The organism is Paraburkholderia jirisanensis (assembly GCF_054782355.1).
Map to the genome: position 1 here is coordinate 266,152 of NZ_BAAGSQ010000033.1, position 57,671 is coordinate 323,822.

Consider the following 57,671-nt stretch of genomic DNA (forward strand, 5'->3'; position numbering starts at 1 on the left):
CGGCTTCGACATCGCGCGCGAGTTCATATCCGTGCTCGCGCTCATGCTCGTGCGCCTGCTGTTCCTCGTGCGCAGCCGGTTGCGTCACCGCACCGGCCTGCTCCACCGGGTCGTACGGCAGCTGGACGATGTGCAGATCGTCCGCCTCGGCTGCGGCGTCGACTGCCGTGGAGTCCGCGGCGGGCGTCGATTCGCCGTGCAGGCATGCGAGCATTTCCGGGCACGCGTGGTACTGCAACGCAGCCCATGCGACGCCAGGCGCGAGCTCGCGCCAGAAACACACGACGATCAGCAAAAAAGCCAGCAGGAGCAGAACGGCGAAAAACATGGCGAAGTCCGGATCGTCGGCGGGTGTCGGGTGAAGCGCGCGCCGCTGCGAATTCGCGACACGCTCACTCAACGAAACACGCGACGACCCGGGATATTCCGCGTACCTCGCGTACCTCCGTACCTCCGTACCTCCGTACCTCCGTACCTCCGTACCTCGATAGCACGCCGTACCCTCCGTACCCCCGTACGCGCCAATGCGCGCCGCGCAGCCTTCGTCGTAAGCCGATTGTTCTTGTACGATGACTTATCTAGCGACTCACGCCGGATTGCGCGGGCCGCGCCTGAAGATATCAGCTCTCCCGGCTATGGGTATGCGCATTAACGGGTTAACCCGAGGACTTTTTTCAGCCCGCCCGCATGATAATAAGCCCATTGTTGTACGATGACTTATCACTGCGCACCAAATAAGGAGACACGGGTGGAGCACATCGATCAGGCACGCCGTCGTTCGGGCGGCGCGCCTTCCACAGCGTCCGGCCGGCCGGCCGCGCCCGCAGCGGCAGCGACAGTAGCCAGCGCAAGCGGCGCGGCGCACCAGAGCAGCACCACCCCACAGCGCGACGAACACCGCACCCGCGTGCGCTGGATGATCCTGTTCATCCTGTTCGTCGTCACCACCATCAACTATGCGGACCGCGCCAGCCTGTCGATCGCCGGCAATGCGATGCAGAAGGCACTCGGCATGTCGCCGGTGGCGATGGGCTACGTGTTCTCCGCGTTCGCATGGGCCTACGTGCTCGCGCAATTGCCCGGCGGCCGTCTGCTCGACCGCTTCGGCACCAAGCGCGTGTATGCGGTGAGCCTCGCCGCGTGGTCGATCTTCACGCTGGCGCAAGGGCTGGTGGCGGGTTTGACGGCCGCCGTCGCGGTTGCTTCGCTGTTCGCGTTGCGCTTTCTGATGGGCTTTGCGGAAGCGCCCGCGTTCCCGGGCAACAGCCGCATGACGTCGACGTGGTTCCCGCGTGCCGAGCGCGGCACCGCCGCCGCGATCTTCAACGCGTCGCAGTATTTCGCCGCGGTGCTGTTCACGCCGATCATGGGCTGGATCGTGCACCGGTTCGGCTGGCCGTACGTGTTCGTCTTTATGGGCGTGCTCGGCATCCTGATGACCGGCGTGTGGCTGAAAACCGTCTATGCGCCGAAGGACCACCCGCGTGTCAGCCAGGCCGAACTGCACTACATCGAAGCCGGCGGCGCGCTGGTCGATCTGGAAACGCGCGAAACCGACGGTGCTGCGTCACAGGCACCGCAGCCCGTCAAGGTGCCGATGGGCGCATCGATACGCGAGATGCTCAGCAACCGCATGTTGCTGGGCATTTTTATCGCGCAGTACTGCATCAACGCGCTCACCTACTTCTTTCTCACGTGGTTCCCGATCTACCTCGTGCAGGAACGCCATATGTCGATCCTGAAGGCCGGCTTCATCGCATCGATTCCGGCTGTGTGCGGTTTCCTCGGCGGCGTGCTGGGCGGCGTGATCTCCGATGCGATGTTGAAGCGCGGCTTTAGCGCGAGTGTCGCGCGCAAGACGCCGATCGTGTTCGGCATGCTGCTGTCCACCTGCATGATTGCGTGCAACTACGTCGATTCGGAGTTCCTGATCGTCGCGATCATGGCGACCGCGTTCTTCGGCAAGGGTATCGGCGCGCTCGGCTGGGCGGTGGTGTCCGATACCGCGCCGGTCGAAGCGGGCGGCGTGTGCGCGTCGCTGTTCAATGCGTGCGGCAACGTCGCCGGCATCACGACGCCGATCATCATCGGCTATCTGGTGCAGGGCTCGGGGTCGTTCAATTCGGCGCTGGTGTTTGTCGGCGCGAATGCGCTGGTGGCGACGCTGTGCTACCTGTTCGTGGTCGGCGATATCAAGCGGATGGTGCTGACGCGCTCGCTGGTTGCGCGTGGTGCGTAGCGTAGGCGTAGGCGTAGCGCGGCAAGCTGATTGCTTCAGGCAGGATTCAAGCTGGACTCAAGCGGAACTCAAGAGGAATGGAGACGATGAAGAAACTGTTGATGGCGCTGGCCGCTGCCGGCGCATGCTCGGGCGCATGGGCGAGCGTCGCCGATGAAGGCGCGGTAAACGATGCGATGAACAAACTGTCCGCCGCGATGATCGCCGGCGACGCGCAGCAGATGAAGGCGCTCACCTCCGCCACGCTCACTTACGGACATTCGAGCGGCAAGGTGCAGAACCAGGCCGAGTTCATCGAAACGATTGCGAGCGGGCAGACGCGCTACAAGCGCATCGATCTGACGCAAACGGTCACCACGGTGTCGGGCGATCAGGCTGTGATCCGCGACCACTTCAGCGGCACCACCGATTCGGCCGGCAAGCTCGCGGAAGTGGATTTCGACGTGCTGGCGGTGTGGCAAAAGCAGCACGGCGCGTGGAAGCTGACGGCTCGGCAGGGGTATAAGCACTGAGGCACTGAGGCACTGAGACGCCATGCACTTTGGCGCTGAATGGAAATACACCGGATGTTTGTCCGGTGTGACAAAAACGCCGGCATCGAGGCCACCATAAAAAACGCGCGCCGCAGAAATGCGAGCGCGCGTTTTTTATCAGCCGAAGCTCTGCGTCAACGCACCAGCGCCGGCCGCTTGTTGTCGAACTTCCAGCCCGCAATCAGATACTGCATCGCGATCGCATCGTCGCGCGCGCCCAGGCCGTGCTTCAGATACAGCTGATGCGCTTCCTCAAGCCGCGCATAGTCGACTTCGACACCCAGCCCCGGCGCAGCAGGCAGCGCGATCTCGCCGCCTTCGATCTGCAGCGGCGCCTGCGTGAGGCGCTGGCCGTCCTGCCAGATCCAGTGCGTATCGATCGCCGTCACGCGCCCGGGCGCGGCCGCCGCGACGTGCGTGAACATCGCCAGCGAAATATCGAAGTGATTGTTCGAATGCGAGCCCCATGTCAGGCCCCAGTCGGCGCAGGTCTGCGCGACGCGCACCGAGCCGCGCATGGTCCAGAAGTGCGGGTCGGCCAGCGGAATGTCCACCGCGTTCAGACGCAACGCATGCGTGAACTGCCGCCAGTCGGTGGCGATCATGTTGGTCGCCGTCGGCAGGTTGGTCGCGCGGCGGAACTCGGCCATCACTTCGCGGCCCGAAAAGCCGTTTTCCGCGCCGCACGGATCTTCCGCGTAAGCGAGCACGTGATGCTGATCGCGGCACAGGCGGATCGCTTCGGCAAGCGACCACGCGCCATTCGGATCGAGCGTGATGCGCGCCTGCGGAAAGCGCTCGGCCAGTGCGGTGACCGCTTCGATTTCCGCATCGCCCTGCAGCACGCCGCCCTTAAGCTTGAAATCGTTGAAGCCGTAGCGTTCGTGCGCGGCTTCGGCCAGACGCACGATCGCCTCGGGCGTCAGCGCCTCGTGGCGGCGTAGCGCTTCCCACGCGTCGCGCGGCTCGGCTTCGCGCAGATACGGCAGATCGGTCTTGCCCGGATCCGCAACGTAAAACAGATAGCCGAGCACCGGCACCTTGTGGCGCTGGATGCCCTCGCCGAGCAGCGCGGCCACCGGCACGCCGAGAAACTGGCCGAGCAGATCGAGCAGCGCCGCTTCCAGTGCGGTGACCACATGCACGCCGACGCGCAGATCGAAGGTCTGCAGGCCACGGCCGCCGTCGTCGTGCGCCGATAGTTGCGCGCGCACCGCTTCCAGAATCGTGCTGTACGCGCCGAGCGGCTGGCCCACGACCTGCGCGCGCGCCGCTTCGAGTGCCGCACGGATCTTCTCGCCGCCCGGCACTTCGCCGACGCCGGTGCGTCCGGCGCTGTCCTTCAGCAGCACGATGTTGCGCGTGAAAAACGGCCCGTGCGCGCCGCTCAGGTTCAGCAGCATGCTGTCATAGCCCGCGACGGGTACGACGCTCAGTTCGGTCACGACGGGCGTCTGGGCACCGCGCGTTTGATCGGGTTGAGATGGCTGGTTCATGACTGTCGCCTTTTCGAAGCTCAAACGGCGGCCCGATAAAAACAGCCGCCGCGTGGAGGGATGGCTGCAGCGCTGATAGCGCTGCGGCTTGCACCTGGCGTGCGCTTGTACGCTTGTACGCTTGTGCTGCTTACGCTGCGTGCAAATTATTGCGCGCCCAGTTTCCTGATCAGCGTATCGAGCATCTCGAGTTCTTCGCCGTTCAGATCGGTCAGCGGTGCGCGCACCGGGCCGGCGTCGCGGCCCACCAGCTTCGCGCCCGCCTTCACGATGCTCACCGCGTAACCCGCGCGGCGATTGCGAATCTCGAGGTACGGCAGGAAGAATTCGTCGAGCAGCGTGCCGATCGTCGCGTGATCGTCGGCGGCTACCGCGCGATAGAACTGCATCGCGGTCTTCGGAATGAAGTTGAACACCGCCGACGAATAGACCGGCACGCCCAGCGCCTTGTAGGCCGCGGCATAGACTTCCGCGGTCGGCAGGCCGCCGAGATACGAGAAACGGTCGCCGAGCTTGCGGCGCACCTGCACCATCGCTTCGATATCGCCAACGCCGTCCTTGAAGCCGATCAGGTTCGGGCAGCGATCCGCGAGACGCTGCAGTACGTCGGCGCCCAGCTTCGAATTGGCGCGGTTGTAGACGATCACGCCGATATCGACCGCCTTGCACACCTGCTCGACGTGCAGCGCGATGCCGTCCTGGCTCGCTTCGGTCAGGTAGTGCGGCATCAGCAGCACGCCCTTGGCGCCCAGGCGCTGCGCTTCTTTCGCATAGGCGATCGCGGTGCGGGTCGGGCCGCCCGCGCCGGCGAGAATCGGTACCTTGCCGGCGCAGGTCTCGACTGCGGTGCGCACTACGTCGGTGTATTCGGTGGGCGTCAGCGAAAAGAATTCGCCGGTGCCGCCGGCGGCGAACAGCGCGGTGGCACCATACGGCGCGAGCCATTCGAGCCGTTCGGCATAGGTTTTGGCGTTGAAGTTGCCCTGCTGGTCGAAATCGGTGACGGGGAACGACAGCAGGCCTTCCGAGACGATCTGTTTGAGTTCTTGCGGAGCGGTCATGGTGGGTCCTGGCGGCGCGATGCGCCTCGATGAGTGAGCAAAGAGACAGGACGAGGCGCCGGTGAGAACCTGTCCTGATCCTGTTATATGTCATCGTACAACGTACGTTTGGGCGTCGCAAGTGCGGGATGGCCCTGGCGGCATCCGTCGGAGCAATAAAAAACGGGGCGTAAGCCCCGTTTGCCGACTGTGCACGCCGCAGCGCCTAAACCGTCTGCGCCGTCTTGCCCGCCGCTTCCTGCGCGCGCCGCAGCCGCTCGCGGCTGTTCGACAGATGCATGCGCATCGCCGCGCGGGCCGCTTCCGGGTCGCGCCGCGCGATCGCGTCGTAGATGTCCTCGTGTTCGCGGTTGACGCGATCGAGATAGGTTTCCGGGTCGTTGTGCGCCAGCGCGGCCGAATTGACGCGCGTGCGCGGAATGATGGTGTTGCCGAGCTGGCTCAGGATGCTGTGGAAATAGCGGTTGCCGGTCGCCTTCGCCAGTTCGAGATGGAACGCAACGTCGGCCGATACCGCATTGCCGGTGTGCTCGGTCAGGTGCTGCTGGAATTCGTCGAGCGCGCGGCGCATCTGCTGCAGGTTCTGCTCGGTGCGGCGCAGCGCGGCCAGCCCGGCGGCCTCCGCTTCGAGACTGATGCGCAGCTCGAGAATCGCCATCACGTCGCGCACCGTCAGTTCGCTCTCGGCGCCGAGAAAACTCTCCTGCGGCTGCGGCTCGAGCACGAAGGTGCCGATGCCGTGGCGCGTCTGCACCAGACGCGCGGCCTGCAGCCGCGAGATCGATTCACGCACCACGGTACGGCTGACGCCGAGCTGGCCCATGATCTCGGACTCGGTCGGCATCTTGTCGCCGGGCTGCAACGAGCCGCTGCGGATGCGCTCGGACAGTTCGGCGACGACCTCTTCCGTCAGGTTGCGGGACCGGCGCAGCGGACGCGACTCAGGAGTTTGGGACATTGCGAAGGCCTGACGGCGAACGGTTGTGGAGCCCTCATTATAGTGGCGGATGAGCCCTTGTACGATGACTTCGCGTGGTCTGCGTGGTAGCCCGATGCCGGCCGGCCAGCGGCCGCGCTGCACGGATGCGTGAGAACCGCTCGCGCGCGGGCGATGCGGACGCGGCAAGCGCCGCGACGTCGGGGCGCTCAGGGTATGCCCTGATTGGACGGTCTGCACGAAGTCCGCACACTGATGTACGACAACATATAACCGGCGACTGCCCGCAAGCCGGGCTCCATCGCACGGCGATGGATCCTCGCATTCCCGGCGTTGCCTTCCCTTCCGGAGATGCGCAGTGTCATCCACCTATCCCACCCAAGCTGCCCCGCCTGATACATTGAGCCGCGCGGTCAGCAAGGCCAAACGACACCTGTTCCCGCTACTGCTGGTGATGTTCATCGCGAACTACATCGACCGCGTGAACCTCGGCTTCGTCAGCACGCATCTGAAAGCCGATCTCGGTATCGGCGCGGCAGCCTTCGGTCTCGGCAGCGGCCTGTTCTTCGTCGGCTATGCGCTGTTCGAAGTGCCGTCGAACCTGTTGATGCAGAAGTTCGGCGCGCGCGCATGGCTCACGCGGATCATGTTCACGTGGGGGCTGGTCGCGGCCGCGATGGCGTTCATTCACGGCACCACGTCGTTCTATGTGCTGCGCTTTCTGCTCGGCATCGCGGAAGCGGGCTTTTTCCCGGGCGTGGTGTACTACTTCACGCAGTGGTTTCCGGCGCGTCATCGCGGCGAAGCGGTCGCGGTGTTTCTCGCGGGCTCTGCGTTCGCTTCGGTGCTGTCGGGGCCGATCACGGGTTCGTTGCTGTCGGTGCGCGGCTTCGGGCTCGCAGGCTGGCAATGGATGTTTCTGATCGAAGGCCTGTTCTCGGTCGCGCTGTGCGCGCTCGCGTGGTTCACGCTGAAGTCGCGCCCCGCCGATGCCGGCTGGCTCACGCGCGACGAAGCGGCCGCACTCGAACAGGCGATCGCCGCCGAACAGCGCGAGCGCGAAGCGGTGCGCGGCGGCAAGCTGTCGGCCGGCACGCTGTTGCGCGACTGGCAACTGATGCTGTTTTGTCTGCTGTACTTTGCAATCCAGCTGACGATCTACGCCGCAACCTTCTGGCTGCCGACCATCATCCGCAAGATGGGTGGCCTGAGCGACTTTCAGGTTGGCTTGCTGAATGCGATTCCGTGGCTGCTCGCGATCGCCGGCATGTATGGCTTTGCGTTGCTGTCGGCGCGCTGGCGCAACCAGCAGGCATGGCTCGCGACGGCGCTGATCGTCGCAGCGGCCGGATTGTTCGCATCGACCCGCGGCGGCCCGGTGTTCGCGTTCGTCGGCATCTGTTTTTCCGCGCTGGGCTTCAAGGCAGCAGCGTCGCTGTTCTGGCCGATTCCGCAGGACTATCTCGATGCACGCATCGCCGCGGGCGTGATCGCACTGATCAATTCGCTCGGCAATCTCGGCGGTTTTTTTGCGCCGGCCGCGTTCGGCTATCTGCAGGAACATACCGGCTCGATTACCGGCGGGCTGTATGGGCTCGGCGTGATTTCGGTGATCGCCGCCGGCGCGACCTTCCTGTGCCGCAGCGCGCCCGTGTCGCAAGCGCCCGGAACGAATGTGAATCGCAAGCCGCATTCGGCCGGTTGAATCACGCGCTGTGTTGGTGTGATCGCCATCGCGATGTCTGGATCGCGTATCGGAATCGCGTGGCGTAATCATGCGGTAAAGCACATGACAGCCACGCGAGCTAAAACGCGTAACACAGCGCGTTAATCGGACAATCCACACCCACGCTATCTGCACGGTCAGCGTTGCCGTGCGGCGACGCACTGCGCGATGCATCTCTCTTCCCGACTCCGCTATCTCCAGTTCAGATAGCGCGGGTATACCTCGTACCCGCGTCCCCGCATTTTGGTCTCGCGTGTCAAAAACCCGGACACGACCGTTCACCTCTGCATCGCGCACCCCCTCTGCTGCTGTGCCACACACCTTATCAACACAACACTCCGATCCTTTCGTAAGATTCAGTGTTGAGCCCATTTCCGCACAGGGCACGTGCCGTGCTACTCAACGGAGCCCAAGCCTCGCAGCCCCCAACCGGCGCGCATAACGCGATCGGCGCGAGGCCCAACCCCGGAGACTCGTTGCCATGCCGAACCCCTCGCTGATGCGCATCACGCGCTGGCTTACCGTCCTGTTTGCCGCGCTTGCCGGCGTGTATCTGCTAGCAGGCGGCATCTGGCTGAGTTCGCTCGGCGGCCCACCGTACTACGTGATCGCCGGCCTCGTGTTTCTTGCAGTTGCCTTTCTAACGCATCGGCGCAGCGGCTGGACGCTCGCGCTGTTTGCGCTGCTGCTGGCCGGCACGCTGGTGTGGGCCGTGATCGAGGCAGGCACCGACTTCTGGGCGCTCGCGCCGCGCCTCGACGTGCTGGTGATCTTCGGCATCTGGCTGTTGCTGCCGTTTATGTACCGGCAGTTCGGCGCACCCGCCAAAGCCGGCGCATTCGCGCTTGCCGCCTGTCTGATCGCAAGCGGCATCGTGCTCGCCTATGCGGCGTTCAACGATCCGCAGGAAGTGAACGGCACGCTCGCAACGGCCAACGCACAAGCCAACACGGAGGCCAACGCAGTCTCTGCCGATACAACAACGACGAATACAGCAACGACTGCCCCTACCGACGCCGCCGACTGGCCCGCCTACGGCCGCACGCAAGACGGCACGCGCTACTCGCCGCTCGCGCAGATCACCTCAGCCAACGCGAAGAATCTGCAACCCGCATGGACCTTCCGCACCGGCGATCACAAGCGTGCGGGCGACCCGGTCGAGATCACCGACGAAGTCACGCCGATCAAGATCGGCGACATGCTCTACCTGTGTTCACCGCATCAGATCCTGTACGCGCTCGATGCCGCGACCGGCACCGAGAAGTGGCGCTTCGACCCGGGCCTGAAAACCGACCCAAGCTTCCAGCACGTGACGTGCCGCGGCGTGTCGTACCACGCCAGCGCCGCGGCGCGCGCGGCCACCACCGCGCAGGCGCAGGCAGCACTGCCCGCCTGTGCGCGCCGCGTGCTGCTGCCGGTCAACGACGGCCATCTGTACGCGCTCGATGCGGCAACCGGGCAACGCTGCGCCGGCTTCGGCAACAACGGCAATCTCGATCTGCAGCAACTGCAACCGGTGAAGACGTCCGGCGAGTACGAGCCCACTTCACCGCCGGTCGTGACCGACAAGGTCATCGTGATCGCCGGCTCTGTTACCGATAACCTGTCGACCACTGAACCGTCGGGCGTGATCCGCGGCTTCGACGTCGACACCGGCAAGCTGCTGTGGGCTTTCGACCCAGGCGCCGCAGCGCCCAACGCAATCCCTGACGATCAGCACAGTTACTCGCAGAACTCGCCGAACTCGTGGGCTCCGGCTGCCTACGATGCCAAACTCGATCTCGTCTATCTGCCGATGGGCGTCAGTACGCCCGACATCTGGGGCGGCAATCGCACGCCCCTGGAAGAGCGCTATGCAAGCGGCCTGCTGGCGCTCAATGCGTCCACCGGCAAGCTCGCGTGGTTCTATCAGACCGTGCATCACGATCTGTGGGACATGGACCTGCCCGCGCAACCGAGCCTCGCCGATCTGACCGACGCGCAAGGCAACGTGGTGCCGGCCATCTATGCGCCGGCCAAGACCGGCAACATCTTCGTGCTGGACCGGCGCACCGGCGCGCCGCTGGTGCCGGCGCCCGAGCAACCGGTGCCGCAAGGGGCGGCGCCGGGCGACCGGCTGTCGCCGACGCAGCCGTTCTCGCAACTGACGCTGCGGCCCGCGAAGTTGCTGTCGGACACCGACATGTGGGGCGCGACGATGTTCGACCAGATGGTGTGTCGCGTGATGTTCCATCGTCTGCGTTACGACGGTCCGTTCACGCCGCCGTCCGAGCAAGGCACGCTGGTGTTTCCGGGCAATCTCGGCATGTTCGAATGGGGCGGCATTGCGATCGACGGCACGCGGCGCATCGCGATTGCGAATCCGATCGCGCTGCCGTTCGTGTCGAAACTGATTCCGCGCGGGCCGCACAATCCGCTGCAACCGCCCGCGGCCGGCGCCGGCGGAAGCGGCACCGAAACAGGCGTGCAGCCGCAATACGGCGTGCCGTTCGGCGTCACGCTAAACCCGTTTCTGTCGCCGCTCGGCTTGCCGTGCAAGGAACCCGCATGGGGCTACATGGCGGCGATCGATCTCACGACCAATCAGGTGGTCTGGAAAAAACGCATCGGCACCGTGCGCGACAGTGCACCGGTACCGCTGCCGTTTCGCATGGGCATGCCGATGCTCGGCGGCCCGATCACCACGGCGGGCCACGTGTCGTTCATTGCGGCCACCGCGGACAACTATCTGCGTGCGTACGACACCGATAACGGCAACGAGTTGTGGCATGCGCGACTGCCGGCCGGCGGCCAGGCCACGCCGATGACTTACGAAGAAAACGGCAAACAATATGTCGTCATCGCAGCCGGAGGACACGGCTCGTTCGGCACAAAACCAGGAGACTACGTCATTGCATACGCCCTGCCCAACCCAAAGTAGCGGCCCTGCTGCACGACTACGGCGCTCGACGCGATCAACGCGCTCAACACTGTTGACGCGCCACGCGCCGCCGGCGCCGCGCGGGCCCCGGTGCACACGCGCCAGCCTGCTACGCGGCGCCACGCTGCCGTCGCTCGCGCTGTCGATCACGCTGATGGCGAGCGCCCCACTCCATGCGCAGACCAGCGTGGCGATCTACGGGCGGGTCGACGGCGGCATCGAATATCTGAATCACATCGCGACGCCGAACGGCGCCAACCAGTCACGCTGGAGCGCGGAAGGCGGCGACTGGGGCACCAGCATGCTCGGCTTTCGCGGCATCGAGGATCTGGGCGGCGGCCTTTCCGCGCTGTTCGATCTGGAGACGGCGATCCAGATCATGAACGGCACCACCGGCGGCGGCCGATTATGGTCGCGGCGCGCGTACGTCGGCCTGAAAGACAACACGTATGGGCAAATCCAGGCCGGCCGCAATCTGTTCATCGATAGCGATGGCGTGTGGGCCTACGACCCGTTCGTGCAGCAGGCGGTGTCGTCGGCTTCGCTGGTGCGCGGCCGCAACTGGCAGCAGAGCAGCAACAACATCGAGTATCACAGCCCGGTGTTTTGGGGTTTCGACGTGCAGGGGCAATTCGCGTTCGGCAATACGTCGAATGGCTTCAACCGCGGCGCGCCCGGCGAGTTCGGACGCTCGGACGGCGTGATGCTGACGTGGACTTCAGCCGTGGTCGAACTGCGTGGCATCTACGACGAACTGCGCGACGTGAACGGCCGCATGGCCAACATCTTCACCAGTTCGCGCGAGTATTTTCTCGGCACCAACGTAACGCTCGGGCAGGTGAAGATTCAGGGGGCGTACACCCACTATGCGGCGCCGGATACGCCCACGGGTCTGGCCGACAGCGCCGATCACTACTGGCTCGGCGCGACGTGGCAGGCGAACGCGCAATGGGCGGTGACGGGTTCGGCGTTCTACGTGCACGTGAACGACGGTGCCGGCGACGCGTCGCACGACCCCGGCGGCCATGCGACGCTTTACGCGCTCGGCACGACCTACAACTTCAGCAAGCGCACATTTTTGTACGGCACCGTCGCGTACGTGCGCAACAGCAAGACCGCGACGTTCTCGGTATTCGCAACACCGCGCGATGCGCAACCGAATACCAGCCCGCTGGCCGGCGAATCGCAGACCGGCGCGTATATCGGCATGATGCACAACTTCTGATGGCGGGCGGCCACGCGCTTACGCGGCCTGAAAACGCACAGATAACCTTATACGAATGCATTGGTTTGCCGCGGCAAACACGGCTCATACAATGAATTCGTCTCCTCTGTGTCAGTCCTTGGACATGGGATTTGCCTCGACATCGCCGGATGTCGGGGCATTTTTTTCAAGCAGGCTTCAGTGCTGCACGCCCCAGCGTCGCACGGTCAGACGTTCGAGCGTGTCGAACACCAGATGCTCGACGATCAACCCGATGATGATCACTGCCGCAAGGCCGGCGAACACGCGATCGGTATAGAGCTCGTTACGGTTCTGGAAGATGTACCAGCCAAGGCCGCCTTGCCCTGCGCTCGCACCGAACACCAGTTCCGCCGCGATCAGCGTGCGCCACGCAAATGCCCAGCCCACCCGCAAGCCCGCGACGATCGACGGCAGCGCGGCCGGCACTAGAATCAGCAGCACATGCCGCAACCCGCTCAGGCCATAGTTGCGGCCCGCCATTTTCAGCGTGGCCGGCACGCCGAGAAAACCGGTGTACATGCTGAGCGCGAGCGGCCACAACACCGCATGCACGAGCACGAACAACAGGCTGCCGGTGCCGAGGCCAAACCACAGCAACGCGAGCGGCAATAGCGCGATCGACGGCAACGGATTGAACATCGCGGTTAGCATCGACAGCAGTTCGCGCCCCGGCCGCGTCGACACCGCGAGCGACGTCAACGCGAACGCGAGCAGCACACCGAGCGCGTAACCGCGCAGCAGCACGGACATCGAGATAGCCGTCTTGGTCAACAGCTCGCCGGACAGTACGCCTTGCACGAAGGCTTCCAGCGTCGCGCCAAAGGTAGGCAACAGCAGATCGTTGTTGACCACGCGCGCCGTGATTTCCCACACCGCAATCAACACCAGCGCAATCAGCGCGCGATAAAACCATCCGGCCTGCAGCACGCGCCTTGCAGTGGAAAGGCGCTTACCCTCTTCATACTCGACATCGGGTGCCGTAAGCGGCACTTCGTATTCCGCGCGTACCGGCGGCACCGGCAGCGAGATCGGGTTCGGCGTGCTCATCGGCCGGCCTCCGTTGCTTCAGGATTCGTCTCGAACAACAGCCGGTGAATCCGTGCGACGCTCTGCTGAAAATCGCTGCTGCCGATGCTGTGCTGCGAATACTGGTGGCTGTTCAACTCAGCGCGCACGCGGCCTGGATGCGGCGACAGCAGCAAGATGCGATTGCCGACGATCAACGCCTCTTCGATCGAATGCGTGACGAACAGCAGCGTGAATTTCACTTCCTCCCACAACTGCAGCAGTTCCTCCTGCATCTTGCGGCGCGTCAGCGCGTCGAGCGCGGCGAACGGTTCGTCCATCAGCAGCACGCGCGGCTGCATCGCCAGCGCCCGCGCAATCGCGACGCGCTGCTTCATGCCACCCGACAGCGTGTGCGGGTATGCATCGGCGAATGCGGCGAGGCCCACCTTGTCCAGATAGTGCAGTGCACGCTCGCGCGCCTCGGCGCGCGGCAGACGGTTGGCAACGCGCAATGGAAACGCGACGTTCTCGACCACCGTCTTCCACGGCGGCAACTGGTCGAACTCCTGAAACACGACCACCCGGTCCGGGCCCGGCCCGCGCACCGGCTCGCCATCCAGCGCAATCGAGCCGCCGACCGGTTCGATAAAGCCGGCCACCGCTTTCAGCAAGGTCGACTTGCCGCAACCGGACGGGCCGAGCAGCACGAAGCGGTCTGCGCCATACACGTCGAAGCTGACCTGATGCGTCGCGCGCACCACGCGATCCTTGCTGCGGTATTCGAGGCTCACGCGATCGACTGCAAGCAGGCGCTCGCTGGTCTGTTGCGTGGCGTCCGCGACGTTGTTTAGCGGGCCCGATGTCGACGCGCGCACCGGATGCGCGAGCTGCACACGTTGCGCGCCCTGCGCCGGCGCCGCGGGGCTCGCGCCGCGCAGCGTATCCGGCTCGCTCCAGGTGTGGGGAGTGCTGACGGTCACGTTCGATAATCCTGCAGAGAAAACGACACCATACGGGCACGTGCATCGATCCCCAACTAATGAATCGGCATAATGAAAACACGCCGATGCATAAGCGCGATTTGCGCTGCTTTAGCAGCGCCTCGTCAGGTGCGCGCAGGTGCGTGAAATGGGCGCGTGCCGGATGCGGGCGCCGCCGCTACAGGTGTGATTTCGGCCCGCTTCAACTGCCGCCGGCGGTGGCGGGATCCTCGAAGAAGTAGTCGCGCCACGAGGCCGGCGCATTGCGGATCGCGCCGACCCGATGCATGAACTGCGCAAGCGCGAGGGTATTTTGCGGCGCGGTCTTGAACTGCACCTGCGGGTCCTGCAGGATTTTCAGCAGCAGCGTGCGGTCGATCTTCGAATCATTGACACGGATGTAAATGTCGGCCGCCAGCTGCGGATTGGTACTGACGAGCTTCGCCGCTTGCGCGAGCGCCGTGACGAACGCGTGATACGTCTTCGGATTGTCGTTGCGGAATTTTTCCGTGGCGTACAGCACGGTCGCCGAGCTCGGCCCGCCGAGCACGTCGTACGAGTTCAGCACGATATGCGCATGCGGATTGCCCGCCAGTTCCTGCTGCTGGAACGGCGGATTGCCGAAGTGCGCGGTGATCAGGCTGCTATTGGCGATAATCGCGGCGGTCGCATCGGGATGCGGTATCGCCTGGCTCAAGCTGTCGAGCTTGTCGAACGACTTGTCGCCCCACTGTTTAGCCGCCGCATATTGCAGGATGCGCGACTGCACCGACACGCCGACCGCCGGCATCGCAATGCGGTCTTTCGCGGTGAAATCGGCGATGGTCTTCACATTCGGATTGTCGCTGACGAGGTAGTACGGCAGATTGCCGAGCGACGCGACGCCCTTCACGTTCTGATGCCCGTGCGTGCGATCCCAGACCGTCAACAGCGGGCCGACGCCGGCGCCGGCGATGTCGATCGAACCCGACAACAACGCGTCGTTGACCGCGGAGCCACCCGACAGCTTGACCCAGTCCACCTTGATATCGAGCCCTTCGCGGCGACCTTCCAGTTCGATCAGATGCTGGTCGCGCGCGACGTTGAGCAGCAGATACACCACGCCGAACTGCTCGGCGACACGGATCTGCCCTTCGGCGCGTGCCGGTTGTGCGCCACCCAGTGCGACCGCACCGACTGCGATACTCAACGCGGCAAGCGCGGCCCGACGGACGTGTTGCGCCGCGCGCGGCCATGCCGCACGAAATGAATGGATCATCGGATTCCCCGTTGGGATTGGAACAGGTGGAGAGGTGAACAGAGGTAGACAGATGGCGCGGTACGAATGCACCGCGCCACGCAGTGCCTATGCAGCGCGCAGCGCCACGTTCAGAACGGCAGATCGCCTTCGATGGTGGTGCGATACAGCTTGCGGCGCAGATGGTCGGGCGTGCCGGCGGCCAGATGCATCAGCGAGCGGTTGTCCCAGAACACCATGTCGTGGTCGCGCCATTCATGGCGGTACAGAAACTCCGGCTGCACGCTGAACGCGAACAGCTCCTCGAGCAGCGCGCGGCTTTCGTCTTCCGGCAGGCCGACGATGCGCGTGGTGAAATGCTCGCTGACGAACAGCGCCTTGCGGCCCGTTTCCGGATGCGTACGCACGACCGGATGCTCGACCGGCTTGACCTGTGCGATCTGCTCGGCCGTCAGGTTCGGACGCCACGGGCTGCGTGCCTGCAGTTCCGCGTAGCGCGCCAGATAGGTGTGCTCGGCGCGCCGCCCTTCGATTGCCTTGGCCAGATGCGCGGGCAGTGCATCGTGCGCGGCGTGCATATTGGCGAACAGCGTGTCGCCGCCTTCGGCCGGCAGTTCCTGCGCGTGCAGCAGCGAGCCCAGGCTCGGTTTTTCCTTGTACGACAGGTCCGAATGCCAGAAGTGGCCGGCATCGCCCAGACCGATCGGCTTGCCGTTTTCGAGGATGTTCGACACGATCAGCATTTCCGGATAGTCCGGCAGCGCGAACTGATGCAGCACGTGCTGTTGCAGCGGGCCGAAGCGGCGGCTAAACGCGATCTGTTCGGCCGGCGTGATGCGCTGGTCGCGAAATACCAATACGTGATGGTCCAGATGCGCGCGATGGATGCGCGCGAAATCGTCGTCGCGAAGCGGCTGCGACAGGTCCAGACCGATCACTTCGGCACCCAGCGGCGCGTCGAACGCGCGAATTTCGAAATCCTGCTGAAAGCCTGCGGCTGCCTGTGCGTTGTGCTGGCTAGCCGGGTGCGCCGCGGACGCGGCAGTGGCGGTCGTGCTCACGTAAAACTCCGCTTCGAAGAAAGGGCTGAATCTACGTCCTGGCGGCTACGTGGTCAACGACGCAAAAGACATACGTATATCCGCTGGGGTCATAAGAGCCACACAGGTGGCATGAAGCCGAGGTGGGGGACTGCGGCTGAATTGCAAGCGGCATGGACACACTCGCCGTGCTCGCGCCACGCTTGAATGGCCGGCGCATTGTCTTATCGCGCTGGCGCAAAAACGTTCAAGCGCGCCTTCGATATCGATATCTGAATTTGCTGGTTAGGCCGCGCACGGCGCAATGATAGGCTGAATCGATTCCCCGCCTCGCCGCCTGCAGCACTGTCTGACCTGCGCCAACCTGCGCGCCCGGACTGCTCAGGCCGGCCATCGAACGATCAGCAAGGAGCCCCCATGAGCGTCGAATTCATCGGCATGATCCAGCAGCGCAAGGTTTCGGAAACGCATCCGCCGCAAGGCCCGGCCATCGATACCGACTACGTGCGCAGCTTTGCTCAGGCCCATGAAAACGCCGGCTTCGACCGGATTCTGGTGCCGCACAGTTCGACCACGCCCGATGCGACGATCACGGTCGCCTATGCGGCCAGCGTCACCTCGCGGGTGCACTTCATGCTCGCGCATCGGCCGGGGTTCGTCGCGCCGACGCTCGCGGCACGGCAGCTCGCCACCCTCGATCATTTCTCCGGCGGCCGCCTCGCGGTGCATTTCATTTCCGGCGGCAGCGACGAAGACCAGCGGCGCGACGGCGATTTTGCCAGCCACGACGAACGCTACGCACGCACCGACGAATATCTGCAGATCCTGCGCCGCGTGTGGACCGAAGATAAGCCTTTCGATCATGAAGGCCGCTTCTACCGCTTCGAGCAGGCGTTCTCGGAAGTGAAGCCGAAGCAGTCGCCGCACCTGCCGATCTATTTCGGCGGCGCTTCCGCACCGGCGCTCGCGGTGGCCGGCAAACACGCGGACGTGTATGCGCTGTGGGGCGAATCGCAGCAGCAGGTGCACGAACAGATCACGCGGGTGCGCGCCGAAGCCGCGAAGCACGGCCGCACGGTGCGCTTCTCCGTATCGTTCCGGCCGATCCTCGCGGCAACCGAGGCGGCCGCATGGGAACGCGCCGAGCATATTCTTGAAGAAACGCGCCGGCTGCGCGTCCGGCAAAATTCATTGCGCGGCGGTGGCCCGCAACAAAGCGAAGGCGCGCGGCGCCTGCTCGCCGCGGCCGGCGATGGCGTGCGCGCCGACGAACGGTTGTGGACCGCGGTCGCCAGGGAAATCGGCGGCCGCTCGAATTCGACCGCACTGGTCGGTACACCGTCGCAGGTCGCACAAACGCTCGCGGAGTACTACGCTTTAGGTGTGACGACGTTTCTGATCCGCGGCTTCGATCCGCTCGAAGATGCCGTCGATTACGGTCGCGAACTGATTCCCGTCACGCGTGAGCTGACTGCGCGAGCGCAGCACGCGGCGTGAGGTGATGCGAGCCGCATGAGTTCGCGCGAAGCAGTGCAGCGCCTCTTGACGCACAGGCGCTGCGCCGACCAACCGATGCTTGACATCTCTGTCCGACTTGACCGAACGACACCATGAGCACTGTCCTCCCTACTCGCTCCACCTTCACCCGTCGCGCCGAGCCGCTGCGCAAATTCTGGTTCGACGACCAGCAGGCCGCGCCACGCACACTCGAGCACGAACGCCTGCATCGCAGGCAGCGGCTGGCCGCCGCGTTCCGCCTGTTCGCACGCTACGGCTTCGCGCAAGGTCTCGCCGGCCACATCACCGCGCGCGATCCGGAGTGGACCGACCACTTCTGGGTCAATCCGCTGGGCCGGCATTTCAGCCGCATGCGTGTGTCGGATCTGCTGCTGGTGAACCACCACGGCGAAATCGTGGTGGGCGAAGGCCCGCTGAATCAGGCCGCATTCGCGATTCACGCCGCCTTGCATGAAGCGCGGCCCGACGTGGTAGCTGCCGCGCATACGCATTCGCTGTACGGAAAGGCGTGGTCCACGCTTGGCCGCACGCTCGATCCGCTGACCCAGGACGCATGCTCGTTCTACGAAGACCACGCGCTGTTCGACGACTTCCGCGGCGTCGTGCTCGATACCACCGAAGGCGCGCGACTCGCCGATGCGCTCGGTGCGCGCAAGGCGCTGATCCTGAAGAACCACGGCATCCTGACAGTCGGCCCTTCGGTCGAAACCGCCGCATGGTGGTACATCGCATTCGACAACGCGTGCCACGCGCAACTGCTCGCGCAGGCGGCCGGTACACCGCAGCCGATTCCACACGATGTCGCGGCGCTCACGCACCAGCAGGTGGGCCGCCCGGGCAGTGCGCAACATGCGTTCGAGAGCCTGTATGAAGGGCTCGTCGAAGCCGAGCCGGACCTGCTCGACTGACAGGACCGACCCCACTGCACGAACCAGCCGTTCAACTCTCGCTACCCGAACGACAGCCTCCCGAAAACTTCGGGATCCCAGCAAGGAAATGCAATCTTGACGACGAAGTCCTACCCGCTGCGCAGCTACGAAGACGTGCGCGAAACCCTGCTTGCGAAGCGCGAAATCGCGTTGCTCGACGTACGCGAAGAGGACCCGCATGCGCACGCGCATCCGCTGTTTGCCGCCAATCTCGCGCTGTCGCGGATCGAACTCGACGCGTACACGCGGCTGCCGCGCCGCGACGTGCCGATCGTGCTGCTCGACGCCGGCGAAGGTCTCGCGGCACGCGCGGCGGCGCGGCTCGAAGCGCTCGGTTATACGCAGGTGGCGTTGCTCGATGGCGGCCTCGACGGCTGGATCCGCGCCGGCGGCGAAGTGTTTCGCGACGTCAACGTGCCGAGCAAGGCGTTCGGCGAACTGGTCGAAGCGCAGCGTCATACGCCGTCGCTGTCGGCCGAAACCGTCGACGCGCTGCTGAAGGACGGTGGCGATGTGGTGGTACTCGATGCGCGCCGCTTCGACGAATACCAGACGATGAACATCCCCGGCAGCATCAGCGTGCCGGGCGCGGAACTGGTGCTGCGCGCCCGCGCGCTGGCGCCGGATCCGAAGACGCGCGTGATCGTCAATTGCGCGGGCCGTACGCGCAGCATCATCGGCGCGCAGTCGCTGGTGAATGCGGGCTTGCCGAATCCGGTCGCGGCGCTGCGCAATGGCACGATCGGCTGGACGCTCGCGGGACAGGCGCTCGAACATGGCAGCGCGCGGCGCTTCGACGCACAGGCCGGGCGCGAAGCCACGCCGCTCGCAGCGTCGCAGCATGCCGCACGCGCGCTCGCCGAGCGTGCCGGCGTGCAACGCACCACGCTGGAGGCTGCCGCGCACTGGGCAGACGATGCTGCGCGCACCACCTATCGCTTCGACGTCCGCACGCCGGCCGAATATGAAGCTGCGCACGCGCAGGGTTTTCAGTCCGCGCCCGGTGGCCAGCTGGTGCAGGAAACCGACATGTTCGCGCCGGTGCGTGGCGCGCGCATCGTGCTGTTCGACGACGACGGCGTGCGCGCCAACATGACCGCGTCCTGGCTCGCACAGATGAACCACGACGTGTACGTGGTAGACGGCGCGCAGCCCGCCGCACTCGACGCGCATGGCGTCGCGCCAGGCATTCGTGCAGAGCCGCCGTCAGTCGACCGCGTGACGCCCGCACAACTGGCCGCGCTGCTCGACGACCCAGCGCGCGGCACCGTGCTGATCGACGTGACGTCGAGCGCGAATCACGTGAAAGCGCATATCCCCGGCGCGTACTGGCTGGTGCGCGCGCGGATTCACGCGGCCTTCGCCGATGTGCGCGAGCTGCCGGATGCGCAGCGTTACGTCGTTACGTGCGGCACCAATGTGCTTGCGCCGTTTGCCGCGGCCGATCTCGCCGAGCTGACCGGCAAGCCGGTGCAGGTGCTCGACGGCGGCACGCAGGCATGGATACGCGCAGGCTTGCCGACCGAAAGCGGCGATGCGCGCCTCGCGTCGCCGCGTATCGATCGCTACCGGCGCCCTTATGAAGGCACCGATGCGCCGCGTGAAGCGATGCACGCGTATCTGGAATGGGAATACGGTCTCGTTGCGCAGCTGGAACGCGATGGCACGCACGGATTCTTTGTGATCTGAACGCGATGTGACGCCGAGTGCCCCGCCTTCGGTCTTCGCTGCGATTGCACGCTGGCCGCACGGGCTAAGCGCCGCGACCAGCCGCACACCTCGCTGCACCTACGCGCGCCCGATGCGCGTATCGGTAATCGCCCGCACGTCGATACGCACCGGCAGAATCTGCTCGCGAAACGCGCGATCCGCCACCTTCTGCAGCGCTTCGATGTCTGCGTCCAACACGAAGCGTTGCCTGAGCGCCGAGCGCTGCGTGATCTGCCGCGCTGCATCGAGCGGCACGCGTGTCAGCGTCGCGTAGATCTGCGCATAGGCATCGGGGTTCGCCAGCGCCCAGTCGCCTGCGCGCTGCAGCCTTTTCAGCACATCCGCAATCGCGACGCGTTTGCGCGCGTCCGTCAGCGACGCGCCCGACGCCGTGATGAAACCGAGCCCGCTGTTGATGCCTTTGCCATCGCGCAAAACGCGCGCGCCGCGCTGCGCCGCGATGCCGTAGTAAGGGTCGAAGGTCGCCCACGCTTCGATCGAACCTGAAGCGAACGCCGCGAAGCCATCCACCGGCAAGATGAAACGCACCGCAACGTCGTCACGCGTGAGTCCGGCCTCGGCAAGCGCACCGTATAGCTGAAACTGCGAAATGCTGCCGCGCGCCGACGACACGTAGACGGTGCGTCCTTTCAGATCAGCCACCGTGCGCAGCGCCGAATTCGGCGCCACCAGAATGCCCAGTTGCGCAGCCGAGCCGACGCGCGTCGCGACGATCTTCAGTTGCGGATCGCCGGCCGCTGCGGCGAGCACCGGCAGATCGCCGGCCGGCGCGAGATCGACGGCCCCGGCGCGCTGTGCTTCGAAGAGCGGCGCCGCGCCCTGGAAATTGGCCCAGCGGTACGCGTACGGCGTGCCGTCCAGCACTTTGGCCGCATTGGCCAGCGCCCGCGTGCCGCCGGCCTGGTCGCCGAGTACCAGCGTGGTCGTTGCATCAGGAGCGGCTGCTCGCGCGAGGCCTGCGATGCCTAGTGCGACCGTGGCCGGTAGCGCGGCAAGCAAGCGCCGCCGCACGCGCAATGATGTGGAAGTGGAAGCGCTCATAGCCCCTCGCTGTCGATATGCAGCGAAGCGTAGCGACGAAGGCTCGCGCTGGGAATCATTCGATTCCGATATGTTTATCCGCGTTGCGTGTCTATCTATTGCATGGCTTTACACATGCCCGGCGCTGCGTTGCAATTGCGGCGCTCGTGTTTAGCAGCTGCGTTGCAATGGTTAGCTGAATCCAGTGTTTCGCATGCCGCGCGGCCGTTGCTACGATGGACGATTCACTGCTGTCGCAGCCCGCTTTGCTTTACCGTTTTGCTCTACCGCTTTGCTTCACGACAAGGATACCCACGCTATGGCGCACGTCTCACGGCGCACTTTTCTTCGCCTCACCTCGGCTTCGCTGCTGGCCGGCGCCAGCACGCGCCTGCTGGCACAAACCGCAGCGGCAAGCACCGAACCCGTCGCACTGCGCATCGGCTACCAGAAGTCGTCGACGCTCATCACGCTGCTCAAAACCAGTGGCGCACTCGAAAACGCGCTGGCCGCGCAGCATGCGCGCGTATCGTGGCACGAGTTCGCCAGCGGCCTGCCGCTCACCGAAGCGCTGAACGTCGGCGCAGTCGATTTCAGCGCAGACGTCGCGGATACCGTGCCGATCTTTGCGCAAGCCGCGCACGCACGTTTCGTCTATGTCGCACAGGAAGCGCCATCGCCCGGCGCGCAGGCGATCATCGTTAAGAAGGACAGCACGCTGCACACGCTGGCCGATCTGAAAGACAGGCGCATTGCCGTCACGAAGGCAGCGGGCAGCCACTATTTGCTGCTCGCCGCGCTCGCGCATGCCGGCCTCAAGGCCGCCGATGTGAAAACCAGTTACCTGACGCCCGCCGACGGCCGCGCTGCATTCGAGCGCGGCAGCGTCGATGCGTGGATCACATGGGACCCGTATGTCGCATCCGTCGACCGTCACGACGACGTGCGGATTCTCGCCGACGGCAACGGCCTCGCGTCCTATCAGCGCTATTACCTTGCCGCGCGCGAATTCGCCGATGCGCACCCGCAGATCGTGCAGATCGTGTTCGATCAGCTGCAACAAAGCGGCACGTGGCTGCGCGCGCATCCGCACGAAGCGGCTGCCCAGCTCGCACCCGTCTGGGGTCTCGACGCGGCGACCATCGAGCGTGCCAATGCACGGCGCAGCTACGTGGTGCGCGCAGTGGACCCGCAGAATTTCACCGAGCAGCAGAAGATCGCCGATGCGTTCTATCGCAACGGCCTGCTGCCCGCGGCGGTCGCAACCGGCGAATCGTTGCGCTGGGATTTCGCCGCGAAGCAGGCAAGGACCATCGGCGCCTGACGCCCGTTTCGCGCGCGACGTTGCACCGTTGAAGCGCGCGGGCCTTGCCCGCCGCGCTGGCTGCCTCAACACAGGAAAACTCAAACATCGTTGAGCATTGCCGCCCCTTATCCGCCGAATGCATCCGCTGAATGCATCGGCTGGACAGACAGTTCCTGGAACTGCTGTTACTGCGCGCGAACTTATCCATTCTGGCTAGTTGGCTGCATCGGGCTCTTACGTCAAAATATGTCGGCGGAAAGCGGGCTGCGAGCGTCCACCGCGCCGGCCTCACTCCGCGAGAAGACCAGGATTCACGACAATACTGTCAAGATAGATAAAGCTGACATCCGATCGGCCCGCTTTCACGGAACCCAACCAACCATGGCGCGTTTGCGCGAATTCGACGAAGAAGACGCTTTCAGCAAGGCACTGGAAGTGTTCTGGACCAAAGGTCTGCACGGCACCACGATGCTCGACCTGGCTGACGCCACCGGCATTCAGCGCGGCTCGCTTTACAACGCTTACGGCGACAAGGAGCAGGTGTTCATCCACGCGTTCCAGCGTTATACGGGCCGTTTTCTCGCCGAAGCGCAGAAAGCCCTCGGCAAGCCCGATCTACGCGCCGCACTGACTTCATTTTTCGACGTATCGATTCGCACGATCACCGCCGGCACGCCGGCGCGCGGCTGCCTGTCGACGCGTACCGCGTTCGATCTCGACGGCGCGTCGCCGCGCATTGCGCAAGCGTTGAAGGCGATGCTCGACACGCTCAGCGAGCTGCTGATGACCGTACTCGACACGAAAGAGCGCCGCGCCCAGCTGACGATGCCGCCCGCACAGGCGGTGCGGTTGATCGTCACGACTACGCGCGGCATCGGCGTGATGGAACGGGTGTATGGCGACCGAAAGTCGCTGAAGCTGACCACGGCGGCGTTGATCGATGCGTTGCTGAAGGGCAAGAAATAGCGCAGGCGCGAACGGCTCACGCGCAGCCGATCTCCGTCACGCTGTGAGCCGCGAGCCGTCCCGGGCCGCGCGGCCCCTCCTGTCACCTCAAGGCTGCTTGGCCTGAGCCGACGTAGCCGGGCAATGCGGGTCCTTGCCCCAGTGCCCATCGCACGCGCGCCAGCGACACAGCTGCTCCTCGAAGAAGCCATGCTGGCTGCACTCGTTGATGCGCTCGGCAAGCGAGCCCGACGCATTGGTGCTGACTTTCTTCGTAGGCGCAGCGGCCGACGGCCCGGACGCCGCCACTGCCGTGATCGCCTTCGGGTCAGCCGGTTTGGTGCGGGCCACCAGCGCGGCCAGCAGATCGGCGTCGGAATCTTCCGGTTTCGTTTCGCGTTTGGCCGTGCTGTTCTTCTTGCTTTCCGCGTGCGCCACCTTGGACTTGTCCTTGGCGTGCCGCTCGTTCGACGCAGCCTGATGCCGGTCGCGGCTCACGTTCGCGAGCTTCTGCGCGTGCGCGCCATGCTTCGTGCCCGCGGTTGCTTCGGACTTCTGTTCGCTGTCGGGCTTCGATCCGCTCACCGCCGCAGAGGCCGCCTTGCCAGCCGGCTCCGTGCCCTCGGACAACGCGCGCGACAGACGGCTCGCATCGTCGCTGGCGGGCTGCGCGGGTTGGGCAGATTGTGCGGCCTTCGCCGCATCGTCTTCCGCAACGATGGTTGCCGCGGTACCGGCCGAGGCGCCCGACGCGCCCGCCGCAACGACTGTGGCGGCCGACGCGCCATCCGATGACGTACTGCTCAATGTACTGCCCGACGCAGCAACCGCGGCCGCGGACGTCGATGCAAGCGCATCCGACGCCACCACCGCGCCTTCGCTCTTGCGCACCGCATTCTCCGACACCGCTGCCATCTTCGCGGCGCCATCCGGCGTGCTGCGTTGCGTCACGAGCCACGCACCCCACCCGCCTAGCGCAATGACCAGCACGGCGACCACCGCCGGCATCACACGCGAGCGCTTGCGCTGTTGTGGCGGCGGCGCGACCCGCCCTTCCAGGTTGGCAAGAATGCGTGAATCGTCCGGCTGCGGGTTGGCGGTCGGCTCGGAGAGCAGACTGGGCCGGCCTTTAGAGTTCGATTCAGGCGCACTCATTCACTGTCTCTTAAAGTCTGGTTAGTATTTGCAAAGGAATTGCGCTAAATTCGTTCTTCTTCAGCCAGGCCTGATTCTAAGTTCAAGCATTACAAAAAACAATTAGTTCTAATTCGCCGGGGGTCGTTCCGTGTTCGTTGCCGCACTTATAGCCTATTTCGCCCTCGCCGTGCTGATCGCGGCGGTTGCGCTATTGCCGCCGGTGCGCGTCGCGATAGTGGGCGGATTAGCCGGTCTGCATAGCCGGTTGATGCATCGCGCATCGCGGCATGCGCTAAAGACCCGCAATCAATTGGCGTATTCGGCAAAAATCTCCCAATCGGCAATTAGCGATCTGCAAAATTTACTGGCGCGCCGCCGCTTGCTGATTCTTATATCCGCAGGTATTCTTGCGACGCCGCCATTAGCGGCAATTGCATTACGTGGCAGATTGTTATTCCAGTTTGATGACACCGCGCGCGTGCCAGACGAAAAAATCGCGCAGTTGCTCAATGGCGAACAGCTGGTGCCGCCTCCGCCGTTACCGCCGGAGGCCTTCACCACGCAGGAAGTCGAGCAGGTGCGGCCGGCGCTGCGCGACGCGAGCCGCGACTGGAACCTGCTGGACGCGGATTTCCGCACGCGCCTGTTGCTGGTCTACAAGATCATGCACGAGCAGTACGGCTATGACATGGCATTACTGGAAGGTTATCGAAGCCCGGAACGGCAAAACCGGCTCGCGCAACTCGGGGGCAATGTCACAAATGCAGCGGCATTCCAAAGCTATCATCAATACGGGCTGGCGGCGGACAATGCATTTTTGCGTGACGGCAAGCTCGTCATTACCGAAAAAGATCCGTGGGCGATGCGTGGCTATCAGCTATACGGGCAAGTTGCAGAACAGGTCGGTCTGACATGGGGAGGACGCTGGAAATTGATGGACCTCGGACACGTCGAATATCACAAGCCCGGCTTCGTGCTCGGCCGCTCGCGATAAAAAATGTTAAATCCCACCTTGCAAAAGCGCTACAACGCGCGAATAGCGGCTCTCCGCTGATTCAATATGCATTGGTACGCGAGGCTCAAGCGCGGCTTTCGGGGGTTTTAAAGCGCGGGGCTTTAAACCACGTCGGACCGCACTAGCTGCATCGGTCGTCCTTCCACACGCTATCCCTATTCAAAAACGCAATGCAACGTTTGCTCAAAGGGCTCACCTCAAAATTCACGCTGACCGTGATCGGCTTCGTCGCGCTCGCGGCGCTGCTGTTCATCGCAGCCGACTACTTCGAGATCGACCCGCAGTGGCCCGCGCTCGCGCTCGGCGCGCTGCTCGCGTTGTGGCTGATCGTATGGATCGTGCGGCGGCTCATCGCGCGCAACTCGAACAAGAAGCTCGGCGACCTGCTCGAGCAGCAGGCGCAAAGCGGCACCGAACCGGCGGTAGCCGCCAGCACGCCGGCGCGCGACGCGGAGCTCGCCACGCTGCGCACGCGCCTCGCCGACGCGGTCAAGACCATCAAGACGTCGAAGATCGGCCAGACCTCGGGCGGCTCGGCGCTGTACGAGCTGCCGTGGTACATCGTGATCGGCAACCCGGCGGCCGGTAAAAGCAGCGCAGTGCTCAATTCCGGGCTGCAGTTTCCGTTCGCCGACAAGAACGATGCGGTGGTGCACGGCATCGGCGGCACCCGCAACTGCGACTGGTTCTTCACCACCGAAGGCATTCTGCTCGACACCGCGGGCCGTTACTCGGTGCACGACGAAGACCGCACCGAATGGCTAGGCTTTTTGTCGCTGCTCAAACGTTTTCGTCCGAAGGCGCCGATCAACGGCATCATCGTCACCACCAGCATTGCCGAGCTGACCAGCAACAAGCCGGAATTCGCGATCAACCTTGCAAAGAACCTGCGCCAGCGCGTGCAGGAACTGACCGAGAAGCTCGAAGTGTTCGCGCCGGTGTACGTGATGTTCACCAAGGCCGACCTGATTACCGGCTTCACCGAGTTTTTCAGCGGCAGCGAGCGGCACGAATACGACCGCGTGTGGGGCGCGACGCTGCCCTACCAGCCCGATGAAAAGCGCGACGTGGTCGCGCAGTTCGACGAACGCTTCGAAGAGCTGTACGACGGCCTGAAGGAAATCAGCATTGCGCAGCTGTCGATCAACCGCGGCAACAAGCTGTCGCCGGGGCAACTGAGCTTTCCGCTCGAATTCTCGACCATCAAGCCGGCGCTGCGCTCGTTCATCGCCACGCTGTTCGAGAACAACCCGTTCCAGCACAAGCCGATTCTGCGCGGCTTCTATTTCACCAGCGCGCTGCAGGAAGGCGAAACCAACAGCGCCGCCGCGCAGCGCATCGCCACGCGTTTCGGCCTGTCCACCGACGCGCTGCCCAAGCCGCACAGCGCGTTCTCGCGCAACGGCTTTTTCCTGCGCGACCTGTTTTCGAGGGTGATCTTCGAAGACCGGCAGACGGTGCGCCAGTTCTCGAGCCCTGCCAAGGCGCGGCTGCGCTATGCGACCTTCTTCGCGTTCGTCGCGGCGCTCGCGCTCGCGTTGGGCGGCTGGACCTGGTCGACCGTCAACAACCAGCAGCTGGCCGCCAACGTGCAGGCCGATCTCGACAACGTGGTGCGGCTGCAGCGCAACCGCAACGACCTGCAATCGCGACTGCAGGCGATGGACGTGCTCGAGGACCGCATCGAGCAGCTCGAACAGTTCCGCCGCGAGCGGCCGATCTCCGTGTCGCTCGGCTTGTATCAGGGCGATCTGCTCGAGCAGCGGCTGCTTACCGAGTACTACAACGGCATCAAGCAGATCCTGCTGACGCCGGTTTCGCAAAGCCTCGCGTCGTTCCTGAAGGACGTCGACGCGCACCCCGAACTGCTCGCGCCGATGACCCACACGCCCGATTCCGGCGCGGTGCCAGTGTCCGCGCGCGCGTCGCTGGCGGCGCCGAGCCAGGGCGGCCTGTATAGCGACGCGTCGCCCTCTTCGGTCGAAGACGCGTACAACGCACTGAAAACCTACCTGATGCTGTCCGACAAGCGCCACGTCGAAACCGCGCATCTGACCGACCAGGTCACGCGCTTCTGGCGCGGCTGGCTCGAACAGAATCGCGGCAACATGCCGCGCGACGAGATGATCAAGAGCGCCGAGCGAATGATCACGTTCTACCTGTCGCGCGTGACCGACGACGACTGGCCGATGATCGACGCGAACCTGTCGCTGATCGACCAGACCCGCGAAGATCTGCGCCACGTGGTGCGCGGCATGCCGGCACGGCAGCGCGTGTACGAAGAGATCAAGGCGCGCGCATCGACGCGCTTCGCGCCGATGACGGTGGCGCGCATCGTCGGCGACGCGAACACCGGGCTGGTCGCCGGCGGCTACGCGATTCCGGGCACCTTCACGCGCGACGCGTGGTTCGACTACGTGCAGCCGGCGATCCGCGATGCCGCCACGAAAGAACTGCAGGCGAAGGACTGGGTGCTGAACACGTCGGCGCGCGACGACCTGACGCTCGAAGGCAGCCCCGAGCAGATCCAGAAGACGCTGGTCGCGATGTACAAGGACGACTACGCGCAGCAGTGGCAGAAGTTCATGCAGAGCGTGTCGGTGCAGGATTTCGGCAGCTTCAGCCAGGCCGTGGATGCGATGAACCGCCTCGGCGACCCGCAGGATTCGCCGATCCGCAAGGTGCTCGAAACCGCCTATGAGCAGACCTCGTGGGACAACCCGGCGCTCGCCAACACCGTGTTGAAGAAGGCGCAGCCCGGCGTGATGAACTGGGTCAGAAACCTGTTCTCGCGCGTGCCGCGCTCGTCGCAGGTCACGTCGAACATCGACATCAACGGCAAGCCGGTCGATCTGCCGATGGGCCCGATCGGCGTGGCGTTCTCGGGCCTGAACCGGGTCGTCGCCACCACCAGCGACGGCTCGCTGCTGAAGGGTTATATGGCGACGCTGTCGAAGCTGCGCACCCGCTTTAACGTACTGAAGAACCAGGGCGATCCGGGCCCCGGCGCGCGTCAGCTGATGCAGCAGACGCTCGACGGCAGCGGCTCGGAACTGGCCGATTCGCTGAAGTTCGTCGACGAGCAGATGCTGACCGGCCTCACCGACGCGCAACGCAAGGCGCTTCGGCCGCTGCTGGTGCGTCCGCTGTTGCAGGCCTACGCAGTGGTGGTGCAGCCGGCCAGCGCCGAAGTGAACAAGGTGTGGAACGCGCAGGTGTACCAGCCGTTCCAGAGCTCGCTCGCCAACAAATACCCGTTCGACGGCAGCGCGAAGATCGAGGCCGCGCCCGGCGAGATCGCCCAGGTGTTCGGGCCGGACGGCGCGGTCGCGAAGTTCGTCAGCACCACGCTCGGGCCGCTCGCGGTGCGCCGCGGCGATACGCTCGCCGCGCGCACGTGGGGCGATATGGGCCTTTCGCTGACGCCCGACTTCACCAATGGCTTCGCACGCTGGGTCGCGCCGCTCAGTGGCGGTAGCGGCGGCGGTGGCGCGGGCGGTGGCGGCGCAGGCGGCGGCAGCGAAACGCAGACGGTGTTCCAGATCCTGCCTCAGCCGGGCGCCGGCACCACCGAGTACACCATCGCGATCGACGGCCAGCAGCTGCGCTACCGCAACACGCCGCCGCAATGGACCAACTTCGTATGGCCGAATCCGGCCGGCACGCCGGGCGCGACGCTGTCGGCCACCACGTATGACGGCCGCACGATCCAGCTGGTCAACGAGCCGGGCCGCTACGGCCTCGAAAAGCTGATCAATTCGGCGCAGCGCAAACGCAACGCGGACGGTACCTTCGATCTGATCTGGACTCAGGGCAGCGCGACGGTCTCGGTCAGCATGCGCATCATCAGCACCTCGCAGCCGACTTCGGCAAGCGGCGACGCACCCCAGCAGCAGACGCTGCGCGGCCTGCATCTGCCGTCGTCGATCGCCCAGGTCGGCGCACCGGCTGCCACGCAAGTCGCGTCGCCCGCCGCCATCCCCGCCACCAACACGAGCGCCCAATGACCCAGACCGTACAGGCGCAAATCGCCTATTTCGGCAAAATCCCGTCGCGCGGCGACTTCGTGAAAAGCGCGCACAACCCGCAACTGCTGCAGACGCTCGACCGCTGGATCGCGCAGGCGATGGAACTGCTCGCCGAAGACCCGCGCTGGAAAATCGTCTACGAAAGCGCGACGCCGCTGAACTTCGCGTTCCTCGGTTCGCGCAGCAAGCTGGCGATTGCCGGCCATATGGTGGCGAGCCAGGATCAATCGGCGCGGCGCTTTCCGTTTCTGGCCGCGACCGCGCTCGAAGTCGACCGGCCGCTGGCGTTTTTTGCGCGCAGCCCGCTCGCGTTCGCGCGGCTGTGGTCGCGCATGGCCACGCAGGTGCGGCCGCTGCTCGACGCGAACGAACCCGCCGGCGCGTTGCAGGCGCTCGGCGAAACCCAGGTGGCGATCGAGATCGCCGGCCCCGGCAATCCGCACGACGGCACCTTCAACGATTTCATCGAACACCAGACGCTCGCCGGCCTCGAGCAGATGCTGCTCGCGAGCGGCCACCCGGTGCGGCTGCGCGGCGCGATGCTCGCGCTCGGCTCGCTGCTGCGCCCGGTGATGACGAGCGGCACGTCGCAGCTCGAACGCGGGCTGACGCTGCCGTTGCCGGCCGATCCGTTTTATCGGTCGCTGGTGGCCGCGTTCTGGCTCGAACTGATCGCGCCGTTCGTCGCGCATGCGGACTTCGAGCTCGCAGTGTTTATCGGCGCGATCGCGCAGCGCGAGCGGCTGGTGATCGGCTTTAACGGTGCGTCCGCGAAGACCTTGCACAGCGTGGTCGATCCGCAGGCCTACGCGCAGCACAACATCGATATCGACGACCCGGAGTGGCTCGACGATCACGCGCACAACGATCCGACCATGAGCAAGCTGACCAGCTATCTGGACCAGCCGCAGTTGTCGTTGCGCATGAGCATCGACACCTTCCGCGAAGCGTTTGCAGGAGCCTGAAGAGAATGGTTCTCCGACCTACCCGCCGCGCGCGCTTCGTTGCACTGACAACCGCCTTGTCGGCGCTGGCTGCGCTGGGCGTCTTGACGAGCCACGCCGCGTACGCCGACAACGACGGCCCGGCCGTCGTCACGCCGGTCGACAACAGCAGCACGCGGATTCAAACCACCGTGCTGGCCGCGGATTCGAATACGTCGAGCGGTTCGGTCACACCGGCGGCCAATGGAACCGCGGGGACCACCCGCGCCCCCGCGGCCGCGAGCCGCCCCGCGCCGACCGGCGCGGTCACGTCCGCGCCGCCGGCGGCCAATGCAGCGCCCGGCCAGGTGGTGGTGGCCGGCAAGGTGCCCGACGAATCGACCAAGGCGGCCGTGCTCGCAAAGCTGCGCGACACCTACGGCCCGGCCAACGTGGTCGACCAGATCGAGATCGCCGACGTCGCAACACCGGCGAACTGGAGCGCGAACGTACAGAAGCTGATCGGCCCGCAGCTGAAGCAGATCAGCAAGGGTCAGCTGAAAATCGACGGCACCAATATCGACGTGAAGGGCGAAGTGCGCAATGAAGCACAGCGCCAGCAGCTCGCCAGCGACATGGCCAACCAGCTGAACCCGACCTATACGATCAAGAACGGGCTGCGCGTCAGCACGTCGGAACAGGGGCTACTCGACCAGACGCTCGCGAACCGCACGATCGAATTCGAAACCGGCAGCGCGACGCTGACGCCGCAAGGCCGCGCGATTCTGGACCAGATGGGCGCGGTGCTCGCGAAGATGACGACACGCAGCGTGGAAATCATCGGGCACACCGATGCGTCGGGTAACCGCACCACCAATATCGCGCTGAGCCAGGCGCGCGCGGATGCGGTGAAGGGTTATCTGGTGGCCAAGGGGATTTCGCCGCAACAGCTGACCACGCTCGGCGTCGGCCCCGATCAGCCGATCGCGTCCAACGATACCAACGACGGGCGCGCGCGCAACCGGCGCATCGAATTCCGCACGGGGTCGTAGCAGGCGCTGCGCGAGCAGGCCGGGCGCCGCCCGGCCTGTGCCTCACCTAAGCTGGTCTGATGTCGCTCAAGCTTTTGTCCTCGTCAAGCCTTGTCGTCGGGCTTCACGCCGAGCATCTCGCGGATATGCGCGAGCGAGCCGTCATCTTTGACAACCGTGGCAAGCCATTGATGCAACGGCATGTCGGCCCACTCCGCTGCCTTGTCGGCCAGATAAGCGGCCGGGCTGTGCGGCTCGGTATGGCGGAAAAACCGCGCTACCGCACGCAACTGCGCCACGGCCTGCGCGCGCGTCTGAATCACGCCGGACGCACCAACCGGCGCAGGCGTAGTCGGCGAATGCACGTGATACTCCTCCTGCGATGGGGTGATGAACGATGGCTCGGCGCGCTCGGGCCGCTCGGGCGCTTCCTGCTGCGCCTTGGCGGCCGCTGCCGTGCCGAGGTTCGCACCGATGTCTTTCGCAAAACGCTCGGCGAGCCGGTACACCGCCTGGTACGCGTCCTTCGCCTGCCGGAAGCTCGGCGCGGCATCGCCTGCGCGGCGGTCGAGTTCCTGCTCGAGCGATAGCATCGCCGCTTCGAAGCTGCGCAGGTCGGCCAGCAGCACCACGTAGAACGAAGTAGGCGTCGCCCGCTTGGAAGCCTCGATCTGCTCGATCGACGGCTTGCCGCGCGTGATTTCATCGGCGTTTTCCGGGTCGCGCTTGACGGCCTGCGCGACGTGCGTTGCCACATCCCAATCGAGTGTGCTGTACGCGCTGTCCGGCGCCTGCGTCAGCGGCAGCGCGCGCAGCAGTTCGGCGCTGCGGCCGAGCAGCCAGCCGATATGGCCGACACGATATTCGACGTCGTCGCCATCGGCGAGCGGATGCACGTGGTCCCAGTAGCGTTCGCACAGCCCCGCGAGCAATGCGTAGCCTTGCGTCAAGCCAGTCGCGCCCTCTTCGATCGCCAGCGCCTCGGCGAGCCACACGGCGAGCCGCAGGTCTTTGGTCTGGGTTTGCAGCAGCGCGCTGCATTGCTCGGCGACGAATGGCCAGTCGGCTTCCTTGATGTCGGTGACCCATTCGCCCTGGTCGAGCGATGCATCGTCGAAACGACGCGCATGCTGGATCGCATCGAATTCCGCGGAAAACAGCATGTCGTCGCCGCACGGCGAAGCGCCGTTGACCGGTTCGAGCAGCGTGATGTAGTTGGTCGGCATAGTGTTGGAATCAGGCGATCGTATAGTCGAATTCGCCGCTTTCGGTGGCACGCGCACCGATGCTCTGGATCGGCCGCGCATCCGCGATCCGTTCGAGCACCTGCTGCGCGATTTCCGGCAATAGCGTGCCGTTCAGGATATGGTCGACGTTGCGCGCGCCCGAATCCACTTCGGTACAGCGCGCGAGTACCGCATCGACCAGCGATTCGTCCCACTCGAACGTTGCCTTGTGGTTCGCGTCGATGCGGCGGCGGATCCGCTCGAGCTTCAGCTCGATGATTTCGGCCAGCACGTCGTCGGAAATCGGATAGTACGGCACCACCTTTACGCGGCCGAGAAAGGCGGGTTTGAACACCTTGTGCAGTTGCGGGCGCAGCGTTTCGGCCAGCGCGTCGGCATCGGGTAATTCTTCGGCGCTCCTGTTCAGGCACGCCTGCATCACCGCCGACGAGCCGACGTTCGAGGTCAGGATGATCAGCGTATTGCGGAAGTCGATCTCGCGGCCTTCCGCGTCGTCCATCATGCCCTTGTCGAACACCTGGAAAAACATTTCGAGCACATCCGGGTGCGCTTTCTCGACTTCGTCGAGCAGCACCACCGAATATGGATTGCGCCGCACGGCCTCGGTCAGCACACCGCCCTCGCCGTAACCGACGTAACCCGGCGGCGAGCCCTTCAGGCCCGACACGCTGTGCGCCTCCTGATACTCGCTCATGTTGATCGTGATCATCTTGCGCTCGCCGCCGTACAGGATGTCGGCGAGGGCCAACGCGGTTTCGGTCTTGCCGACGCCTGACGGGCCGACGAACAGGAACACGCCGCGCGGCTTGTTCGGGTCTTCGAGACTGGCGCTCGCGGTGCGCACGCGCTGGGCGATCGCGTCGAGTGCGTGGTCCTGGCCGATCACGCGCGCGGCCAGCAGGTCCTGCAGGTTCAGCACGGTGCGCAATTCGTCCTTCACCATGCGGCCTAGCGGAATGCCGGTCCATGCGGCGACGATTTCGGCGACTACGTGCGCGTCGACCTGCAGCGGCACCATTGGGGTGCCCTTCTGCAATTCGGCGAGCGCGGCTACGCGTTGTTCGAGCTGTGTGCGCAATTGCGCAGCGGACGGTTCGTTTGCAATGTTGTCTGCGCGTTTAATGCTCTCCGCTCTGTCTGCGCCTTCAACGCCGTCTGCGCCCACCGCACCCGCCGCGCCGTTGCGCGCGGCCTCAAGCTGCTCGCGCAAGCCGACAATTTCCGTAACCAGCGCGTTTTCCTTGTCGAAATGCGCCTGATCTTGCGCCAGCGCCTTTGCGTCGGCAGCACGTTCGTCACGCAACACAGCGAGCCGTTCGTCGTGCGCTGCGCCGCTGGCCGCTTCGCGTTCGAGCGAAGCGATCTCCGCATCGATGCGCTCCAGACGCTTCACCGCATCGTCGATCGCGGCAGGCGATGCGCTTTGCGCCAGCGCGACTTTCGCGCAAGCGGTATCGAGCACGCTGATCGCCTTGTCCGGCAGCTGGCGCCCGCTGATATAGCGATGCGACAGGCGCACGGCCTCGGTGATCGCTTCGTCGAGAATGCGCACGTTGAAGTGCTTTTCCATCAGCGCCGACATGCCGCGCAGCATCGCCGCCGCGAGCGGCTCGGACGGCTCCTCGATCTTCACCACCTGGAAGCGCCGCGCGAGCGCCGCATCCTTCTCGAAGTACTTCTTGTATTCGCTCCACGTGGTGGCCGCAATCGTGCGCAATTCGCCGCGCGCAAGCGCGGGCTTCAGCAGATTGGCCGCATCGTTCTGCCCCGCCGCGCCGCCGGCACCGATGATCGTGTGCGCTTCGTCGATAAACAGGATGATCGGATGCGCGCTCTTCTTGACCTCGTCGATCACGCTCTTCAACCGGTTTTCGAACTCGCCCTTCACGCTCGCGCCGGCCTGCAGCAAGCCCATATCGAGCACATGCAGCGCGACGCCGCGCAATGGCGCCGGCACGTCGTCGGCGGCGATGCGCAGCGCGAGCCCTTCGACCACCGCGGTTTTGCCGACGCCGGCCTCGCCGGTCATGATCGGGTTGTTCTGGCGGCGCCGCATCAGGATGTCGATGGCCTGGCGGATCTCGGCTTCGCGGCCGATCACCGGGTCGATATGGCCGTCGCGGGCGCGCTGCGTCAGGTTGGTCGTGTAGGTGTCGAGCGCGGGGGTTTTCGACGCGCCCGTGCGCGGCGTCGCGACGTCGCCGCTGTCCGTGTTCGTCGCGCTGTCCGGCGCGGCGCCAGGCGCGGCTTCCGCTTCGCGTGAGCCTTGCGTTACTTCGTCGAACTGATGCTTCAGGTCTTCGACGCGCAGCTTCGCGAACTCCGGCGACATGCGTTGCGCGAATTGCGCGAGATCCGGCGCAGTCAACAGCGCGAGCAGCAGATGCCCCGAGCGGATCCGCCCGATGCGCGAATCGAGCGACGCGATCAACCACGCCTTCTCGAACAGCTCGATCAGATGCACCGAAAACACCGGCGTGCGCGTATTGCCGGTTCGCAGGCGCTCGAGCTCGCGTTCCAGATCGGCGCGCACCGCATGCGCGTCGACGTCGCTCGCGCGCAGCACCAGCGGCACGTCGCTGCCCGCTTCATCGAGCAGCGCGCCGAACAGATGCTCGAGATCGACTTCGTAGTGGCCGCGCGCCAGACAGCGGCTCGCGGCCTGTTCGGCAGCCTGCCGGCAGGTCGGGTTCAGTTTCGCGATCAGGGTCTTCAGTGGCGTGCTCATGGCGTGCGGTTCGGTATCCGTTAGCGTGTTGGTCTAAACCTGTCAGATCAGGCGCATCTCGTGTGTATGTCGCTGTGCGTCACGGCGGGGTCATACATAGCGTCAGGGAATCACCTGCAACGCATAGCGTGCGTCGCCGCGGTCCTGGTTGGCGGCCTGCGTGCACATGAACGCATCCCAGCCGAGGCGCGAGCCCTTGCCGAGCACCACCGTGCCGACATCCGCGCGGCGCAGGAACAGGCGCACCTCGTATTCGAGCGTGATGCCCGACAGCAGCACCAGCATCCGTTCGAGTGCGACGGCACGTTCCGCACCCGGCAGAAAGGCCACGTAGTCCTGCTTGCTGAGCGGCCCGATCGCAAGGCGCACACGCATGTCCCGCTGCCACACGCGCGCGCCGGCCAATGCCGTCGCACCGAGCAGCGCGTTCGATTTGCCGAGTTCGGTCAGCTGGTCCGGCGGCACATCGTACCAGCGGCCGACGAACTGCTCGACGCGCACCGGCGCCTTGAAGTAATCGGACAGCGTGCGCTGCAGGTACGCAGCCGACACCGGGCGATGGCGCGCGGCGATCGCATAGCCGGCGATCGCTTCGTCGAATACCGTGCCCTTGCCCTTTTGCAGGTTCTTGCGCGTATCCGCTTCGGCGACGCCGGCCAACGCCAGCAGCAGCGGCAGATAGCGTTCGTCGCGATCGAGTTCGTAGTGAAACGGCAGCCGGTACTTCTTCCACGCCGCGTAAAACAGCGCGGTCGCACGGTTCGAAAACACGTCGAAGAATTCGCGCGCCGCGCGGTCGCGGTTTTGCTGCTCGCGGCCGATCAACTGTTCGGTGTAGTGCAGCGGCAGCGCGCCCTGCGCGCCGAGCATGCCGAAAAATGCCGGCGTCATATCGACCTTGCGCACGGTCGCGTCGGCCAGTGCCGCGCTACGTTGCGCCTTGTCCTTCAGCGCCGTGCCATCCTCGCTATACGACAGCACGCGTTCGATTTCGCTCGGCGGAAAGGCCAGCGACAAGGTCGAGCGGAACATCACGCGCTGTGCGACCACATCGCCCGGACGCGCCGACGCCGGCTGCCCGAACCAGCGCTCGAGCAGCCGCACCGCCTGGAAAAATTCGAAGCGGTACGGCTCGTCGAGCAGCTGCTCGACTACGCCAGGATCGATTCGCCGCTGCGCGGTTTGCATCGCAGGATCTCCTCGCCAGTGCGCTTCGACACGGCGACCAGTTGCACAAAGCTGTTCAGATGAACGTACAGCCCGAAAAAGCGGTCCAGCACGCCGACGAACGACGCGAGGCTCGCGCCGACGAAATTCTCCTCATCGATCGTGAGCCGCACTTCGAGGCCGCGCACGAAGGTGGCGAACGGATTGCCTGGCAACCACTGCACCGCCGCGCGCCGCTCGATGCCGACAATCCCGTCGACGTGCCGCACCGATACCGCCGAGCGCCGCAGATCGTACAGCGACAGCACTTCCTTTAGCGCGGCGAGGCCGGTGTCGGTCAGCGACACGTGGTTTAACGCCAGATGCGAAATCAGCCGCCAGTGCGCGGCGCGGCCGCGTTCGAAGCGCACGCTCGGGGTCGGCCGGCGCAGCAGCGTGGCGGCGCGGCTCAAGCTGTGATCGTCGATAAACAGGTCGCCGTTGTCGAGGCCCACCATCAGCTGCGACGGCAGATCGCGATTGGTGCAGGTCAGATCGAGCGACAGCGTATCGGTTTGCGCGACGGTCGGTTCGAAATCGACGTCGACCACTGAGATTTCGGTTTCGTAGCCCGGGCTTTGCTGCGCAACCGCTTCGTTGCGGCGCGCGAACCAGTAGTAGCCCGCGCGCTCGGCTTCGCCATGATGCAGCGAATAGAACGGGCGAAACTCGTTGACCGTTTCGCTATGCGCCTGCTGACGCACCAGATGCACCGAATCGATCGAATACACCTCGTAAGCCCACGCGTGGCGCGCGACGGCCAGCACCGGGTACGACACGCTCTGGTGGCTCACGCGGATCGGCTCGCCGTGCTGGCGAAACAGATTGACCACCGGCGCGCAGCCGAGCCGCAGATGCTGCGTACTGAAGCTCTCCAGCAGCCGCGCCAGATGCGAATCGCCGCGCACGTCTTTCAGCACGATATGCAGCGTCAGGCGCTTGCAGCGGCCGGCAGCGCGCGTCAGCGCGGCGAGGTCGAAATCGACGAAGCTGAATTTGTCCGGAAACGCGAAGTATTCGGTCAGCAGGCGATAGGCCGGATGCGAGCGTGCCGGGTAATCGATCAGCGCATCGGTCTCGTCGAAGCCGGCCTGCTCGACCGGCATCGTCTTCAGGCGCGTCCACACGCCGCTGCGGTCGGGCTCGACGTAGGCCGCCACCGCGTGAATGAACAGGCAGTCGGCCAGCGCCGCGACCAGCGATTGTTCACCATGTAGATGCGCACGCAACCGGTCGAGCTTCAGCGTGCGCAGATCGTCCGACGCGCTCGCTTCGAAGGTGATCGCCAGCACACCGGTCGCGTTGACCGGCAGCACCGTCGCCGCCGGTGCGAGCGCAAGCGGCGTGTAGTGCGCCGCGGCGATCGTGAGCGGCGCCAGCGTCACGTCATAGGCGGTGCGGAAGCGGTACTGCACCCCTTGGATCCGCCGCGATTTCAGCTCGGTGCCGCGTTCGATCACCACCGGCGCGCTCAGCGCGGCCGCCTCGGGCGCGAGGCCGAGCTGCGCGATCGAGCACGCGGGAAATGGCCGCAGATAGTGCGGATACAGCACCTCGAACAGCGCTTCGGTGAATTCGGGGTAGTCGTCGTCGAGCTTCTTGTTGATGCGCGCGGACAGCAGCGCAAATGCTTCGATCATCCGCTCGACGTGCGGATCCTCGCTATGTTCGCCCACCTGCGTGAGCCGCGCGGCGATCTTCGGATAGCGCTCGGCGAAATCCTGCGAGTAGCGGCGCAGAAACGACAGCTCGCGCTCGTAATACGGCAGCAACTCTTCCATAACCTGATCCCCGGGCCCAACCTTTATCTGTACCGGCAGCCGCGTCGCGCACGCTGCCGGCTCATGCCGCCGGCCCGCGCGGTTACGGTGTTCTCGGGCGCGAGCGTGTGACCGAATACTGCAGCGTCGAAGGCTGCAGCATCGCGTCGAAATTGACCGGCTCCTGCGCGGGATGCACCACCAGCAGCGCCTGGATCGCGAAGTACAGCGCGTTGGTCGACTGCTCGTTCAGCTCGAGCTTGACGCCCACGTCGCGCAGACGCGGCTCGTGCCGCATGATCGCCTGCTGGATCGACTTGCAGATAAACATGCGGTCGTAGTGGCTGGCCAGACTCAGGCCCGAGAAGTCGTTCAGGCCGTAGGTCAGCACCGAACGCTGGCATTCGGGCAGCTGTTCGAGCGCCTCCTCGGTTAGCGCGATGCGCGTGTTGAGGATCGCTTCGACGTCGCGCGCGACGTTCGCTTTCAGCTCGTCCAGCGACAATTGCCGCATCGCGGCCGAGGCCGGAAGATGCGGTTCGTCGTCGAACAGCTTGTCGAAAAAACTCGGTTCGAATCGCTTCATCGGGCGGAAATGGCTCGACCTCCGGCGCGATGGTCTGCGGGGCCGCACACGTGGCAAACGTTGCACACGTCACGCGTACTACGTGCCGCGCGTGCACCGTGCGCGCGCCCCGCTGTCATCACACTGCGTACGTCTTGTCGTTCTTCGTCAGGCTCCAGGCGCCTTGCGCGTTGCCGCCCTGGTTGCCGCCGACCTTCTGCTGCGTGTACTTCCACTGCACCGCGGCGTACTTCAGCGAGAACTGCTCGCTCGGCAGGCCTTCGCCCACCACGCTCGGCGTGACGCTCGATACGATCACGTACTTGAGCTTCACTTCGAGGAACTTGATGCGGTTGCCTTCGCCATCGGCACGCATGAAGTCGATCGTCACTTCGTCGAACGTCGTGCCGCCCGATGCGTGCTGATACAGCAGCGGGCTGACCACGTCGATGTCTTTCGTGAACATCATGTCGCCGTGCTCGCAACGCTCGGCGGTGTGGCCGCCGGCGGTCGACGCGGTGGCCGAACGCGGTTGCGTGATCGAGTGATTCCACGAATCGATTTCAATCCAGCCAGCGTGGTCCTTGTCTTGCGACTCGCCCTTGATAGCAGGATTGCCAAATTTCAGGTAAATGTCCTTCATAGCCCTTCGACTCCCCAGAGAGGTGGTTTTTCACAGCAGGCCCGGCCGCCCCCCGGCCGGGTAAAGGAAACACACGGAAACAATCGAGGCAAGCTTGAACGAAGCGGTCTTATGAGTTCGCCGGTTTCGGAAGATCGGCTACGAGACGCAGCGAGATCGACAGCTCGTCGAGCTGGAAATGCGGGCGCAAAAACGCGACCGAACGATACGAACCCGGCTTGCCTGGAATCTCCGCGACCTGGATCGACGCTTCGCGCAGCGGGAATTGCGCTTTCTGTTCCTGCGATGCGTTGTCGTCGAGCAGCACGTATTGCGAGATCCAGCGGTTCAGAAACACTTCGACGTTCTGCGCCGAAGCGAAACTGCCGATCTTGTCGCGCATCATCGCCTTCAGGTAGTGCGCGACGCGCGATACCGAGAAGATGTATTGCAGCTGCGCGGACAGCACGGAATTCGCGTTCGCGCTATCGGTGTTGTACTTCTTCGGCTTTTGCACCGACTGTGCAGCGAAAAACGCGGCGTAATCCGAGTTCTTGCAGTGCACGAGCGGAATGAAGCCGAGGTCGCTCAGTTCTTTTTCGCGGCGGTCGGTGATCGCGATTTCGGTCGGGCACTTCAGCGCGATTTCGCCGTCGTCGGTCTTGAAGGTGTGCGTGGGCAGGTCTTCGACGAGACCGCCGCCTTCCACGCCGCGAATCGCCGCGCACCAGCCGAAGTCGTCGAATGCGGCGGTCAGGCGCGCCGCAAATGCCCACGCAGCGTTGCACCACAGGTACTTGCTGTGATCGGTGCCGTCCACCTCTTCGACGAAGTTGAAGCCTTCCGCGGTCGCGCCGTCTTTCGGGTTGAACGGCAGGCGGCCGAGAAAGCGCGGCAGCGTGAGACCGACGTAGCGCGAATCTTCCGAATCGCGGAACGACTTCCACTTCGCGTATTCGACGGTGTCGAACACCTTGCCCATATCGCGCGGCTTGCCGAGATCGGCGAAGCTCTCGAGGCCGAGCAGTTCCGGCGACGACGATGCGATGAACGGTGCATGTGCGGCGGCCGCCACATGCGCCATCTGCTCGATGAAGTACATGTCTTCCGGCTGGCGTGTGATTTCGAAATCGCCGACCAGCGCGCCGAACGGCGCACCGCCGAAGGTGCCGAACTCTTCTTCGTAGACCTTCTTGAACAGCGCGCTCTGATCGAATTCGATCGCGTTCTTGAAGTCGCGCACGAGGTCGCGCTTCGGTGCGTGCAGCGCCTTGATCTTGATGGTCGAACCGGTATTGCTTTCCTTGCACAGGTAGTCGAGGCCGCGCCACGTGCTTTCCATGCGCTGGAATTCCGGCGCATGCATCACCGCGCTCAGCTGATTGGAGATCAGCCGGTCGAGTTCGGCCACCCGCGCATCGATCGTGGCCGACAGGTTGTCGGATACCACCACGGTGCCTTCGAGCACCTGATTGACGAGCTCGCCGATCAGGTCTTTCGCGCGCGCGTGTTCGGAATCGGATTTCGCTACCTTGCTTTTCTCGACGATGTCGTCGAGCAGCGTGCTGCCCTCTTCTGCCTGCGCGCCGGAAACCGGCGCCGCTGCGGTTTGCTGATTCATGTCACCCCCGAATGCGTGTGTGGCCTTAGCTGTTCTCGTCCGAACGGTCCGCGTCGTCAGAGGTCTTTGCGTTGCCGGCCAACGCCTGCAATTGCTGCGTGTTTCTCAGCACATCGCCGAGCAGATCTTCGAGCTTGTCGTTGCCGGCCAGCTTGTTGCGCAGATCGGCGAGCTTCGAACGCGCTTCGAGCAGCTTGCGCAACGGCTCGACTTGCGCCACCACCTGGTCGGGATCGAAGTCGGACATCGAACGGAAGTGCAGATCGACCGCGAACTTGCCGCCTGCATCGGACAGGCGGTTTTCCACCTGATACGCAGCACGCGGCTCGATGCCCTTCATCACGTCATCGAAATTGTCGCGGTCGATATTGACGAACTTGCGATCGCGCAGCTTCGGCTGGTCGATTTCGGATTGCCCGGCAAGATCGGCCACCACGCCGACGACGAACGGCAATTCCTTGATCTCGATTGCATCGCCGCGCTCGACTTCATACGTCAGTTGAACGCGTGGCGGACGAACTTTTTGAAGACGTTTCTGGATGCTTTCTTTTTTGGCCATCGTCGGCTCCCTCGTGCGTGTGGTCGTGCGTGCAGATCAGGCTGTCAGGAATTCAGCGCAACGCACTGAACGGGTCGGAGGCGCCGCCGCCGCGTGCGGCTTTGGCCGTTGCAGCAGCCGGTGCCGTGATCGCCGGCGCCTGAACGTTGGCGGCTGCGTTCGTGGCTGCCGAGGTTGCCGCTGAAGTGGCTGCCGTGGTGGCTGCGCTGGTTGCCGCATTCGTTGCAGAGTTCGTGGCCGTGCTGCCGTCGGTCGCTGCTGCATCGGTACCCTTCGCGGACTTCGCGATACGGCGCACCACGCGCTTCTTTTTCGGCGCAGGTTTGTCCTGCACTTCGGCCGGGAACAGCGTGGCCTCGCCGAGCGTATCGCGCAGTTGCTGCGCGAGCGTCTGCGCATCCGATTTCGCATCGCCCGCAAGCGATGCATCCTGGCGCAATTCGCCGAGCGACTGGGTCGCAACCCGCAGCCCCGCCACCGCGAGCACGCTCTTGGCCGCGCGGTCGGTCTGATCGCGCTGCAACGCTTCTTGCGCGGCGACGATCGCCTGACCGTAATGACCTTGCTGGAACTGGATCTGCGCAATACGCGCCCACGGCTCTTCGCGCGTCGGGTCCTGCTTGGACAATTGTTGATAAAGCGCCATTGCGCGGTCCTGATCGCCATTCTTGGCAACCGTGTCCGCATCGCTCAATGCTTTATTGAAGGCCTCCGGCGTAGGCGGCGCAGTGTTTTGCGTCGCGCATCCGGCAATCACCCCACATGCCACTACCAGGCTCGACAGAGCCGGGAAAAAGCGCTTTTTCATCGTTGTTTCACCGATGTGCGAATGTTTTAATTCAGGAAGAAAGCAGGTTTTGCTTTGCACTAAGTGCGCGCGTATAGTACAGGCCAATTTTTATTAATTCAACTTTCATGTGAAGAGCAAATCATCAGCTAGTCGTAACGTTGATAGGTGTTGATAGGTCGATAACACCGCAATAGCACAGACATGACACAGGCGCGAACACAATGAGCAACAACAATGATCGGCAACAGTGAGCGACAGCAAAGCGGGACAACAATGAGCAGCGACAATGCAGCAGAATTTGTTACCGGAATCGATTCATATCGCATCAACTGAACGGCAATACTTTCCGGTCAGCGCCACTGAAGCCCACTATCCTGCTTTTCGCAATATTGGCTGCCGCGGCGAATGATTAAATAACGGACTTAAACCGGCATTTTTTAAATGGGGAGGCCGCCACGATGCGGCCAGCAGATAAATGAATACGCGCGTAATGCACACAGCGTCGCTCTGTACCATTGGTCTTACGGCGGCCTTGCTGCTGTCGGGGTGCGCGGCGGGCGTCGGCGTGCTCGCCACGGCCGCCCAGTCGGCGCTGCAGGTGGCCGGCATCGGCAAGCCCGAGGTGCCCGATGCGCAAAAGCCGCCGCTCAATATCGGGTTGACGCTTTATGCGGCCTCCAACCTCAATGCGGCCAACGACAATCATCCGCTCGCGCTGGTGGTTCGACTGTACGCTCTAAAAGATCCAACCTCTTTTCAACAGGCGCCATTCGATACGTTTACTGATCCGGCACGCGAAAAAACCACATTGGGCGGCGACTTGCTGAGCGTGCGCGAAGTGACGCTGATTCCGGGCCAGCGCTATGCGGTCAGTGAAAAGGTATCGCGCGAGGCACAGGCATTCGGTATCGTCGCGCTATTCCGCGATCCGGCGATGCAGCGCTGGAAATTCGCATTCGATCCGGGAAAGTCGGAGAAATCCGGCATAATGGTCAGCCTGCATAGCTGCGCGATGACGGTCACCAGTGGCACGGTGATCCAGGCAGACCAGGGATTGCCGTCGCAGTCGCTGAATATGTTGTCGTCGATCAGTTGCGGCTAAGCTTTTTCACACCAGGGCCACTGCAGTTGCCATTGAAAGTGACCGGACGATGTCATTGTTAAACTTTTTTGCGTCATGCATCATCGGGGCTTAAAGCGAATTGAAAGGCGGCTTGAAAGACCGGCTGGAACGCTTTAAAACGTCATTGTCGCGCGCTGGCGAGAGGCGCGTTCGCTATCTGAATCGCATAAAACAGGTTTGACATGAGTTATTCCGCGAAGGTCCTCTGGGGAGAAGGCCTTTTCCTGAGGCCGCAGCATTTCCAGCGGCAGGATGCTTATCACGAAGCCCGGTTGTTCGAGTCGATCCAGGCGATCCAGCCGTACAACTGGGGCGTGCGCAGCGTCGTGTTCGACCGCGACTCGCTCACCAACAACGTGCTGCGCGCCACCAGTCTCGCGCTGGTGTTTCCGGACGGCGCGCTGTATGCGGCGCCGCAGGCCGACGATCTGCCCGCACCGGTTTCGCTGAATACGCTGCCCGAGGGCCTTTCCGAATTCACGTTCTATCTGGTGTTGCACCCGGTGCGCGAAACCGGCTCGAACTATGCGCCGGAAGAAGACGGTTTTGTGTCGCGCTACGTGAGCCGGCAGAACGTGGTGGCCGATCACTACACGGATGCCGCCGAAGCGGACATCACGTTCCTGAAGGCGAGCGTCAAACTGCTGTCGCAGAACGAACCGCGCGACCAGCTGCTGTCGATCCCGCTCGTGAGGATTCGCCGCACCGCGACCTCCGGTTTCGAATTCGACGAGTCGTTCGTGCCGCCGTGCCTCGCGATCGATGCATCGTCGCTGCTGCATACGCGCTTGCGCCAGCTGATCGACGCGTTGCAGGCGAAGGTCAGCGCGCTGTACGGTTTTCACCGCGAGCCGACCAAGAACATCATCGAGTTCCGCTCCGGCGATATCGCGTCGTTCTGGCTGCTGCACACCGCGAATGCCGCATTCGCGACGCTCACGCACCTGTACCAGCACACGGCGCTGCATCCCGAGCGGCTGTTTCAGGAATTGCTGCGGCTCACCGGCCAACTGATGACGTTTTCGAAGGGCTATTCGCTCGCCGATTTGCCGCAGTATCGCCATGAGGAACCGGGGCCGCCGTTCGACAAGCTCGACAAGATGCTGCGCGAACTGCTCGAAACCGTGATCTCGACGCGCTACTTCGGCATCGCGCTCGAAGAGGTGCGGCCGTCGTTCCATGCGGGCCGGCTCGATTCCGGCAAGATCGACGACAAGACGCAGTTCTTCCTTGCGGTATCGGCCGACCTGCCGGCCGTCGAACTGGTCGAAGCGGTACCGGCGCGCTTCAAGGTCGGCGCACCCGACGACGTCGACAAGCTGGTGCTGTCGGCGATGCCGGGCGTGCGGCTCGCGTACACGCCGCAGGTGCCGCCGGCGATTCCGGTGCGCCCCGGCGCCTGCTATTTCTCGCTCGAAGCGCGTGGCGAGCTGTATGACCGGATGTTGCAGTCCCGCTCCGCCACGATCTACGCGCCGTCGGGCATCAACGACCTCAAACTCGAACTGATCGCCGTCACGCCATGAGCCACGCCCCGTCCCTCTTCGATACCCATCCGCAGACCCTCGCAGCGGCACCGTCGGCGAGCCAGCCGAGCTATCAGGTGCGCTCGCTGCTCGATCTGCTGTATGACGGCTTCTTCATGCTGTTCCTGCTGAAGAACGGCCGCGAGCCGGGCGACGCCGGTGAGTTCATGAACCGCATCCAGCAGTTCCTGAACGACTTCGAGCGCGGCGCGAAAAAGCTCAATGCGAGTGCCGAAGATATGTACGCGTCGAAATTCGCGTTTTGCGCGGCGCTCGACGAGCTGGTGCTGTCGTCGTCGTTTTCGATCCGCACCGCGTGGGAGCGGCGGCCGCTGCAGCTCGCGCTGTTCGGCGAGCAACTGGCCGGCGAGAAGTTCTTCCAGTACCTCGAGGAATGCCGTGCGCAGGGCGCCGCGCGGCTGCAGTCGCTCGAGGTGTTTCATATGTGCCTGATGCTTGGCTTTCAGGGCAAGTATCTGCTGGAAGGGCCGGAAAAGCTCGCGTATCTGACCGCGCGCGTCGGCGATGAGATCGCGCAACTGAAGGGCAAGCGCGCGCCGTTCGCACCGCATTGGGCGCTGCCGGACCAGATCAAGCACCGCCTGAAGCGCGAGGTGCCGCTGTGGACCATCGGCGCGGTGTTCGCGTTGATCGCGCTGGGCGCATTTCTCGGGCTCAATGCGTATCTGCGCGATTCGACGCTGAAGACGTTGACGCCGTATTCGCAGATCATCCGGTTGGGGCCGCAGTCGGCGAATCTGACGATTTCGCTGCCTTAGAGTGCGGGTCCGGACGTAAGCCTGGACGTAAGCCCGCAGGCAAGAGCAAAAACAAAGGCGTGTTGCGTGACCCTCCGGTCACGCAACACGCCTTTTGTCATGGGGCGCGGCGCGCGCCTTTAAACCGTGCCTTAAAGGGCCTTTAACCCGCGCCTTTAAAGCAGGCCTTTACGCGGTCTAGCCGCTTACTTGGCGAACAGCGAAGCCATATTCGCGAACGCCTTGATCTCGACTGCGTTACCCGACGGGTCGAGGAAGAACATCGTCGCCTGTTCGCCCACTTCGCCCTTGAAGCGGATGTGCGGCTCGATGATGAACGACGTGTTCACGGCCTTCAGCTTCGCGGCCAGTTCTTCCCATTGCGGCACCGACAGCACCGCGCCGAAGTGGCGCACCGGCACGCTGTCGCCGTCGACCGCATTGGTCGCGCGATGGCCGCATTCGCTCGGCGCCAGGTGCGCGACGATCTGGTGGCCATAAAAGTTGAAATCGACCCATTCGTCCGAACTGCGGCCCTCGGAACAACCGAGCAGGTCGCCGTAGAACGCGCGCGCGGCGGCGAGGTCGTGCACAGGGAACGCGAGGTGGAAAGGCGGCATCGCCGCTTGCGTGGTCGTATCGGTCATCGTGGGGCTCTCTGGCGAAAAATCGTGCTGGGTACGGGTGTTTGGGCGGAAAACGCTGTTCCGTGCGCCAAGTGTACATATAAACAAAATTGTTTATAAGCGATATGATTTCGCTCTCAGCTCCACAAAAATTGATGAATCGACAACGATGATCCGCGAACTCACTACCCTCGTCGCCGTCGCGCGGCACGGCACCTTTGCGGCTGCCGGCGAAGACATCGGCCTTACGCAGTCTGCCGTCAGCGCGCAGATGCAGCGGCTCGAAGCGAGCCTTGGCCATGCGCTGTTCGATCGCACCGGCCGTTCGGCCACGTTAAACGATGCGGGCCGTGAGGCGCTGGCGCTAGCCGAAGAGATTCTCGTGCTGCTCGCGCGCCTGCAGGACCGCACTGCGGTGTCGCCGCAGGCGGCCGGCCGGGTCAGCGTCGGTGCGATCGCGTCGGTACAGACGTCGTTTCTGGCCGATGCGCTCGCCGCGTTTCGCGGCGCGTGGAGCGGCTGGAAGGTGCGTGTTGTGCCGGGTGTGTCGCTGAGCCTGCTGGGCCAGGTGGATGCAGGCGAACTGGATTACGCGGTGATCATCAAGCCGCCGTTTGCGCTGCCCGCGGAACTGGACAGCCACACGCTCGCGAAAGAGCCGTTCGTGCTGCTCGCACCGCGCGCGTTCGCGCGCCATACGTGGCGCGATGCGCTTGCCGGGCTGCCGTTCATTCGTTATGACCGGCGCTCGTTCGGCGGCGGTCAGGTGGATCGTTTTCTGCGGCGCATGCGCATCGAAACCGACGATGCGATCGAACTGGATGAATTGCAGGGCATCGTGCAACTGGTCGCGCGTGGGCTGGGCGCGGCGCTGCTGCCGTTGACGCCGGGGCTCGGCAAATTACCGCGTTCGGTGATAGCGCTGACGCTGGGCGACGATACGTTTTATCGCGAGATCGTGCTGGTTGAGCGGCGCCGCCGTGAAATGCCGGCTGCGCTCGCGCAATTGGCGCAGTGTTTGCGGGAAGCGGCGCAAAGCGGCGAGGAACAAACGTGAGGCAAATGCTCCGGCGCTAACGTTCACGAATGCCTTGCCGATTCAAGCTCGGTGGTATTCCACTGGCTACGACGCATGGCCTCGGCAAGCATGCCGAGCGTCAACGGCATTGGAGCGGCCCGGCGAAACCGCTTCGACACAAGGCCGAGCAACCCGGATAGCAACTGCTGCCCCTCTGGCCGGAAGTAGCGGCGGTACGGAAAATCCTGCACTTCCACGCCAAACGTCTGGGCCCATTTGTCGATGAATTCGACAGCATCGACGCCCGTGACGCCTAGATCATCTTCAAGGCGGGTGTGAGGCTGCAAAGTGAGTTGGCCGCCGAATAGCGGCCGACCGAGTTCGGTCCGCGCGAACGCTTCCAGCCGATCCCATGTTTCGTCTTTCATCGTGCAATTCGATCCACTGTTAAGAGGCCTTCACCCCCTCCGCAACGGCCCCGTGGTCCCCCGCACGATCAGGTCGGTCGGCACGATATTCTGCGAACTCACCGGCCGCCCTTCGATCCGCGCGAGCAGATAATCCGCGCTGCGCGTACCGATCTCGTCAGCAGCGAGCCGCATCGTGGTCAGCGGCGGCGTCGTGAAGCTCGACACCTCGATATCGTTGATCCCCGCAATCGACAGCTCGGCCGGCACTTCGATACCCGCCTCGCGCGCCTCGGCCAATGCGCCGATCGCCAGCAGATCGGTGCCGCAAATCACCGCGGTGGGCCGCTCCGGACCCTGCATCAGCGCCTTCATCGCCATCTGCCCTTCGATGATCTTGTGCGGCATCTGGATCAGATGCTCGTGGCGCAACTGCAGCCCGCGCGACTGCAGCGCCGCGCGCACGCCGACGATGCGGTCCGCCGCGCGGTCGCTGTGCTGCGTCATCTGCGTGATCATGCCGAAGCGCGTGTGGCCCAGATCGAGCAGATATTCGGCCAGACGCCGGCCCACCGACACATTGTCGAAGCCCACATACGGGTGCGCATGATCGACGGTCCAGCCGTTCACCAGCGGAATCTGTTTTTCCTCGAGCAGTTCGTACAGCGCCGGCGCATGGCTGCGGCCGACCAGCAACAGCCCCGCAATGCCGTCCGCGATCAGCGCGCGCACCTGCTTCAGTTCGTCCTGCTGGTCATAGTAGGAACAGCCGAGCAGCAGCGTATAGCCGGCCTCGCCGATGCGCTTTTGCAGCGCGAACACGCCCAGTGCGAAGTTCTGGTTTTCCAGCGACGGAATCACCGCGCCGATCGTTTTCGAGCGCTGCGATGCCAGCGCGCGCGCCGCGGCATGCGGCGTGTAGCCGAGCTGTTCGGCGATGTCGCGCACGCGCTGCTGCAATTCGGCGGCGACCGTCGCGTTGCCGTTCAGCACGCGCGACACGGTCGCGGTCGATACGCCCGCGGCACGCGCGACGTCCATCACGGAGATCGCATTCGATTTGCGGCGCGACGCTCTCTTTTTTTGTTCGACAGTCAATCTGGCACCCAGCCGGGTCTGGCGAGGCACGCGGACGGCGCCTCAGGCCTGTCACATTTTATAGTGCGCGAAGGGGCGCGTCGAAATTCGCCGATACGTGAGGTGATAAGCGAGCGGATGCGGACGCGGATGCAGGCGCTGCTGCGGCTGCTACTACCGCTCTGCTACTGCGCTGCCGCTGCAAGGCGAATGCTTCAACGCGCAACGTGCAGCACCACAGCCGCCCGCGCCGCCCTCACCGCCTAATCGATGCGCCGCACGTCGCCATCGAACTCGACGATGCAACCAAACCCGCCATGAAACAGCGCCTCGCGCTCGTCTTCGTGCTGGCCACTCGCCGCGATGCGCGCGGCGCCCAGTTCGGCATCGTCCTGCGGCTGATAGCCGAGAAAGCGCGCATTCGCGTTGCTCCAGCGGTTGCGCGCATTGTTCGACACGCCGTAGGCGATCACAAAATGGTAGTCCGGGTGGTCGATGCAGCGCTGCGTCAGCTGCACCATGTCGCGATGGCTGATCCACGTGTTCAGATGACGCGGCGCGCTGACCGTGTCGTCCGCGCGGAACGAGCCGATCCGCAAACACGCGACCGACATGCCGTGCTTGTCCGCATACAACCGGCCGAGCGCCTCGCCGAACACCTTCGACACGCCATAGCGGCTGTCCGGGCGCAGCGGCACCGTGTCGTCGATCATCCGGTCGCGCCGGTGGAAGCCGACCGCATGATTGGAACTGGCGAACACCACGCGTTTCACGCCCGCCTGCCGCGCTGCTTCGAACACGTTGTAGCAGCCTTCGATATTCATATCGCGGATTTTCTGCCACGTGTCTTCGTCGGGAATGCCGGCGAGGTGCACGACCGTATCGACGCCCTGCATCACCGGCAGCAGTTCCTCGAGGCGCGTGATGTCCGCGCTGACCACCTCCTCGCCCGCGCCGGCCGGCGCCTGCGGCGCGATGTCGGCCAGCCGCAGCTGATAGCGGCCCGCGAGGCCCGCACGTAACGCGCGGCCGATGTGTCCGGCCGCGCCGGTGATCAAAACCCGTGTCATGCATCGTCTCCATTCGAATCGGCGGACTCGCGCGGTCGTGCCGCGGCGGCCCGCCTGTGATGTGCTTCGAGATAGGCGTCGCGCGACGGCAGCAGATGCGAGCGGCACAGTTCGATCAACCGCTCGCGGTCGCCGTGCTTGAGCGCAGCGATAATCTGATGATGCTCGGCGCGCGCACGCTCCAGATACTGCGGAAACACGATCGACACCGAGCGGATCGCATGCGTGCGCCGCTCGTATTCGTGGATCGCGTCGACCAGCACGCGGTCGCCGCATAGGGCGAAAAACGCGTGGTGAAACGCCATGTTCACGCGGAATACGCGGCGCAGATCGCCGGCTTGCGCGGCCGCGTCGTGCTGCGCCTGCAACGCGTCGAGCGCGTCGAGTTGCGCGCGCTCGACCGGAAACGGGATGCGGCTCGCTGCGTGCGTCTCCAGCAGCTCGCGCAGGTCGTACAGCTCGGTGACTTCGCGCGCGCTGAACGACTTGACCACCGCGCCGACATTGCGCCGCCGCTCGGCGAGACCGCGCTGTTCGAGCTCGACCAGCACCTGACGCGCGACGTGGCGCTTCAGGTCGAAGCGCGCGCACAGCTCGTCTTCGATCAGCCGCTCGCGCGGATGCAGCACGCCCAGCACGATTTCGTCTTCAAGCTGGTCGGCGATGCGCCGCGAGGTCTCGCCGGTGTTGCGGTCGCGACGGAATGGGCTGTCTGCGTCAGTGTCGGTGTCGGCATCCGTTTCGGGTTCGCGTGCCGCGGTGGAAGCGTGAGCCGCGGTGGCCCCGGTGCGCCCGGCGGCCTTGGCGCGTGCGATGGGCACGGCGCTTTCGCGCGCCGCGGCGGCCGCGTCTTCGTTAGCCGCGGCGCCGTCGGCGCTTGCGTTGGTCGTGGCCCGCCTGGCGGCCGCGGGCGCGGCGGTTTTCGTTCGCCCCGCGCGGGCGGCGAGACGCTTGAGCGTTGCAGCGTCGGTCATACGGAATAACTCCCGCAAAGGTTCGATGCGCGACAGCATAGCCTGGCGCGTCGCCTACGCGGCACGCGTGCGCTCAACGGCAAGCTGCGAGGGCCGTGGCTGCCACGCGCGGCCGCTTGCCGCTTGCCGCTTGCCGCTTGCCGCTTGCCGCTTGCCGCTTGCCGCTTGCCGCTTGCCGCTTGCCGCTTGCCGCTTGCCGCTTGCCGCTTGCCGCTTGCCGCCTGCTGCCTGCTGCCTGCTGCCTGCCGCCTGCTGCCTGCTGCCTGCTGCCTGCTGCCTGCAGGTTGCCCCATGCCACCCGCCGCCGCACCACCGCGCTCAGCGCTTGCCGCCACCCGGCACCGTCGCCACCACTTTCACCGCCTTCAGGAAGTCGAAATCGCAACCCTCATCGGCCTGCGTGATGGTCTCGAGGAACAGCTTGCGGTAGCCGCGCGCCTCCGGGTCCGCCTCGCGCTTCGGCAACGCCGCGAGCCGCTGTGCGATTTCCTCATCCGACACTAGCAGCTCGATCGAACGCTGCTGCACCGACAACCGGATCCGGTCGCCGTTCCGCACGATCGCCAGCGGCCCGCCGATGGCCGCCTCCGGCGTCACGTGCAGCACGATCGTGCCGGCCGCCGTACCGCTCATGCGGCCGTCCGAGATCCGCACCATGTCCTTCACGCCGGCGCGGCCGAGCTTGCGCGGAATCGGAATATAGCCCGCCTCCGGCATGCCCGGCGCGCCGACCGGCCCGATGCGCTTCAACACCAGAATGTCTTCGGCGGTGACGTCGAGCGCCGGGTCGTCGATGCGGCGCGCAAGGTCTTCCGCATCCTCGAACACCACCGCGCGCGCTTCGTGCTCCATCAGCTTCGCATCGGCCGCCGACTGCTTGATGATCGCCCCGCCCGGCGCGAGGTTGCCGTGTAGCACCGCAATGCCGCCCTGCGGGAAAATAGGCCTTGCCATGCTGCGCACGACTTCCTGCGGGAACGGCGCCGGCGCGGCGTCGATCTCTTCGCCGAGCGTGCGGCCGGTGACCGTCAGCGCGTCGAGATGCAGCAGGTCCTTCATCTCGCGCATCACCGTGACGAGGCCGCCCGCGCGATGCAGGTCTTCCATGTAGTGCTGGCCCGACGGCTTCAGGTCGACCAGCACCGGCGTTTCGCGCGCCATCCGGTCGAGCGCGTCGAGATCGATCTGGATACCCAGACGCCCGGCAATCGCCGTCAGGTGGATGATGCCGTTGGTCGAACCGCCGATCGCGAGCAGCACGCGCAGTGCGTTTTCGATCGCCTTCGGCGTCAGGATCTGGTCCGGCGTCAGGCCGGCCTTGATCATCGCGACCGCCTGCGTGCCGGTGCGCTCCGCGACGCGGATGCGGTCCGCGCTGACCGCCGGCGGCGTCGCGCCGCCCGGCAGCATGATGCCCATCGCCTCGGCGATACACGCCATCGTGCTGGCCGTGCCCATCACCGAACAGGTACCGACGGTGGCGACCAGCTGGCTATTCACTTCGTCGATCTGATGCTGATCGATCTGGTCGCCGCGAAAGCTCGCCCAGAAACGCCGGCAGTCGGTGCACGCGCCCACCCGTTCGCCGCGGTGCGAACCGGTCAGCATCGCACCGGTGACCAGCTGGATCGCCGGCACGTTGGCGGCGGCCGCGCCCATCAGCTGCGCCGGCACCGTCTTGTCGCAGCCGCCGATCAGCACCACCGCATCCATCGGCTGCGCGCGGATCATCTCCTCGGTATCCATCGACATCAGGTTGCGCAGATACATGCTGGTCGGGTGCGAGAAGCTCTCCGCGATCGAGATGGTCGGAAACTCCACCGGCAATCCGCCCGCCAGCAGTACGCCGCGCTTGATCGCCTCGATCAGCTGCGGCGCATTGCCGTGGCATGGGTTGTACGCGCTGCCCGTGTTGGCGATCGCGACGATCGGCCGCGACAGCGCGTCGTCCGTATAACCCGCACCCTTGATGAAAGCGCGCCGCAGAAACAGCGAGAAGCCTTCGTCGCCATAGTTGGTCAGGCCCTTGCGCAAGCCACGCTTCGTGTCATCGGTCATCAGTCGGTCCTTGTCTCGATTATCAATAATGTTGACGACGATTCTAACGGGGCTTATAGTGAAGTTCAAGTAAGCGCTTTCTTGTTCGCTTCCTGATAGCCTCGTCCGTTCGTCGTCAAACGGGTAACGCCATGCTGTTGTCCGGGCGTGCTTGCCTGAGCGCGCTTGGCCGACATACCAGGACGCAAGCACGTCGAAGCGCCCCACGCAGTTGCCACGCCCCGGAAATCCCTCGATGAAGAAACGCGTCGTCGCCTATCGCCGGCTGCCGGCCGCCGCCCTCGCTGTGCTCGAAACCCGCTGCGACCTGCGCGTCGTCGATGCCGACGACAACCGCGCCGCGTTTCTCGACGCGCTCGCGCACGCGCACGGCATCGTCGGCAACAAGTTGAAGATTACGCCTGAGCTGCTCGATGCGGCACCGTTGCTTGAAGCGGCATCGACAGTATCGGCCGGCTATGACGATTTCGACGTCGCACAGCTGACGCGGCGCGGCATCGTGCTGACCAACACGCCTGCCGAAGTGACCGAAACCACCGCAGACCTCGTATTCGCGTTGCTGCTGGCAGCAGCGCGCCGGATTGCCGAACTCGATGCATGGACACGGCGCGGCGCATGGCAGGCGTCGTCGGGGCCGCAGCAGTTCGGGGTCGATGTGCATCACAAGACGCTTGGCATCGTCGGGCTTGGCCGCATCGGTGCAGCCGTGGCGCGCCGCGCCGCACACGGCTTCGGCATGAAGGTGCTCTACACCAACCGCAGCCGCAACGCCGAAGCGGAAAGCGCATTCGGCGCCGAACGGCGCGAACTGGCCGAACTGCTGCGCGAAGCCGATTTCGTCTGCCTGCTGCTGCCGCTTTCCAGCGAAACCGAAAAGCTGATCGGCGCCGCGCAACTGAACCTGATGAAGCCCGACGCGATCCTGCTCAACTGCGGCCGCGGCCCGGTGGTCGACGAAGCCGCGCTGATCGACGCGCTGCGCGCACAACGCATTCGCGGCGCGGGCCTCGACGTCTACGAACACGAACCGCTTGGCGCGTCGCCGCTGTTCGAGCTGCCCAACGTGGTGCTGGCGCCGCATATCGGCTCGGCCACGCAGCAGACCCGCGAAGCGATGGCCGTACGGGCCGCGCAGAACGTGGCCGATGCGCTCGATGGAATTCTCGGCGCGACCTGTGTGAATCCCACTGCGGTCGAATTTCGCTCACCGTCTTCCGCGCGGCCCAGCCCGCCGCGCAACTAAACGCCTGAACGCCCAAACGCCTCACCGGACGCCCCACCGCCCTTCAGCCAAAGGACCCATCATGAACCAGACCAGCCGGCCCCACGGGGTCTATTCGCCCGTCGTCACGCCATTCGACCGATCGCTCGCCCCCGACCATCAACGCTACGTGCGCCATTGCAAATGGCTCGTGGATCAACAGGTCGGCCTCGCGGTGTTCGGCACCAATTCGGAAGCGAACTCGATGTCGGTGGACGAGAAGAAGCGGCTGCTCGATACGCTGGTGGGCGCCGGCATTCCGACCGACCGGATGATGCCCGGCACCGGCTGTTCCGCGCTGACCGATACCGTCGAGCTGACGCGGCATGCGCTATCGGTTGGCTGCAATCATGTGTTGATGCTGCCGCCGTTCTATTACAAGGGCGTCAGCGACGAAGGCCTGTTTCGCAGCTACGCGGAAGTGATCGAGCGGGTCGGTTCGGATGCGCTGCGGATTTACGTGTATCACATCCCGCAGGTTTCGCAGGTACCGCTGAGCCTCAATCTGATCGAGCGCTTGCTGAAGCACTATCCGCGCATCATCGCGGGCACCAAGGATAGTTCCGGCGACTGGAACAACACCAAGGCAATGCTCGAGCGCTTCCAGCCGCAGGGCTTCGACGTGTTCGCCGGCAGCGAGAATTTCCTGCTGGCCACGTTGCGCGGCGGCGGCGCGGGTTGCATTACCGCAACCGGCAATGTGAACCCGGCGGCGATCGTCGCGCTGTACGAGAACTGGCGCGGCGTCGATGCGGATGCGCGGCAGAAAGCGCTCGATGCGACGCGTGCGGTATTTGCGCGCTTCCCGATGATCCCGGCGTTGAAGGCGGCCATCGGCATCTATATGCACGACCGCGACTGGGGCACCGTGCGGCCGCCGCTGGTTGCGTTGAACGATGGGCAGCGCGACGAACTGGAAAGCGCGCTGGCGCAGCTCGAATTCTCGATGCCGGGGATCGAGGCGATGGCCTGAGTGTCAGGTGCGGCGCCGCGGCGCGTGATCTGACGCGCTGCGCTGTGTGCCTTTTGTTGCGCGACGTCATGCGCTTTTCGCTGCGTGACGTCACGCGCCTTTTGTTGCGCGACGTCGCGCCCATCGCGCGTTCCAGTTCGCTCTACGCGCTCTTCGGAAAATTCGACGGAAACAGCGCGCGCTGCGCTTCTTCGTCGCGCACGGTCTTGAACGGATGGCTCTTGCCGACCGCTCGCGCGCGCAACGCCGCGGGCCGCGCATCGATTGCGGCAAACCAGCGCTTGAGCTCCGGATAATCGCCGAGCGCATCTCTGCTGCCCTTGAACACACGCGACGCGCGTTCGATCCACCCCCACGCCGACATATCCGCGATCGTGTACGTGTCGCCGACGATATATTGCCGCCCCACCAGCCAATCGTTGAGCACCTGATAGTGCCGATCCGCCTCGCGACGATAGCGGTTCACCGCATAATCGATGCCCTCAGGCGCCGCATGCTGGAAATGCACCGCCTGCCCTGAAAAAGGCCCGAGACCGGTTCCAACGAACATCAGCCACGACAGCAGTTGCGGGCGATCGGCAGGTTTGCCGCCGAACTGGCCGGTCTTTTCGGCGAGGTACAGCAGGATCGCGGTCGAGTCGAACACCACTGCTTCGTGGCCATCCGGCCCATCCGTATCGACGATCGCGGGGACCTTGCCGTTCGGGTTGATCGCGCGAAACGCGGGCGTGTGCTGCTCGCCTTTGCTGGTATCGACCGGCACGACTTCATAGGGCAACGCGGCTTCTTCGAGAAACAGCGAGACCTTGGCCGGATTGGGCGTGGGATGGAAGTAAAAGCGAATCATCGAGGAGTCTCCTGAGTTCGTGTTATCGGTAACGCCCGTATTTTGCCGCGCAGGGGGTACAAAGCGCAAACACGCGAACGCGAATACGACCAGGCGAAGCCTTCATCGCCCCACCGCCTCGACTCCAGCGACCGCCCCCGCGCCGGCATGCACAACACCCGGTTCACCGAACACCGCCTGCATCACATGCCGCATTTCGTCGGCACGCGGAATCGATCCAAACGTGCCGTGACGCTCGACTGCGAGCGCCGCGGCACGTTGCGCGCATTCGATCGCCTGCGTCAACGGCGCCGCTTGCGAAAGCAGCGCCGCCAGCACGCCGCAAAACACATCGCCCGCGCCCGACGTATCGACCGCCACCACCGGCAACGCCGGCAGATGCACCGTCTGCCCCGCACGCACCAGCAACGCGCCGCGTGCGCCGAGCGTCACGACCACCCATTCGGGTCCGCGCGCGAGCAGCCAGCGCGCCGCCTGCTCCGGCTCGTCCAGCCTGGAGATGTCGCGAATCTCGCCCTCGTTGGCGATCACACCGGCACAATGTGCGAGCGCCGACGGATCCGGCCAGCACCACGGCGCGGCGTTGACGATCACCGCTGCGCCTTGATCGCGTGCATACCCGATCACTTCACGCGTGCAGTCGAGCGACAGGTTGCCCTGCATCAGCAGCGTATCGTCCGCCGCGATGTCGGCAATCTGCGCGACGACCTGCGATGGATCCAGCGCACGCGTACAGCCGGCCGCCGTGACGATCGAATTTTCGCCGCTGCGCGAGACGGTCACCACCGACATATCGGTTGCCACGTCGCAGCTCACGACACGCAACCCATGCATGCGCTCAGCCTCGAG

The 57,671-nt window shown here is 64.6% G+C and carries 47 protein-coding genes (2 of these 47 only partly in view); 20 read left to right on the forward strand and 27 right to left on the reverse strand.

The window, feature by feature from the left end; genetic code table 11:
* Positions 1–328 carry the 5' portion of a hypothetical protein gene (locus ACYVNQ_RS33235; RefSeq protein WP_460909105.1) on the reverse strand. It extends 41 nt beyond the left edge of the window, so only the first 328 of its 369 coding nucleotides appear in the window; the start codon lies at positions 326–328; its stop codon lies beyond the left edge, outside the window.
* Between the two features lie 588 nt (positions 329–916).
* Between ACYVNQ_RS33235 and ACYVNQ_RS33240 the strand changes: the two genes are divergently transcribed.
* Together ACYVNQ_RS33240 and ACYVNQ_RS33245 are read left to right on the forward strand one after the other, a co-directional pair.
* Complete coding sequence (locus ACYVNQ_RS33240; RefSeq protein ID WP_460911183.1) at positions 917–2,239, forward strand: MFS transporter; 1,323 nt, start codon at positions 917–919, stop codon at positions 2,237–2,239.
* An 86-nt stretch (positions 2,240–2,325) separates the two neighbouring features.
* Positions 2,326–2,751 carry a nuclear transport factor 2 family protein gene (locus ACYVNQ_RS33245; protein WP_460909108.1) on the forward strand — a complete coding sequence of 142 codons (426 nt, stop codon included), beginning with the start codon at positions 2,326–2,328 and terminating at the stop codon, positions 2,749–2,751.
* Between the two features lie 155 nt (positions 2,752–2,906).
* On the opposite strand, the gene ACYVNQ_RS33250 is transcribed toward ACYVNQ_RS33245, so the two are convergent.
* From ACYVNQ_RS33250 to ACYVNQ_RS33260, 3 genes are all read right to left on the reverse strand, one after another.
* The gene (locus tag ACYVNQ_RS33250) at positions 2,907–4,268 is read right to left on the reverse strand and encodes an enolase C-terminal domain-like protein (protein ID WP_460909110.1); all 1,362 of its coding nucleotides are present in this window, start codon (positions 4,266–4,268) and stop codon (positions 2,907–2,909) included.
* 146 nt (positions 4,269–4,414) lie between these two features.
* Positions 4,415–5,329, reverse strand: a complete 915-nt coding sequence (gene kdgD, locus ACYVNQ_RS33255) for a 5-dehydro-4-deoxyglucarate dehydratase (protein WP_460909112.1) — start codon at positions 5,327–5,329, stop codon at positions 4,415–4,417.
* A gap of 205 nt (positions 5,330–5,534) precedes the next feature.
* Positions 5,535–6,287, reverse strand: coding sequence for a FadR/GntR family transcriptional regulator (locus tag ACYVNQ_RS33260; RefSeq protein WP_460909114.1), 753 nt, complete (start codon positions 6,285–6,287; stop codon positions 5,535–5,537).
* Positions 6,288–6,720: 433 nt separating this feature from the next.
* On the opposite strand from ACYVNQ_RS33260, the gene ACYVNQ_RS33265 reads away from it, so the two are divergent.
* The 3 genes from ACYVNQ_RS33265 to ACYVNQ_RS33275 all read left to right on the forward strand — a co-directional run bounded on the left by ACYVNQ_RS33265 (position 6,721) and on the right by ACYVNQ_RS33275 (position 12,137).
* Complete coding sequence (locus tag ACYVNQ_RS33265; protein ID WP_460911185.1) at positions 6,721–7,971, forward strand: MFS transporter; 1,251 nt, start codon at positions 6,721–6,723, stop codon at positions 7,969–7,971.
* Between the two features lie 502 nt (positions 7,972–8,473).
* The gene (locus tag ACYVNQ_RS33270) at positions 8,474–10,912 is read left to right on the forward strand and encodes a glucose/quinate/shikimate family membrane-bound PQQ-dependent dehydrogenase (protein WP_460909116.1); all 2,439 of its coding nucleotides are present in this window, start codon (positions 8,474–8,476) and stop codon (positions 10,910–10,912) included.
* 124 nt (positions 10,913–11,036) lie between these two features.
* Complete coding sequence (locus ACYVNQ_RS33275) at positions 11,037–12,137, forward strand: porin (protein WP_460911187.1); 1,101 nt, start codon at positions 11,037–11,039, stop codon at positions 12,135–12,137.
* Positions 12,138–12,314: 177 nt separating this feature from the next.
* Here ACYVNQ_RS33275 and ACYVNQ_RS33280 read toward each other — a convergent pair whose 3' ends face one another.
* From ACYVNQ_RS33280 to ACYVNQ_RS33295, 4 genes are all read right to left on the reverse strand, one after another.
* On the reverse strand, positions 12,315–13,205 hold the full coding sequence (locus ACYVNQ_RS33280) for an ABC transporter permease (protein ID WP_460909118.1): 891 nt from the start codon (positions 13,203–13,205) through the stop codon (positions 12,315–12,317).
* On the reverse strand, positions 13,202–14,146 hold the full coding sequence (locus ACYVNQ_RS33285) for an ABC transporter ATP-binding protein (protein ID WP_460909121.1): 945 nt from the start codon (positions 14,144–14,146) through the stop codon (positions 13,202–13,204). The genes ACYVNQ_RS33280 and ACYVNQ_RS33285 overlap by 4 nt, the downstream gene beginning before the upstream one ends.
* 202 nt (positions 14,147–14,348) lie before the next feature.
* Positions 14,349–15,404, reverse strand: a complete 1,056-nt coding sequence (locus ACYVNQ_RS33290) for an ABC transporter substrate-binding protein (RefSeq protein WP_460909123.1) — start codon at positions 15,402–15,404, stop codon at positions 14,349–14,351.
* A 110-nt stretch (positions 15,405–15,514) separates the two neighbouring features.
* The gene (locus ACYVNQ_RS33295; protein ID WP_460909125.1) at positions 15,515–16,444 is read right to left on the reverse strand and encodes a TauD/TfdA dioxygenase family protein; all 930 of its coding nucleotides are present in this window, start codon (positions 16,442–16,444) and stop codon (positions 15,515–15,517) included.
* A 396-nt stretch (positions 16,445–16,840) separates the two neighbouring features.
* Here ACYVNQ_RS33295 and ACYVNQ_RS33300 point away from each other — a divergent pair, with 396 nt between their 5' ends.
* From ACYVNQ_RS33300 to ACYVNQ_RS33310, 3 genes are all read left to right on the forward strand, one after another.
* Positions 16,841–17,920: an LLM class flavin-dependent oxidoreductase gene (locus ACYVNQ_RS33300; RefSeq protein WP_460909127.1), complete on the forward strand. Its 1,080-nt coding sequence runs from the start codon at positions 16,841–16,843 to the stop codon at positions 17,918–17,920.
* Positions 17,921–18,033: 113 nt separating this feature from the next.
* On the forward strand, positions 18,034–18,849 hold the full coding sequence (locus tag ACYVNQ_RS33305) for a class II aldolase/adducin family protein (protein WP_460909130.1): 816 nt from the start codon (positions 18,034–18,036) through the stop codon (positions 18,847–18,849).
* Positions 18,850–18,942: 93 nt separating this feature from the next.
* Positions 18,943–20,559 (forward strand): rhodanese homology domain-containing protein, encoded by a 1,617-nt coding sequence (locus ACYVNQ_RS33310; protein WP_460911189.1) that lies wholly within the window; start codon positions 18,943–18,945, stop codon positions 20,557–20,559.
* 99 nt (positions 20,560–20,658) lie between these two features.
* On the opposite strand, the gene ACYVNQ_RS33315 is transcribed toward ACYVNQ_RS33310, so the two are convergent.
* Positions 20,659–21,642, reverse strand: coding sequence for an ABC transporter substrate-binding protein (locus ACYVNQ_RS33315; RefSeq protein WP_460909132.1), 984 nt, complete (start codon positions 21,640–21,642; stop codon positions 20,659–20,661).
* A gap of 298 nt (positions 21,643–21,940) precedes the next feature.
* On the opposite strand from ACYVNQ_RS33315, the gene ACYVNQ_RS33320 reads away from it, so the two are divergent.
* Complete coding sequence (locus tag ACYVNQ_RS33320; protein WP_460909135.1) at positions 21,941–22,945, forward strand: aliphatic sulfonate ABC transporter substrate-binding protein; 1,005 nt, start codon at positions 21,941–21,943, stop codon at positions 22,943–22,945.
* A 363-nt stretch (positions 22,946–23,308) separates the two neighbouring features.
* Positions 23,309–23,893 (forward strand): TetR/AcrR family transcriptional regulator, encoded by a 585-nt coding sequence (locus ACYVNQ_RS33325; RefSeq protein ID WP_460909136.1) that lies wholly within the window; start codon positions 23,309–23,311, stop codon positions 23,891–23,893.
* A gap of 87 nt (positions 23,894–23,980) precedes the next feature.
* Here the strand turns inward: ACYVNQ_RS33325 and ACYVNQ_RS33330 are convergent, their stop codons facing one another.
* The gene (locus ACYVNQ_RS33330; RefSeq protein WP_460909139.1) at positions 23,981–25,027 is read right to left on the reverse strand and encodes a hypothetical protein; all 1,047 of its coding nucleotides are present in this window, start codon (positions 25,025–25,027) and stop codon (positions 23,981–23,983) included.
* Positions 25,028–25,157: 130 nt separating this feature from the next.
* Between ACYVNQ_RS33330 and ACYVNQ_RS33335 the strand changes: the two genes are divergently transcribed.
* The 4 genes from ACYVNQ_RS33335 (at position 25,158) to ACYVNQ_RS33350 (ending at position 32,027) form a co-directional block, all read left to right on the forward strand.
* Positions 25,158–26,003: a M15 family metallopeptidase gene (locus ACYVNQ_RS33335; protein ID WP_460909141.1), complete on the forward strand. Its 846-nt coding sequence runs from the start codon at positions 25,158–25,160 to the stop codon at positions 26,001–26,003.
* A gap of 191 nt (positions 26,004–26,194) precedes the next feature.
* Complete coding sequence (tssM, locus tag ACYVNQ_RS33340; protein ID WP_460909144.1) at positions 26,195–30,031, forward strand: type VI secretion system membrane subunit TssM; 3,837 nt, start codon at positions 26,195–26,197, stop codon at positions 30,029–30,031.
* The gene (gene tagF / locus ACYVNQ_RS33345; protein ID WP_460909146.1) at positions 30,028–31,017 is read left to right on the forward strand and encodes a type VI secretion system-associated protein TagF; all 990 of its coding nucleotides are present in this window, start codon (positions 30,028–30,030) and stop codon (positions 31,015–31,017) included. The genes tssM and tagF overlap by 4 nt, the downstream gene beginning before the upstream one ends.
* A 5-nt stretch (positions 31,018–31,022) precedes the next feature.
* A complete protein-coding gene (locus tag ACYVNQ_RS33350; protein ID WP_460909148.1) occupies positions 31,023–32,027 on the forward strand; it encodes an OmpA family protein in 1,005 nt (334 codons plus the stop codon).
* Between the two features lie 83 nt (positions 32,028–32,110).
* Here ACYVNQ_RS33350 and tssA read toward each other — a convergent pair whose 3' ends face one another.
* The 9 genes from tssA to ACYVNQ_RS33395 form a co-directional block, all read right to left on the reverse strand.
* On the reverse strand, positions 32,111–33,232 hold the full coding sequence (tssA, locus tag ACYVNQ_RS33355) for a type VI secretion system protein TssA (RefSeq protein ID WP_460909151.1): 1,122 nt from the start codon (positions 33,230–33,232) through the stop codon (positions 32,111–32,113).
* A gap of 10 nt (positions 33,233–33,242) precedes the next feature.
* A complete protein-coding gene (tssH, locus tag ACYVNQ_RS33360; protein WP_460909154.1) occupies positions 33,243–35,981 on the reverse strand; it encodes a type VI secretion system ATPase TssH in 2,739 nt (912 codons plus the stop codon).
* A 102-nt stretch (positions 35,982–36,083) separates the two neighbouring features.
* On the reverse strand, positions 36,084–37,169 hold the full coding sequence (gene tssG / locus ACYVNQ_RS33365) for a type VI secretion system baseplate subunit TssG (protein WP_460909157.1): 1,086 nt from the start codon (positions 37,167–37,169) through the stop codon (positions 36,084–36,086).
* The gene (gene tssF, locus ACYVNQ_RS33370; protein WP_460909159.1) at positions 37,133–38,968 is read right to left on the reverse strand and encodes a type VI secretion system baseplate subunit TssF; all 1,836 of its coding nucleotides are present in this window, start codon (positions 38,966–38,968) and stop codon (positions 37,133–37,135) included. Before tssF ends, tssG begins: the two co-directional genes overlap by 37 nt.
* 82 nt (positions 38,969–39,050) lie before the next feature.
* On the reverse strand, positions 39,051–39,533 hold the full coding sequence (gene tssE / locus ACYVNQ_RS33375; protein ID WP_460909161.1) for a type VI secretion system baseplate subunit TssE: 483 nt from the start codon (positions 39,531–39,533) through the stop codon (positions 39,051–39,053).
* Between the two features lie 118 nt (positions 39,534–39,651).
* Positions 39,652–40,155, reverse strand: a complete 504-nt coding sequence (locus ACYVNQ_RS33380; RefSeq protein ID WP_460909163.1) for an Hcp family type VI secretion system effector — start codon at positions 40,153–40,155, stop codon at positions 39,652–39,654.
* A gap of 109 nt (positions 40,156–40,264) precedes the next feature.
* Positions 40,265–41,755, reverse strand: a complete 1,491-nt coding sequence (tssC, locus tag ACYVNQ_RS33385) for a type VI secretion system contractile sheath large subunit (protein ID WP_460909165.1) — start codon at positions 41,753–41,755, stop codon at positions 40,265–40,267.
* 25 nt (positions 41,756–41,780) lie between these two features.
* Entirely contained in the window at positions 41,781–42,314 is a 534-nt protein-coding gene (gene tssB, locus ACYVNQ_RS33390; RefSeq protein ID WP_460909167.1) for a type VI secretion system contractile sheath small subunit, read from the reverse strand.
* A gap of 52 nt (positions 42,315–42,366) precedes the next feature.
* Complete coding sequence (locus ACYVNQ_RS33395; RefSeq protein ID WP_460911191.1) at positions 42,367–43,122, reverse strand: tetratricopeptide repeat protein; 756 nt, start codon at positions 43,120–43,122, stop codon at positions 42,367–42,369.
* Between the two features lie 472 nt (positions 43,123–43,594).
* Here ACYVNQ_RS33395 and tssJ point away from each other — a divergent pair, with 472 nt between their 5' ends.
* The 3 genes from tssJ to icmH all read left to right on the forward strand — a co-directional run bounded on the left by tssJ (position 43,595) and on the right by icmH (position 46,532).
* Complete coding sequence (tssJ, locus tag ACYVNQ_RS33400) at positions 43,595–44,206, forward strand: type VI secretion system lipoprotein TssJ (protein ID WP_460911193.1); 612 nt, start codon at positions 43,595–43,597, stop codon at positions 44,204–44,206.
* Positions 44,207–44,409: 203 nt separating this feature from the next.
* Positions 44,410–45,753, forward strand: a complete 1,344-nt coding sequence (gene tssK / locus ACYVNQ_RS33405; RefSeq protein ID WP_460909169.1) for a type VI secretion system baseplate subunit TssK — start codon at positions 44,410–44,412, stop codon at positions 45,751–45,753.
* Complete coding sequence (gene icmH / locus ACYVNQ_RS33410) at positions 45,750–46,532, forward strand: type IVB secretion system protein IcmH/DotU (RefSeq protein ID WP_460909171.1); 783 nt, start codon at positions 45,750–45,752, stop codon at positions 46,530–46,532. Before tssK ends, icmH begins: the two co-directional genes overlap by 4 nt.
* A 185-nt stretch (positions 46,533–46,717) precedes the next feature.
* On the opposite strand, the gene ACYVNQ_RS33415 is transcribed toward icmH, so the two are convergent.
* The gene (locus ACYVNQ_RS33415) at positions 46,718–47,158 is read right to left on the reverse strand and encodes a VOC family protein (protein WP_460909173.1); all 441 of its coding nucleotides are present in this window, start codon (positions 47,156–47,158) and stop codon (positions 46,718–46,720) included.
* Between the two features lie 148 nt (positions 47,159–47,306).
* Between ACYVNQ_RS33415 and ACYVNQ_RS33420 the strand changes: the two genes are divergently transcribed.
* Positions 47,307–48,194, forward strand: coding sequence for a LysR family transcriptional regulator (locus ACYVNQ_RS33420; protein WP_460909175.1), 888 nt, complete (start codon positions 47,307–47,309; stop codon positions 48,192–48,194).
* A gap of 23 nt (positions 48,195–48,217) precedes the next feature.
* On the opposite strand, the gene ACYVNQ_RS33425 is transcribed toward ACYVNQ_RS33420, so the two are convergent.
* From ACYVNQ_RS33425 to ACYVNQ_RS33445, 5 genes are all read right to left on the reverse strand, one after another.
* Positions 48,218–48,583, reverse strand: coding sequence for a DUF1493 family protein (locus tag ACYVNQ_RS33425; protein ID WP_460909177.1), 366 nt, complete (start codon positions 48,581–48,583; stop codon positions 48,218–48,220).
* A 30-nt stretch (positions 48,584–48,613) separates the two neighbouring features.
* The gene (locus ACYVNQ_RS33430) at positions 48,614–49,603 is read right to left on the reverse strand and encodes a LacI family DNA-binding transcriptional regulator (RefSeq protein WP_460911195.1); all 990 of its coding nucleotides are present in this window, start codon (positions 49,601–49,603) and stop codon (positions 48,614–48,616) included.
* Between the two features lie 299 nt (positions 49,604–49,902).
* Positions 49,903–50,709, reverse strand: coding sequence for an NAD-dependent epimerase/dehydratase family protein (locus tag ACYVNQ_RS33435; protein ID WP_460909179.1), 807 nt, complete (start codon positions 50,707–50,709; stop codon positions 49,903–49,905).
* The gene (locus ACYVNQ_RS33440) at positions 50,706–51,374 is read right to left on the reverse strand and encodes a GntR family transcriptional regulator (RefSeq protein WP_460911197.1); all 669 of its coding nucleotides are present in this window, start codon (positions 51,372–51,374) and stop codon (positions 50,706–50,708) included. Before ACYVNQ_RS33440 ends, ACYVNQ_RS33435 begins: the two co-directional genes overlap by 4 nt.
* A 627-nt stretch (positions 51,375–52,001) precedes the next feature.
* Positions 52,002–53,741 carry an IlvD/Edd family dehydratase gene (locus ACYVNQ_RS33445; protein WP_460909181.1) on the reverse strand — a complete coding sequence of 580 codons (1,740 nt, stop codon included), beginning with the start codon at positions 53,739–53,741 and terminating at the stop codon, positions 52,002–52,004.
* Positions 53,742–53,976: 235 nt separating this feature from the next.
* Here ACYVNQ_RS33445 and ACYVNQ_RS33450 point away from each other — a divergent pair, with 235 nt between their 5' ends.
* Positions 53,977–54,984 (forward strand): 2-hydroxyacid dehydrogenase, encoded by a 1,008-nt coding sequence (locus tag ACYVNQ_RS33450; protein ID WP_460909183.1) that lies wholly within the window; start codon positions 53,977–53,979, stop codon positions 54,982–54,984.
* Between the two features lie 61 nt (positions 54,985–55,045).
* The gene (locus ACYVNQ_RS33455) at positions 55,046–55,975 is read left to right on the forward strand and encodes a dihydrodipicolinate synthase family protein (protein WP_460909186.1); all 930 of its coding nucleotides are present in this window, start codon (positions 55,046–55,048) and stop codon (positions 55,973–55,975) included.
* Positions 55,976–56,117: 142 nt separating this feature from the next.
* Here ACYVNQ_RS33455 and ACYVNQ_RS33460 read toward each other — a convergent pair whose 3' ends face one another.
* A complete protein-coding gene (locus ACYVNQ_RS33460; RefSeq protein WP_460909188.1) occupies positions 56,118–56,822 on the reverse strand; it encodes a glutathione S-transferase family protein in 705 nt (234 codons plus the stop codon).
* 102 nt (positions 56,823–56,924) lie between these two features.
* Positions 56,925–57,671 carry the 3' portion of a ribokinase gene (locus ACYVNQ_RS33465; protein ID WP_460909190.1) on the reverse strand. It continues 219 nt past the right edge of the window, so 747 of the gene's 966 nt are visible here — the last part of the coding sequence; its start codon lies off the right edge, out of view — the gene reads right to left on this strand; its stop codon occupies positions 56,925–56,927.

Coding starts and splice junctions, on each gene's coding strand:
- ACYVNQ_RS33455 (WP_460909186.1), top strand. CDS start 55,046: ATGAACCAGACCAGCCGGCCCCACGGGGTCTATTCGCCCGTCGTCACG.
- tagF (WP_460909146.1), top strand. CDS start 30,028: ATGACCCAGACCGTACAGGCGCAAATCGCCTATTTCGGCAAAATCCCG.
- tssG (WP_460909157.1), bottom strand. CDS start 37,169: ATGCAAACCGCGCAGCGGCGAATCGATCCTGGCGTAGTCGAGCAGCTG.
- ACYVNQ_RS33300 (WP_460909127.1), top strand. CDS start 16,841: ATGAGCGTCGAATTCATCGGCATGATCCAGCAGCGCAAGGTTTCGGAA.
- tssB (WP_460909167.1), bottom strand. CDS start 42,314: ATGGCCAAAAAAGAAAGCATCCAGAAACGTCTTCAAAAAGTTCGTCCG.
- ACYVNQ_RS33460 (WP_460909188.1), bottom strand. CDS start 56,822: ATGATTCGCTTTTACTTCCATCCCACGCCCAATCCGGCCAAGGTCTCG.
- tssH (WP_460909154.1), bottom strand. CDS start 35,981: ATGAGCACGCCACTGAAGACCCTGATCGCGAAACTGAACCCGACCTGC.
- ACYVNQ_RS33280 (WP_460909118.1), bottom strand. CDS start 13,205: ATGAGCACGCCGAACCCGATCTCGCTGCCGGTGCCGCCGGTACGCGCG.
- tssA (WP_460909151.1), bottom strand. CDS start 33,232: ATGCCGACCAACTACATCACGCTGCTCGAACCGGTCAACGGCGCTTCG.
- tssM (WP_460909144.1), top strand. CDS start 26,195: ATGCAACGTTTGCTCAAAGGGCTCACCTCAAAATTCACGCTGACCGTG.
- ACYVNQ_RS33240 (WP_460911183.1), top strand. CDS start 917: ATGATCCTGTTCATCCTGTTCGTCGTCACCACCATCAACTATGCGGAC.
- ACYVNQ_RS33265 (WP_460911185.1), top strand. CDS start 6,721: ATGTTCATCGCGAACTACATCGACCGCGTGAACCTCGGCTTCGTCAGC.
- ACYVNQ_RS33425 (WP_460909177.1), bottom strand. CDS start 48,583: ATGAAAGACGAAACATGGGATCGGCTGGAAGCGTTCGCGCGGACCGAA.
- ACYVNQ_RS33315 (WP_460909132.1), bottom strand. CDS start 21,642: ATGAGCGCTTCCACTTCCACATCATTGCGCGTGCGGCGGCGCTTGCTT.
- ACYVNQ_RS33250 (WP_460909110.1), bottom strand. CDS start 4,268: ATGAACCAGCCATCTCAACCCGATCAAACGCGCGGTGCCCAGACGCCC.
- ACYVNQ_RS33325 (WP_460909136.1), top strand. CDS start 23,309: ATGGCGCGTTTGCGCGAATTCGACGAAGAAGACGCTTTCAGCAAGGCA.
- ACYVNQ_RS33450 (WP_460909183.1), top strand. CDS start 53,977: ATGAAGAAACGCGTCGTCGCCTATCGCCGGCTGCCGGCCGCCGCCCTC.
- ACYVNQ_RS33435 (WP_460909179.1), bottom strand. CDS start 50,709: ATGACACGGGTTTTGATCACCGGCGCGGCCGGACACATCGGCCGCGCG.
- ACYVNQ_RS33420 (WP_460909175.1), top strand. CDS start 47,307: ATGATCCGCGAACTCACTACCCTCGTCGCCGTCGCGCGGCACGGCACC.
- ACYVNQ_RS33445 (WP_460909181.1), bottom strand. CDS start 53,741: ATGACCGATGACACGAAGCGTGGCTTGCGCAAGGGCCTGACCAACTAT.
- ACYVNQ_RS33415 (WP_460909173.1), bottom strand. CDS start 47,158: ATGACCGATACGACCACGCAAGCGGCGATGCCGCCTTTCCACCTCGCG.
- ACYVNQ_RS33320 (WP_460909135.1), top strand. CDS start 21,941: ATGGCGCACGTCTCACGGCGCACTTTTCTTCGCCTCACCTCGGCTTCG.
- ACYVNQ_RS33395 (WP_460911191.1), bottom strand. CDS start 43,122: ATGAAAAAGCGCTTTTTCCCGGCTCTGTCGAGCCTGGTAGTGGCATGT.
- tssC (WP_460909165.1), bottom strand. CDS start 41,755: ATGAATCAGCAAACCGCAGCGGCGCCGGTTTCCGGCGCGCAGGCAGAA.
- ACYVNQ_RS33290 (WP_460909123.1), bottom strand. CDS start 15,404: ATGATCCATTCATTTCGTGCGGCATGGCCGCGCGCGGCGCAACACGTC.
- ACYVNQ_RS33260 (WP_460909114.1), bottom strand. CDS start 6,287: ATGTCCCAAACTCCTGAGTCGCGTCCGCTGCGCCGGTCCCGCAACCTG.
- ACYVNQ_RS33430 (WP_460911195.1), bottom strand. CDS start 49,603: ATGGACGTCGCGCGTGCCGCGGGCGTATCGACCGCGACCGTGTCGCGC.
- tssJ (WP_460911193.1), top strand. CDS start 43,595: ATGCACACAGCGTCGCTCTGTACCATTGGTCTTACGGCGGCCTTGCTG.
- kdgD (WP_460909112.1), bottom strand. CDS start 5,329: ATGACCGCTCCGCAAGAACTCAAACAGATCGTCTCGGAAGGCCTGCTG.
- ACYVNQ_RS33270 (WP_460909116.1), top strand. CDS start 8,474: ATGCCGAACCCCTCGCTGATGCGCATCACGCGCTGGCTTACCGTCCTG.
- ACYVNQ_RS33350 (WP_460909148.1), top strand. CDS start 31,023: ATGGTTCTCCGACCTACCCGCCGCGCGCGCTTCGTTGCACTGACAACC.
- ACYVNQ_RS33330 (WP_460909139.1), bottom strand. CDS start 25,027: ATGAGTGCGCCTGAATCGAACTCTAAAGGCCGGCCCAGTCTGCTCTCC.
- tssK (WP_460909169.1), top strand. CDS start 44,410: ATGAGTTATTCCGCGAAGGTCCTCTGGGGAGAAGGCCTTTTCCTGAGG.
- ACYVNQ_RS33380 (WP_460909163.1), bottom strand. CDS start 40,155: ATGAAGGACATTTACCTGAAATTTGGCAATCCTGCTATCAAGGGCGAG.
- tssF (WP_460909159.1), bottom strand. CDS start 38,968: ATGGAAGAGTTGCTGCCGTATTACGAGCGCGAGCTGTCGTTTCTGCGC.
- icmH (WP_460909171.1), top strand. CDS start 45,750: ATGAGCCACGCCCCGTCCCTCTTCGATACCCATCCGCAGACCCTCGCA.
- ACYVNQ_RS33305 (WP_460909130.1), top strand. CDS start 18,034: ATGAGCACTGTCCTCCCTACTCGCTCCACCTTCACCCGTCGCGCCGAG.
- tssE (WP_460909161.1), bottom strand. CDS start 39,533: ATGAAGCGATTCGAACCGAGTTTTTTCGACAAGCTGTTCGACGACGAA.
- ACYVNQ_RS33245 (WP_460909108.1), top strand. CDS start 2,326: ATGAAGAAACTGTTGATGGCGCTGGCCGCTGCCGGCGCATGCTCGGGC.